The 55,105-nt window shown below is 71.6% G+C and carries 63 protein-coding genes and 4 tRNA genes (2 of these 67 cut by a window edge); 6 read left to right on the top strand and 61 right to left on the bottom strand.

The window, feature by feature from the left end; genetic code table 11:
* The 32 genes from rpsK to rpsL all read right to left on the bottom strand — a co-directional run.
* On the bottom strand, nt 1–148 hold the beginning of the coding sequence (rpsK, locus tag ACI8AX_RS05600; protein WP_014377968.1) for a 30S ribosomal protein S11. Its footprint begins 260 nt before the window's first position; only the first 148 of its 408 coding nucleotides appear in the window; it begins with the start codon at nt 146–148; the stop codon falls past the left edge of the window.
* Nucleotides 149–247: 99 nt separating this feature from the next.
* Nucleotides 248–628: a 30S ribosomal protein S13 gene (gene rpsM, locus ACI8AX_RS05595; RefSeq protein ID WP_456548794.1), complete on the bottom strand. Its 381-nt coding sequence runs from the start codon at nt 626–628 to the stop codon at nt 248–250.
* 15 nt (nt 629–643) lie between these two features.
* Nucleotides 644–757, bottom strand: a complete 114-nt coding sequence (rpmJ, locus tag ACI8AX_RS05590) for a 50S ribosomal protein L36 (RefSeq protein WP_012950458.1) — start codon at nt 755–757, stop codon at nt 644–646.
* Between the two features lie 74 nt (nt 758–831).
* Nucleotides 832–1,053 carry a translation initiation factor IF-1 gene (infA, locus tag ACI8AX_RS05585; protein WP_012950459.1) on the bottom strand — a complete coding sequence of 74 codons (222 nt, stop codon included), beginning with the start codon at nt 1,051–1,053 and terminating at the stop codon, nt 832–834.
* Between the two features lie 274 nt (nt 1,054–1,327).
* Complete coding sequence (gene map, locus ACI8AX_RS05580) at nt 1,328–2,185, bottom strand: type I methionyl aminopeptidase (RefSeq protein ID WP_456548793.1); 858 nt, start codon at nt 2,183–2,185, stop codon at nt 1,328–1,330.
* Between the two features lie 13 nt (nt 2,186–2,198).
* The gene (locus tag ACI8AX_RS05575) at nt 2,199–2,813 is read right to left on the bottom strand and encodes an adenylate kinase (protein WP_456548792.1); all 615 of its coding nucleotides are present in this window, start codon (nt 2,811–2,813) and stop codon (nt 2,199–2,201) included.
* Entirely contained in the window at nt 2,813–4,123 is a 1,311-nt protein-coding gene (gene secY, locus ACI8AX_RS05570) for a preprotein translocase subunit SecY (RefSeq protein WP_456548791.1), read from the bottom strand. Before secY ends, ACI8AX_RS05575 begins: the two co-directional genes overlap by 1 nt.
* A 173-nt stretch (nt 4,124–4,296) precedes the next feature.
* Entirely contained in the window at nt 4,297–4,740 is a 444-nt protein-coding gene (gene rplO / locus ACI8AX_RS05565) for a 50S ribosomal protein L15 (RefSeq protein WP_456548790.1), read from the bottom strand.
* A gap of 13 nt (nt 4,741–4,753) precedes the next feature.
* Entirely contained in the window at nt 4,754–4,933 is a 180-nt protein-coding gene (gene rpmD / locus ACI8AX_RS05560; RefSeq protein ID WP_456548789.1) for a 50S ribosomal protein L30, read from the bottom strand.
* A gap of 1 nt (nt 4,934) precedes the next feature.
* A complete protein-coding gene (gene rpsE, locus ACI8AX_RS05555) occupies nt 4,935–5,549 on the bottom strand; it encodes a 30S ribosomal protein S5 (protein ID WP_026857030.1) in 615 nt (204 codons plus the stop codon).
* A gap of 37 nt (nt 5,550–5,586) precedes the next feature.
* Nucleotides 5,587–5,955, bottom strand: a complete 369-nt coding sequence (gene rplR / locus ACI8AX_RS05550) for a 50S ribosomal protein L18 (protein WP_456548788.1) — start codon at nt 5,953–5,955, stop codon at nt 5,587–5,589.
* A gap of 38 nt (nt 5,956–5,993) precedes the next feature.
* Nucleotides 5,994–6,533 (bottom strand): 50S ribosomal protein L6, encoded by a 540-nt coding sequence (gene rplF / locus ACI8AX_RS05545; protein WP_456548787.1) that lies wholly within the window; start codon nt 6,531–6,533, stop codon nt 5,994–5,996.
* Nucleotides 6,534–6,548: 15 nt separating this feature from the next.
* A complete protein-coding gene (rpsH, locus tag ACI8AX_RS05540; protein ID WP_456548786.1) occupies nt 6,549–6,953 on the bottom strand; it encodes a 30S ribosomal protein S8 in 405 nt (134 codons plus the stop codon).
* Nucleotides 6,954–7,087: 134 nt separating this feature from the next.
* Complete coding sequence (locus ACI8AX_RS05535) at nt 7,088–7,273, bottom strand: type Z 30S ribosomal protein S14 (RefSeq protein WP_113838243.1); 186 nt, start codon at nt 7,271–7,273, stop codon at nt 7,088–7,090.
* 34 nt (nt 7,274–7,307) lie between these two features.
* Nucleotides 7,308–7,892, bottom strand: a complete 585-nt coding sequence (gene rplE, locus ACI8AX_RS05530; protein WP_456548785.1) for a 50S ribosomal protein L5 — start codon at nt 7,890–7,892, stop codon at nt 7,308–7,310.
* Between the two features lie 5 nt (nt 7,893–7,897).
* Nucleotides 7,898–8,257: a 50S ribosomal protein L24 gene (gene rplX, locus ACI8AX_RS05525; protein ID WP_456548784.1), complete on the bottom strand. Its 360-nt coding sequence runs from the start codon at nt 8,255–8,257 to the stop codon at nt 7,898–7,900.
* Between the two features lie 2 nt (nt 8,258–8,259).
* The gene (gene rplN / locus ACI8AX_RS05520) at nt 8,260–8,628 is read right to left on the bottom strand and encodes a 50S ribosomal protein L14 (RefSeq protein WP_029433456.1); all 369 of its coding nucleotides are present in this window, start codon (nt 8,626–8,628) and stop codon (nt 8,260–8,262) included.
* Between the two features lie 227 nt (nt 8,629–8,855).
* On the bottom strand, nt 8,856–9,167 hold the full coding sequence (gene rpsQ / locus ACI8AX_RS05515; RefSeq protein ID WP_456548783.1) for a 30S ribosomal protein S17: 312 nt from the start codon (nt 9,165–9,167) through the stop codon (nt 8,856–8,858).
* Entirely contained in the window at nt 9,164–9,397 is a 234-nt protein-coding gene (gene rpmC / locus ACI8AX_RS05510) for a 50S ribosomal protein L29 (RefSeq protein WP_097194642.1), read from the bottom strand. Before rpmC ends, rpsQ begins: the two co-directional genes overlap by 4 nt.
* Nucleotides 9,397–9,813: a 50S ribosomal protein L16 gene (gene rplP / locus ACI8AX_RS05505; protein ID WP_409328739.1), complete on the bottom strand. Its 417-nt coding sequence runs from the start codon at nt 9,811–9,813 to the stop codon at nt 9,397–9,399. Before rplP ends, rpmC begins: the two co-directional genes overlap by 1 nt.
* Before the next feature lie 3 nt (nt 9,814–9,816).
* Nucleotides 9,817–10,722: a 30S ribosomal protein S3 gene (gene rpsC / locus ACI8AX_RS05500; RefSeq protein WP_456548782.1), complete on the bottom strand. Its 906-nt coding sequence runs from the start codon at nt 10,720–10,722 to the stop codon at nt 9,817–9,819.
* A complete protein-coding gene (gene rplV / locus ACI8AX_RS05495; protein ID WP_456548781.1) occupies nt 10,722–11,186 on the bottom strand; it encodes a 50S ribosomal protein L22 in 465 nt (154 codons plus the stop codon). Before rplV ends, rpsC begins: the two co-directional genes overlap by 1 nt.
* Nucleotides 11,187–11,205: 19 nt before the next feature.
* Nucleotides 11,206–11,487 (bottom strand): 30S ribosomal protein S19, encoded by a 282-nt coding sequence (rpsS, locus tag ACI8AX_RS05490; RefSeq protein WP_026857017.1) that lies wholly within the window; start codon nt 11,485–11,487, stop codon nt 11,206–11,208.
* 23 nt (nt 11,488–11,510) lie between these two features.
* Nucleotides 11,511–12,344, bottom strand: a complete 834-nt coding sequence (rplB, locus tag ACI8AX_RS05485; RefSeq protein ID WP_456548780.1) for a 50S ribosomal protein L2 — start codon at nt 12,342–12,344, stop codon at nt 11,511–11,513.
* A gap of 47 nt (nt 12,345–12,391) precedes the next feature.
* A complete protein-coding gene (gene rplW / locus ACI8AX_RS05480; protein WP_456548779.1) occupies nt 12,392–12,694 on the bottom strand; it encodes a 50S ribosomal protein L23 in 303 nt (100 codons plus the stop codon).
* Nucleotides 12,691–13,626, bottom strand: a complete 936-nt coding sequence (gene rplD / locus ACI8AX_RS05475; RefSeq protein ID WP_456548778.1) for a 50S ribosomal protein L4 — start codon at nt 13,624–13,626, stop codon at nt 12,691–12,693. The genes rplW and rplD overlap by 4 nt, the downstream gene beginning before the upstream one ends.
* Entirely contained in the window at nt 13,623–14,288 is a 666-nt protein-coding gene (gene rplC / locus ACI8AX_RS05470) for a 50S ribosomal protein L3 (protein WP_456546218.1), read from the bottom strand. The genes rplD and rplC overlap by 4 nt, the downstream gene beginning before the upstream one ends.
* 9 nt (nt 14,289–14,297) lie before the next feature.
* The gene (rpsJ, locus tag ACI8AX_RS05465; RefSeq protein WP_014742859.1) at nt 14,298–14,603 is read right to left on the bottom strand and encodes a 30S ribosomal protein S10; all 306 of its coding nucleotides are present in this window, start codon (nt 14,601–14,603) and stop codon (nt 14,298–14,300) included.
* 126 nt (nt 14,604–14,729) lie between these two features.
* Entirely contained in the window at nt 14,730–15,923 is a 1,194-nt protein-coding gene (gene tuf / locus ACI8AX_RS05460; protein ID WP_456548777.1) for an elongation factor Tu, read from the bottom strand.
* 91 nt (nt 15,924–16,014) lie between these two features.
* A complete protein-coding gene (gene fusA, locus ACI8AX_RS05455) occupies nt 16,015–18,114 on the bottom strand; it encodes an elongation factor G (protein ID WP_456548776.1) in 2,100 nt (699 codons plus the stop codon).
* Nucleotides 18,115–18,209: 95 nt separating this feature from the next.
* Nucleotides 18,210–18,680 carry a 30S ribosomal protein S7 gene (gene rpsG / locus ACI8AX_RS05450; protein ID WP_091213426.1) on the bottom strand — a complete coding sequence of 157 codons (471 nt, stop codon included), beginning with the start codon at nt 18,678–18,680 and terminating at the stop codon, nt 18,210–18,212.
* A 1-nt stretch (nt 18,681) separates the two neighbouring features.
* On the bottom strand, nt 18,682–19,056 hold the full coding sequence (gene rpsL / locus ACI8AX_RS05445; protein WP_012950487.1) for a 30S ribosomal protein S12: 375 nt from the start codon (nt 19,054–19,056) through the stop codon (nt 18,682–18,684).
* Nucleotides 19,057–19,576: 520 nt separating this feature from the next.
* Here rpsL and ACI8AX_RS05440 point away from each other — a divergent pair.
* From ACI8AX_RS05440 to ACI8AX_RS05430, 3 genes are all read left to right on the top strand, one after another.
* Nucleotides 19,577–20,554 (top strand): hypothetical protein, encoded by a 978-nt coding sequence (locus ACI8AX_RS05440; RefSeq protein ID WP_456548775.1) that lies wholly within the window; start codon nt 19,577–19,579, stop codon nt 20,552–20,554.
* A gap of 70 nt (nt 20,555–20,624) precedes the next feature.
* A complete protein-coding gene (locus ACI8AX_RS05435) occupies nt 20,625–20,840 on the top strand; it encodes a hypothetical protein (RefSeq protein WP_456548774.1) in 216 nt (71 codons plus the stop codon).
* A 61-nt stretch (nt 20,841–20,901) separates the two neighbouring features.
* Nucleotides 20,902–21,945, top strand: coding sequence for an LLM class F420-dependent oxidoreductase (locus ACI8AX_RS05430; RefSeq protein WP_456548773.1), 1,044 nt, complete (start codon nt 20,902–20,904; stop codon nt 21,943–21,945).
* Between the two features lie 143 nt (nt 21,946–22,088).
* On the opposite strand, the gene ACI8AX_RS05425 is transcribed toward ACI8AX_RS05430, so the two are convergent.
* From ACI8AX_RS05425 to ACI8AX_RS05300, 26 genes are all read right to left on the bottom strand, one after another.
* Nucleotides 22,089–25,994 (bottom strand): DNA-directed RNA polymerase subunit beta', encoded by a 3,906-nt coding sequence (locus tag ACI8AX_RS05425; RefSeq protein WP_456548772.1) that lies wholly within the window; start codon nt 25,992–25,994, stop codon nt 22,089–22,091.
* A gap of 94 nt (nt 25,995–26,088) precedes the next feature.
* Nucleotides 26,089–29,592, bottom strand: coding sequence for a DNA-directed RNA polymerase subunit beta (rpoB, locus tag ACI8AX_RS05420; RefSeq protein ID WP_456548771.1), 3,504 nt, complete (start codon nt 29,590–29,592; stop codon nt 26,089–26,091).
* Between the two features lie 405 nt (nt 29,593–29,997).
* Nucleotides 29,998–30,522, bottom strand: a complete 525-nt coding sequence (locus ACI8AX_RS05415) for a hypothetical protein (RefSeq protein WP_456548770.1) — start codon at nt 30,520–30,522, stop codon at nt 29,998–30,000.
* Nucleotides 30,523–30,865: 343 nt separating this feature from the next.
* Nucleotides 30,866–31,699, bottom strand: a complete 834-nt coding sequence (locus ACI8AX_RS05410) for a hypothetical protein (protein WP_456548769.1) — start codon at nt 31,697–31,699, stop codon at nt 30,866–30,868.
* Nucleotides 31,700–31,754: 55 nt separating this feature from the next.
* Nucleotides 31,755–33,035: an MCE family protein gene (locus ACI8AX_RS05405; protein WP_456548768.1), complete on the bottom strand. Its 1,281-nt coding sequence runs from the start codon at nt 33,033–33,035 to the stop codon at nt 31,755–31,757.
* Entirely contained in the window at nt 33,032–34,312 is a 1,281-nt protein-coding gene (locus ACI8AX_RS05400; protein ID WP_456548767.1) for an MCE family protein, read from the bottom strand. The genes ACI8AX_RS05405 and ACI8AX_RS05400 overlap by 4 nt, the downstream gene beginning before the upstream one ends.
* Nucleotides 34,309–35,565 carry an MCE family protein gene (locus tag ACI8AX_RS05395; protein ID WP_456548766.1) on the bottom strand — a complete coding sequence of 419 codons (1,257 nt, stop codon included), beginning with the start codon at nt 35,563–35,565 and terminating at the stop codon, nt 34,309–34,311. The genes ACI8AX_RS05400 and ACI8AX_RS05395 overlap by 4 nt, the downstream gene beginning before the upstream one ends.
* Nucleotides 35,562–36,593 carry an MCE family protein gene (locus ACI8AX_RS05390; RefSeq protein WP_456548765.1) on the bottom strand — a complete coding sequence of 344 codons (1,032 nt, stop codon included), beginning with the start codon at nt 36,591–36,593 and terminating at the stop codon, nt 35,562–35,564. Before ACI8AX_RS05390 ends, ACI8AX_RS05395 begins: the two co-directional genes overlap by 4 nt.
* Nucleotides 36,593–37,630: an MCE family protein gene (locus ACI8AX_RS05385; RefSeq protein WP_456548764.1), complete on the bottom strand. Its 1,038-nt coding sequence runs from the start codon at nt 37,628–37,630 to the stop codon at nt 36,593–36,595. The genes ACI8AX_RS05390 and ACI8AX_RS05385 overlap by 1 nt, the downstream gene beginning before the upstream one ends.
* On the bottom strand, nt 37,627–39,015 hold the full coding sequence (locus tag ACI8AX_RS05380; protein ID WP_456548763.1) for an MCE family protein: 1,389 nt from the start codon (nt 39,013–39,015) through the stop codon (nt 37,627–37,629). Before ACI8AX_RS05380 ends, ACI8AX_RS05385 begins: the two co-directional genes overlap by 4 nt.
* 7 nt (nt 39,016–39,022) lie before the next feature.
* Nucleotides 39,023–39,892, bottom strand: coding sequence for an MlaE family ABC transporter permease (locus ACI8AX_RS05375; protein WP_456548762.1), 870 nt, complete (start codon nt 39,890–39,892; stop codon nt 39,023–39,025).
* Nucleotides 39,893–39,894: 2 nt separating this feature from the next.
* Nucleotides 39,895–40,710, bottom strand: coding sequence for an MlaE family ABC transporter permease (locus ACI8AX_RS05370; protein WP_456548761.1), 816 nt, complete (start codon nt 40,708–40,710; stop codon nt 39,895–39,897).
* Complete coding sequence (locus tag ACI8AX_RS05365; protein WP_456548760.1) at nt 40,707–41,867, bottom strand: ABC transporter ATP-binding protein; 1,161 nt, start codon at nt 41,865–41,867, stop codon at nt 40,707–40,709. Before ACI8AX_RS05365 ends, ACI8AX_RS05370 begins: the two co-directional genes overlap by 4 nt.
* Before the next feature lie 251 nt (nt 41,868–42,118).
* Nucleotides 42,119–42,514, bottom strand: coding sequence for a 50S ribosomal protein L7/L12 (gene rplL, locus ACI8AX_RS05360; RefSeq protein ID WP_456548759.1), 396 nt, complete (start codon nt 42,512–42,514; stop codon nt 42,119–42,121).
* A gap of 17 nt (nt 42,515–42,531) precedes the next feature.
* Nucleotides 42,532–43,137 (bottom strand): 50S ribosomal protein L10, encoded by a 606-nt coding sequence (gene rplJ / locus ACI8AX_RS05355; protein WP_456548758.1) that lies wholly within the window; start codon nt 43,135–43,137, stop codon nt 42,532–42,534.
* A 395-nt stretch (nt 43,138–43,532) separates the two neighbouring features.
* Nucleotides 43,533–44,252 (bottom strand): 50S ribosomal protein L1, encoded by a 720-nt coding sequence (gene rplA, locus ACI8AX_RS05350; protein WP_456548757.1) that lies wholly within the window; start codon nt 44,250–44,252, stop codon nt 43,533–43,535.
* A gap of 125 nt (nt 44,253–44,377) precedes the next feature.
* Nucleotides 44,378–44,809, bottom strand: a complete 432-nt coding sequence (gene rplK, locus ACI8AX_RS05345) for a 50S ribosomal protein L11 (protein ID WP_409328723.1) — start codon at nt 44,807–44,809, stop codon at nt 44,378–44,380.
* 42 nt (nt 44,810–44,851) lie between these two features.
* On the bottom strand, nt 44,852–45,733 hold the full coding sequence (nusG, locus tag ACI8AX_RS05340; RefSeq protein ID WP_456548756.1) for a transcription termination/antitermination protein NusG: 882 nt from the start codon (nt 45,731–45,733) through the stop codon (nt 44,852–44,854).
* 45 nt (nt 45,734–45,778) lie between these two features.
* Nucleotides 45,779–46,300: a preprotein translocase subunit SecE gene (secE, locus tag ACI8AX_RS05335; RefSeq protein WP_456548755.1), complete on the bottom strand. Its 522-nt coding sequence runs from the start codon at nt 46,298–46,300 to the stop codon at nt 45,779–45,781.
* 121 nt (nt 46,301–46,421) lie between these two features.
* Nucleotides 46,422–46,494, bottom strand: a tRNA-Trp gene (locus ACI8AX_RS05330).
* A 160-nt stretch (nt 46,495–46,654) separates the two neighbouring features.
* Entirely contained in the window at nt 46,655–47,083 is a 429-nt protein-coding gene (locus ACI8AX_RS05325) for a MaoC/PaaZ C-terminal domain-containing protein (RefSeq protein ID WP_456548754.1), read from the bottom strand.
* Nucleotides 47,080–47,526, bottom strand: a complete 447-nt coding sequence (locus ACI8AX_RS05320) for an FAS1-like dehydratase domain-containing protein (RefSeq protein WP_456548753.1) — start codon at nt 47,524–47,526, stop codon at nt 47,080–47,082. The genes ACI8AX_RS05325 and ACI8AX_RS05320 overlap by 4 nt, the downstream gene beginning before the upstream one ends.
* A gap of 39 nt (nt 47,527–47,565) precedes the next feature.
* Nucleotides 47,566–47,730 (bottom strand): 50S ribosomal protein L33, encoded by a 165-nt coding sequence (gene rpmG, locus ACI8AX_RS05315; RefSeq protein WP_456548752.1) that lies wholly within the window; start codon nt 47,728–47,730, stop codon nt 47,566–47,568.
* Between the two features lie 97 nt (nt 47,731–47,827).
* Nucleotides 47,828–47,901, bottom strand: a tRNA-Met gene (locus ACI8AX_RS05310).
* A gap of 31 nt (nt 47,902–47,932) precedes the next feature.
* Nucleotides 47,933–48,005, bottom strand: a tRNA-Thr gene (locus ACI8AX_RS05305).
* Between the two features lie 68 nt (nt 48,006–48,073).
* Complete coding sequence (locus tag ACI8AX_RS05300) at nt 48,074–50,575, bottom strand: EAL domain-containing protein (protein WP_456548751.1); 2,502 nt, start codon at nt 50,573–50,575, stop codon at nt 48,074–48,076.
* 615 nt (nt 50,576–51,190) lie between these two features.
* On the opposite strand from ACI8AX_RS05300, the gene ACI8AX_RS05295 reads away from it, so the two are divergent.
* Complete coding sequence (locus tag ACI8AX_RS05295; RefSeq protein ID WP_456548750.1) at nt 51,191–51,628, top strand: pilus assembly protein TadG-related protein; 438 nt, start codon at nt 51,191–51,193, stop codon at nt 51,626–51,628.
* A gap of 49 nt (nt 51,629–51,677) precedes the next feature.
* On the opposite strand, the gene ACI8AX_RS05290 is transcribed toward ACI8AX_RS05295, so the two are convergent.
* Nucleotides 51,678–51,759: transfer RNA gene (locus ACI8AX_RS05290), tRNA-Tyr, on the bottom strand.
* A 90-nt stretch (nt 51,760–51,849) separates the two neighbouring features.
* Here ACI8AX_RS05290 and ACI8AX_RS05285 point away from each other — a divergent pair.
* Nucleotides 51,850–52,341, top strand: a complete 492-nt coding sequence (locus ACI8AX_RS05285; RefSeq protein ID WP_456548749.1) for a YajQ family cyclic di-GMP-binding protein — start codon at nt 51,850–51,852, stop codon at nt 52,339–52,341.
* 51 nt (nt 52,342–52,392) lie between these two features.
* Here ACI8AX_RS05285 and ACI8AX_RS05280 read toward each other — a convergent pair whose 3' ends face one another.
* Together ACI8AX_RS05280 and htpX are read right to left on the bottom strand one after the other, a co-directional pair.
* Nucleotides 52,393–53,169, bottom strand: a complete 777-nt coding sequence (locus ACI8AX_RS05280; protein WP_456548748.1) for an SGNH/GDSL hydrolase family protein — start codon at nt 53,167–53,169, stop codon at nt 52,393–52,395.
* Nucleotides 53,170–53,231: 62 nt separating this feature from the next.
* Nucleotides 53,232–54,110: a zinc metalloprotease HtpX gene (gene htpX, locus ACI8AX_RS05275; RefSeq protein ID WP_456548747.1), complete on the bottom strand. Its 879-nt coding sequence runs from the start codon at nt 54,108–54,110 to the stop codon at nt 53,232–53,234.
* 245 nt (nt 54,111–54,355) lie between these two features.
* Between htpX and ACI8AX_RS05270 the strand changes: the two genes are divergently transcribed.
* On the top strand, nt 54,356–55,105 hold the 5' portion of the coding sequence (locus ACI8AX_RS05270) for a 2-oxoacid:acceptor oxidoreductase subunit alpha (protein WP_456548746.1). The gene runs 1,194 nt beyond the window's last position; only the first 750 of its 1,944 coding nucleotides appear in the window; its start codon is at nt 54,356–54,358; its stop codon lies beyond the right edge, outside the window.

The raw sequence follows: 55,105 nt of genomic DNA, 5'->3' as shown, positions 1-55,105 counted from the left end.
AGCTGATCACGTTCCCGTTGGGGTCGGTGATCGACACGATCGTGTTGTTGAAGGTGCTCTTGATGTGCGCGGCGCCGTGGGCGACGTTCTTCTTCTCCTTGCGGCGGACCTTCTTGGCACCAGCCGCGGCGCGAGCCCTGGGAGGCATGTCTCTCCGGTTTCCTTCTGCTGTTCAGTGGCCAGATGCAGCACGCTGCGCGCCGTCGCTCCCGCCCTCACGGGTCGCCGCGACGGCGCGCACAGCGGCTTACTTCTTGCCGGCCTTCTTCTTGCCGGCGATGGTCTTGCGCGGGCCCTTGCTCGAGCGCGCGTTGGTGCGGGTGCGCTGACCGTGGACGGGGAGCCCACGGCGGTGGCGCAGACCCTGGTAGCAGCCGATCTCCACCTTGCGGCGGATGTCGGCGGCCACCTCACGGCGCAGGTCACCCTCGACGCGGAAGTGCTCGTCGATGTAGTCGCGCAGCTTCAGCAGGTCCTCGTCGCTGAGGTCCTTGGCGCGCAGGTCCGGGCTGACGCCCGTCGCGGCCAGGGTCTCCTTGGCGTGGGTCTTGCCGATCCCGTAGATGTAGGTGAGCGCGATCTCCATCCGCTTCTCGCGGGGCAGGTCGACGCCGGCCAGTCGTGCCATGTCTCAGGTACTCCCTCAGCCCTGCCGCTGCTTGTGGCGGGCGTTGTCGCAGATGACCATGACCCGGCCGTGCCGGCGGATCACCTTGCACTTGTCGCAGATCTTCTTCACCGACGGCTGGACCTTCACCGGTGCCGCCCCTCATTCCTGTCGATCGTGAGCCGGCCGCGGTCCGCCCGGGATCGGGCGCCGCGACACGGCGGTTACTTGTACCGGTAGACGATGCGACCGCGGGTCAGGTCGTAGGGCGAGAGCTCCACGACCACTCGGTCCTCGGGCAGGATGCGGATGTAGTGCTGTCGCATCTTGCCGCTGATGTGGGCGAGCACCCGGTGCCCGTTCTGCAGCTCCACCCGGAACATCGCGTTGGGCAGCGGCTCGACGACGCGACCCTCGACCTCGATGGCCCCGTCCTTCTTCGCCATGCCCTACACGGCCTCCCTGACTCGGTCTCCGCCCACGCCGGGACCCGGCGAGACGGTGTGGTGGTTGCTGAACAGGTGGTGCACAGGCGTTCTCGCGAGGGCGCCCTGCGTCGTGCGGCCACAGCACGACGACAGGACGGCGCGAACGCCGTCGTTCACTGTACCCCGCCCCTGCGGGGCGCTCCAACCCGGCCTCCGTCACAACGGAACCCGGCCTCCCTGCAGGGGCCCGCCGCGAGCTCGCGAGCGGTGAGGGGGCACGGAGGTCCCCCGCCTACTGGCGCGGCGTGATCCCGAAGGGGGCCAGGCCGGCGAGGCCGCCGTCCTCCGCCGTCAGGACCCAGGGGCCCTCCGGGGTGACGGCGACGGTGTGCTCGAAGTGTGCGGCGCGCGACCCGTCCTTGGTGACCACGGTCCAGCCGTCCTCGAGCTCGACGGTGGCCGGGTCGCCCACGGTGACCATCGGCTCGATCGCCAGGGCCAGGCCCGGGACCAGCCGCGGACCGCGACCGGGCCGCCCGTAGTTGAGGACGTGCGGGTCCTGGTGCATCTCCGTGCCGATGCCGTGCCCGCCGTAGTGGTCGACGATCCCGTACGGGTGCGCCTCGGCGGTGATGACCTGCTCGACCGCGTGGCTGATGTCGGTCAGCCGGTTCCCGGCCACGGCCGCGGCCAGCCCGGCCCACATCGACCGCTCGGTCACGGCCATCAACGCCGCGTCCTCGGCGGAGGGCTCCCCCACCGTGACGGTGACGGCGGAGTCGCCGTGCCACCCGTCGAGGATCGCCCCGCAGTCGATGGAGATGTTGTCGCCCTCGGCCAGGGCCCGCGTCGGGTTCGGGATGCCGTGCACGATCTCGTCGTTGATCGACGCGCAGATGCTGCCGGTGAACCCGTGGTAGCCGAGGAACGAGGGGATGGCCCCCTTGCTGCGGATCGCGTCCTCGGCGATCGCGTCCAGCTCGCCGGTGGTGACGCCGGGGCGCACCGCGGCACGCACCGCCGCGATGGCCCCGGCCACCACGAGGCCGGCCGCCCGCATGAGCTCCAGCTCGTGCGGGGTCTTGATCTGGATCATCCGTCCACTCCACTTCGCCAGCAGGGGCAGGCGGGTGAGGATCCCGGCCGACATGCGCGTCGTGCGCCTACTCGGCGTCCTGCGCGGCGGTACCGCCGTCCGGCGTGCGTCCGAGCGCCGCCAGAGCCCGCGCCGTGACCTCCTCGACGCTCCCGATGGCGTCGATCCGGGCCAGCAGCCCCTCGCCCTCGTAGAACCCCGACAGCGGAGCGGTCTGTTCCCGGTACACCTGCAGCCGGTGCCGCACGGTCTCGGGCTTGTCGTCCTCGCGCTGCACCCACTCGCCGTCGACGAGCATGCGGCGCCCGGACAGCCGGCGGACCAGCTCGTCCTCGTCCACGACGAGCTCGAGGACGCAGTCGAGGCCGTGGCCGAGCTCGGCGAGGGACTCGCGGAGCTGCTCGGCCTGGGCGATGGTCCGCGGGAAGCCGTCGAGCAGGAACCCCGCCTTGGCGTCGGGCTCGGCCAGCCGGTCCTTGACCATGGCGACGGTGATCTCGTCGGGGACCAGGTCGCCGGCGTCCATGAACGTCTTCGCCTTCAGGCCGAGTTCGGTCCTGCCGCTGACGTTGGCCCGGAAGATGTCGCCGGTCGAGATCGCGGGCGCACCCAGCTGCCCCGCGATGATCTGCGCCTGGGTCCCCTTGCCCGCGCCCGGCGGCCCGAGCAGCACGACGCGCACTACTTCAGGAACCCTTCGTAGTTGCGCTGGTTGAGTTGCGTCTCGATCTGCTTCACCGTCTCCAACCCCACTCCGACCATGATGAGCACCGCGGTCCCGCCGAACGGGAAGTTCTGGTTCTGCCCCTCCTGGGTCACCGAGAGGAACAGGTTGGGCAACACTGCCACGACGCCCAGGTAGATCGACCCGGGGAGGGTGATCCGGGAGAGCACGTACTGCAGGTACTCGGCGGTCGGCCGCCCGGGACGGATGCCGGGGATGAAGCCGCCGTAGCGCTTCATGTCGTCGGCACGCTCCTCGGGGTTGAACGTGATCGACACGTAGAAGTACGTGAAGAACACGATCAGCCCGAAGTAGATCGCGATGTGCGACCAGCTGCTCTGGTCGATCACGTAGTCCTCGAAGAACCGACGGACCGTGCCCGTCTCGTCTCCCTGCAGCTGCGAGATGAGCTGCGGCAGGTACAGCAGCGACGACGCGAAGATGACCGGGATGACGCCGGCCTGGTTCACCTTGAGCGGCAGGTAGGTCGAGGTCCCGCCGTACATGCGGCGCCCGACCATGCGCTTGGCGTACTGCACCGGGATGCGCCGCTGCGCCTGTTCGACGTAGACCACCGACGCGATGATCACCAGGGCCAGCAGGCAGATGAGCGCGAAGACGACGCCGCCGCGGGTCTGCAGGATGGAGCCGCCCTCGGCGGGGATGCGCGCGGCGATCGAGGTGAAGATCAGCACGGACATGCCGTTGCCGATCCCCTTCTCGGTCAGCAGCTCGCCGAGCCACATGATCACGGCGGTGCCGGCGGTGAGCGCGACCACCAGGATGACCGTCGTCCAGATGGAGTCCGACGGGATGATGTCGCGGTTGCAGCCGGGGAACAGCTGGCCGCTGCGGGCCAGCGCGATGATGCCGGTGCTCTGCAGGACGGCGAGCGCGATCGTGAGGTAGCGGGTGTACTGGGTCAGCTTCTGCTGCCCCGCCTGCCCCTCCTTCTTGAGCTGCTCGAACCGCGGGATGACCACCACGAGCAGCTGCACGATGATGCTCGCCGTGATGTACGGCATGATGCCGAGCGCGAAGATCGACAGCCGGAGCAGTGCTCCGCCGGAGAACAGGTTGACCAGCGAGTAGACGTCCCGCTGGCTGGAGTTCTGCGCGGCGTCGAGACAGCTGTTGATCGCCTCGACGGAGACGCCGGGGCCGGGCACCGCCGCACCGAGGCGGTACACGGCGATGACGCCCAGGGAGAACAGCAGTTTGCGCCGGAGGTCTGGCGTCCGGAACGCCGCGGCGAACGCCTGCAGCACGTGCCCTCCCCGAGTCGGTCGTGTGAGGTTAGCAACGAGGGTGGTGGCGCCCGCCCACCCGCATCGGGATCGGCGGGGCGCCGGGTGTCCGTGCCCGGCAGTGGCCCGGCAGCAGACGACCCCCGGGGCGCACGTCTCCGGTCAGGAGACGCGCCCCGGGGGTCCTGGGCTGCTCAGAGGAGCGTGGTGCTGCCCCCGGCCGCGGCGATCTTCTCGGCGGCCGACGACGAGAACGCGTGGGCGGTCACGTCCACCGCGACGCCCCCGAGCTCACCGGTGCCGAGCACCTTGACCAGCTGGCCGCGACGCACGGCGCCGGCCTGGACCAGCGCGTCGACGTCGACGGTGCCGCCCTGCGGGAACAGCGCCGCGATCCGGTCGAGGTTGACGACCTGGAACACGACCTTGTTCGGGTTCTTGAAGCCCGAGAGCTTGGGCAGACGCATGTGCAGCGGCGTCTGACCGCCCTCGAACCGCGCGGAGGTGTTGCCCCGCGCGCCGGTGCCCTTGGTACCGCGGCCGGCCGTCTTGCCCTTGGAGCCCTCACCACGACCCACGCGGGTCTTCTTGGTGTGGGCGCCCTCGGCCGGGCGCAGGTGGTGGACCTTGAGAGTCATGGAGTGTCCCTGCTCAGATCTCTTCGACGGTGACCAGGTGCGGCACCGTGGCGACCATCCCGCGGATCTCGGGACGGTCCTCCTGCACGACCGAGTCGTTGATCCGCTTGAGGCCCAGGGAGCGCAGCGTCTGGCGCTGGTTGGGCTTCGTGCCGATCGCGGACTTGATCTGGGTGACCTTCAGCTGAGGCATGTCAGACCCCCTGGCCCGCACGCGCCCGCAGCATGGCGGCCGGAGCGACGTCCTCGAGGGGCAGACCGCGGCGGGCCGCGATCTCCTCGGGGCGCACGAGGTCCTTCAGCGCCTGCATGGTCGCGTGCACGATGTTGATCGGGTTCGACGAGCCGAGGCTCTTCGACAGCACGTCGTGGATGCCGGCGCACTCCAGGACGGCGCGCACCGGGCCACCGGCGATGACACCGGTACCGGGGCTGGCCGGCTTGAGCAGCACGACGCCGGCGGCCGCCTCACCCTGCACCGGGTGCGGGATGGTGCTGGCGATGCGCGGCACCTTGTAGAAGTGCTTCTTGGCCTCCTCGACACCCTTGGCGATCGCCGCGGGCACCTCCTTGGCCTTGCCGTAGCCGACGCCCACGGTGCCGTCGCCGTCGCCCACGATCACCAGAGCGGTGAAGCTGAAGCGCCGACCACCCTTGACGACCTTGGACACGCGGTTGATGGCCACCACGCGCTCGATGTAGTTGCTCTTCTCGGCAGGAGCGCCGCCCGGCCCCCGGCCGCCGTCACGACGGTCGCGGCGGTCGTTACCGCCGCCGGCGCCGCCGCCGCGTCGCTGTGGTCCTGGCATCAGACGTCCCTCTCGATCTCGGTGTGCGTGCTCGTCATCAGAAGTCCAGACCGCCCTCGCGCGCGCCGTCGGCGAGCGCGGCGATCCGCCCCTGGTAGCGGTTGCCGCCGCGGTCGAACACGACCGCGGTGATCCCGGCGGCCTTGGCGCGCTCGGCCACCAGGGCGCCCACCTGGCGGGCCAGGGCGGACTTGTCGCCCTCGGCGCCGCGCAGGCTGGCGTCCAGCGTGGACGCGCTGACCAGCGTGTGGCCCGCAGTGTCGTCGACGACCTGGGCGTGGATGTGGCGCGAGCTGCGCTTGACCACCAGGCGCGGACGCTCCGGTGTGCCGGAGACCCGCTTGCGCAGCCGGTTGTGCCGGCGCAGCCGGGAGACCCGGCGCGCGGTGCTGACATCGGTGCCCACGGGGGTGTGGACCCGAGCACTCTTCTCGGTCTGTGCCATCACTTACCCGTCTTCCCGACCTTGCGCTTGACGACCTCACCCTGGTAGCGGACGCCCTTGCCCTTGTACGGGTCGGGGCGACGCAGCTTGCGGATGTTGGCCGCGACCTGGCCCACCTGCTGCTTGTCGATGCCGGCGACGCGGATGCGCGTCGGCGACTCGACCGTGAACGTGATGCCCTCCGGCGCCTTGACCGGCACCGGGTGGCTGAAGCCCAGGGCGAACTCGAGGTCCGACCCCCGGGCCTGGACGCGGTAACCGACACCGACGATCTCGAGGGTCTTGCTGTACCCCTCGGTGACGCCGGTGATCATGTTGGCGATCAGGGTGCGCGACAGCCCGTGCAGGGCCCGGCTCTCCCGCTCGTCGTCCGGCCGGGCCACCTGCAGCGTGCCGTCCTCACCGCGGGCCACCGTGATCGGCGCCGCGACGGTGTGGGACAGGGAGCCCTTGGGGCCCTTCACGCTGACGGTCTGGCCCTCGATGGCGATGTCCACGCCACCGGGCACCGGAATCGGGAGTCGTCCGATCCGTGACATCTCTGCTCGCTCCTCTTACCAGACGTAGGCGAGGACTTCCCCACCCACGCCCTTCTTGTTCGCCTGGCGGTCGGTCAGCAGGCCGGTCGAGGTGGAGATGATCGCCACCCCGAGGCCGCCGAGCACCTTGGGCAGCGCGGTCGACTTGGCGTAGACCCGCAGGCCCGGCTTCGACACCCGCCGGACACCGGCGATGCTGCGCTCACGGTTGGGGCCGTACTTGAGGTCGATCACCAGCTCCTTGCGGGTGGTGCCGTCCTTCTCGACCTCGTTGACCTGCCAGCCGGCGATGTACCCCTCCTGCTGGAGGATCTCGGCGATGTGCGTCTTCAGCTTGGAGGACGGCATCGTCGTCGAGTCGTGGTACGCCTGGTTGGCGTTGCGGATGCGCGTGAGCATGTCCGCGATCGGGTCGGTCATCGTCATGGGTGTCGTGCCTCTCTCGCCGCGGTTCCGCACGCGGACCTCGCGTGGGCCTCTCGGCGATCAGTTACGGATGGAACGGCCCCGGTGCCGGGACCCGCGGCGCGTGTCGCGGGCGGCACCGGGGTCCTTCACCAGGAGCTCTTGCTGACGCCGGGCAGCTCGCCGGCGTGGGCCATCTCCCGCAGGCAGATCCGGCAGAGGCCGAACTTGCGGAACACCGCGTGCGGGCGACCGCAGCGCTGGCAGCGGGTGTAGCCGCGGACCGCGAACTTGGGCTTGCGGGCCGCCTTGTTGATCAGGGCCTTCTTGGCCATGTCGTCTCCTCTAGCTCTCTCGTCCGGCCCGGGCTCAGCGGGTCGTCGCGACGACGGGCTGGCCGGCGAAGGGGAAGCCGAGGAGCCGGAGCAGCTCGCGTCCCTCGTCGTCGTTGGTCGCGGTCGTGACCAGGGTGATGTCCATGCCGCGCGGCCGGTCGATCTTGTCGACGTCGATCTCGCGGAACATCGACTGCTCGGTCAGACCGAACGTGTAGTTGCCGTGGCCGTCGAACTGCTTGGCGTTCAGGCCGCGGAAGTCACGGATGCGGGGCAGGGCCAGCGACAGCAGCCGGTCCAGGAACTCCCACATGCGGTCCCCGCGGAGGGTCACCTTGGCGCCGATCGGCATGCCCTCGCGCAGCTTGAACTGCGCGATGGACTTGCGGGCGCGGACGACGGCCGGCTTCTGGCCGGTGATGGCGGTGAGGTCGCGGACCGCGCCGTCCATCAGCTTCGCGTCGCGGGTCGCCTCGCCGACGCCCATGTTCACGACGATCTTCGTCAGCCGCGGGATCTGCATGACGTTCTCGTAGCCGAACTCCGACTGCAGCGCCGGCACGATCTCCTCGCGGTACCGGGCCAGCATGCGGGGCAGCTCACGGGTGGGTGCGCTCATGTCGCTCAGAGGTCCTTACCGGTGCGCCGCGAGACCCGGATGCTGCGGCCTTCCTCGTCCTTGCGGTAGCCGACCCGGGTCGGCTTGTCCTCGGAGTCGATCACCATCACGTTGCTCACGTGGATGGGAGCCTCCTGCGTGACGATCCCGCCCTGCTGGGCGCCGCGCTGGTTGGAGCTGATCCGGGTGTGCTTCTTGACCCGGCCGACGCCCTCGACGAGGACCTTCTGCGTCTGCGGGTAGGCGGCGATGACCCGGCCCTTCGCGCCCTTGTCCTTGCCGGACAGCACGACGACGGTGTCGCCCTTCTTGACCTTCATCGACGGCGCCTTCTTGGTGCCGGGGTCGTTCTTGTGGGCAGCCATGCTCACAGCACCTCCGGAGCGAGCGAGATGATCCGCATGAAGCGCTTGTCGCGGAGCTCACGGCCGACGGGGCCGAAGATGCGCGTACCGCGCGGGTCGCCGCTGTCGCGGATGATGACGGCGGCGTTCTCGTCGAAGCGGATGTAGGAGCCGTCAGGACGACGACGCTCCTTCACGGTGCGGACGACGACGGCCTTGACGACGTCGCCCTTCTTGACACCGGCACCCGGCAGCGCGTCCTTCACGGTGGCGACGATGACGTCACCGATTCCCGCGTAGCGTCGCCCGGACCCGCCGAGGACACGGATGCAGAGGATCTCCTTGGCACCCGTGTTGTCGGCGACCCGCAGTCGCGACTCCTGCTGGATCACGTCCTACTCCCAATTCTCAGTGGTGACAGCCGGGCCGGAACGGTGAACCGGCTGTCCGGTACCCACGTGCGGACGCACCGGCGGCTGGGCCGCCGGTGCGTCCGAGGCACGGGTACCGGGATGCGGCGCGCTCCCGGAGGGGCGCCAGTCGTCCAGAGTACCTGCTCCGGACACGGCCCCGGAGGGCCGGTCGGCGGGACCCCGCTCACGCGGGGACCCGCCAGGGGTCACTTGGCCTTCTCGAGGACCTCGACCAGCCGCCACCGCTTGGTGGCCGACGTCGGCCGGGTCTCCATGATCTGCACGCGGTCGCCGATGCCGGCGATCCCCTGCTCGTCGTGGGCCTTCAGCTTGCTCGTCCGGCGGATGACCTTGCCGTAGAGGCCGTGCTTCACGCGGTCCTCGACCTCGACGACGATGGTCTTCTCCATCTTGTCGCTGACCACGAGGCCCTCACGGACCTTGCGGTAGCCACGGCCGGCCAGACCGGGGCCGGTCGCCGTCGCGTCGTTGGCGGTCGCCGACTGGGACTCGCTCATGCCACACCCTCGTTCGGGGCGACCGACAGGCCCAGCTCGCGCTCACGCATGATCGTGTAGATCCGCGCGATGTCGCGGCGGACGGTCTGCAGCCGCCGGTTGTTGTCCAGCTGGCCGGTGGCCACCTGGAACCGCAGGTTGAACAGTTCTTCCTTGGACTCGCGCAGCCGCGAGGCGAGCTCGTCGGCAGAGAGCTCGCGCAGCTCCGGAGCGGTCAGACCGGCGGCCATCACACCTCTCCTTCACGCGTGATGAAGCGGCACTTCATGGGCAGCTTGTGGATCGCGCGGCGCATGGCCTCGCGGGCGACCGGCTCGGCCACACCGGAGAGCTCGAAGAGCACCCGGCCCGGCTTCACGTTGGCCACCCACCACTCCGGCGAGCCCTTGCCCGAACCCATGCGGGTCTCGGCCGGCTTCTTGGTCAGCGGGCGGTCCGGGTAGATGGAGATCCACACCTTGCCGCCACGGCGGATGTGCCGCGTCATGGCGATACGGGCGGACTCGATCTGCCGGTTGGTCACGTAGGCCGGCTCCAGGGCCTGGATGGCGTAGTCGCCGAAGTTGATGGCGGTGCCGCCCTTGGCCCGGCCGGAGCGGCTCGGGTGGTGCTGCTTGCGGTGCTTGACGCGCCGTGGGATGAGCATCGCTCAGCTCTCCGTGTTCTCGGTGGCGGTCGTCTCGGCGGCGCTGGTGGCCTCCGGACCGGCCAGCTCGGCGACCGTCGTCTCCGGGGCCTCGCCCGACGTCTGCGCGACGACGGCCTCGGTGGTGTCCGCCGGGCCGGTGGACTCGGCCGCGGCGCGGCCGGCCTCGGTCCCGCCGGCGGTGGTGCCGCTGGAGCCCGAGCGGCGCTGCGGGCGCTGTGCGCGCTCACGACGCTGCTGGCGGGCGGCCAGGGCCTCGAGGGCCTCGCGCTCGGCGCGGGAGCCGCTCACGTCACCCTTGTAGATCCACACCTTGACGCCGATGCGGCCGAAGGTGGTGCGGGCCTCGTAGATGCCGTAGTCGATGTTCGCGCGCAGCGTGTGCAGCGGCACGCGACCCTCGCGGTAGAACTCCGACCGGCTCATCTCGGTGCCGCCCAGGCGACCCGAGCACTGCACCCGGATGCCCTTGACCTGCGGGCTGCGCTGGGCCGACTGCATGGCCTTGCGCATGGCGCGGCGGAAGCTGACGCGGCTGGACAGCTGCTCGGCCACACCCTGGGCGACGAGCTGAGCGTCGGCCTCGGGGTTCTTCACCTCGAGGATGTTCAGCTGCACCTGCTTGCCGGTGAGCTTCTCCAGCTCGCCGCGGATGCGGTCGGCCTCGGCGCCGCGGCGGCCGATGACGATGCCCGGACGCGCGGTGTGGATGTCGACGCGGACCCGGTCACGGGTGCGCTCGATCTCGACCTTGGAGATGCCGGCCCGCTCCATGCCCTTGGACATGAGCTTGCGGATGGCGACGTCTTCCTTGACGTAGTCCTTGTAGAGCTTGTCGGCGTACCACCGGGACTTGTAGTCGGTGGTGATGCCGAGCCGGAACCCGTGCGGGTTGACCTTCTGACCCACTAGCGGGTCCCTCCCCTCGTGTTGCTCTTCTGCTGGGTCGCGGGGCCGGACTGGCCGGTGTCCCGGCGCGCCTTGCGCGACTTCTGCGCGAGCTCGGCGCTGCTGGCGACCTCGCTCACCTCGACGGTGATGTGGCTGGTCCGCTTGTTGATGCGGAACGCCCGGCCCTGCGCGCGCGGACGGATCCGCTTGAGCGTCGGGCCCTCGTCGACGAACGCGGCGCTGACGACCAGCGCGTTGCGGTCGAGCTGCAGGTTGTGCTCGGCGTTGGCGACGGCGCTGGCCACCACCTTGGCGACCGGCTCGCTGGCGGCCTGCGGCGCGAAGCGCAGCAGGGCCAGGGCCTCGTCGGTGGGCAGGTAGCGGATGAGGTCCACCACCCGGCGTGCCTTCATGGGGGTGACGCGGACGAACCGGGCGGTGGCCCGGGCGACCGGCGTCTCCTGCCCCAACTGGGAAGTCATCTCTGAGATCTCCTCGCCGTCAGCCGCGCCGCGACCGGCGGTCGTCCTTGACGTGCCCACGGAAGGTGCGCGTGGGCGCGAACTCGCCGAGCTTGTGCCCGACCATCGCCTCGGTCACGAAGACCGGGACGTGCTTGCGGCCGTCGTGCACGGCGATCGTGTGCCCGAGCATGTCGGGGATGATCGTCGAGCGCCGCGACCAGGTGCGGATGACGTTCTTGGTGCCCTTCTCGTTCTGGGCGTCCACCTTGGCGAGCAGGTGGTCGTCGACGAACGGGCCCTTCTTCAGGCTGCGTGGCATGTCTGTCGAGCTCCTCTACCCGCTCAGCGCTTCTTGTTGGTACGCCGGCGGCGCACGATCATGGAGTCCGAGGCCTTGCGCTTGCGCGTACGGCCCTCGGGCTTGCCCTTCGGGTTCACCGGGTGGCGACCACCGGAGGTCTTGCCCTCACCACCACCGTGCGGGTGGTCGACCGGGTTCATGGCGACACCGCGGACGGTCGGGCGCTTGCCCTTCCACCGCATGCGGCCGGCCTTGCCCCAGTTGATGTTCGACTGCTCGGCGTTGCCCACCTCGCCGACGGTCGCGCGGCAGCGCACGTCGACGTTGCGGATCTCGCCCGACGGCATGCGCAGCTGGGCGAACCGGCCCTCACGGGCGACCAGCTGGACGCTGGTCCCCGCCGACCGGGCGATCTTCGCGCCGCCACCGGGACGGAGCTCGATGGCGTGAACGACGGTGCCGACCGGGATGTTCCGCAGCGGCAGGTTGTTGCCCGGCTTGATGTCGGCGGCGGGGCCGCACTCCACCGTGTCGCCCTGCTTGAGGCGGGCCGGCGCGATGATGTAGCGCTTCTCGCCGTCGGCGAAGTGCAGCAGGGCGATGCGCGACGTCCGGTTGGGGTCGTACTCGATGTGCGCGACCTTGGCCGGCACGCCGTCCTTGTCGGCCCGGCGGAAGTCGATCACCCGGTAGGCGCGCTTGTGGCCGCCGCCCTGGTGTCGAGCGGTGACCTTCCCGTGCACGTTGCGCCCGCCGCGGCCGTGCAGCGGCCGGACCAGCGACTTCTCGGGATGGTCGCGGGTGACCTCGGCGAAGTCGGCGACGCTGGAGCCGCGGCGGCCCGGCGTCGTCGGCTTGTACTTGCGGATAGCCATTGCTGACTCAGTCCTCTATATCTCTGGTCCGAAACGGTCACGGCGCCTCAGGCGCCGGGACCACCGAAGATCTCGATGCGGTCGCCGGGGGCGAGCGAGACGATGGCGCGCTTGGTGTCGGGGCGCTTGCCCGTCCGGTTGCCCCGGCTGCGCTTCTTCTTGCCCTGACGGTTGATCGTGTTGACGTCGAGGACCTTCACGTTGAAGACCTGCGCCACGGCGATCTTGATCTGCGTCTTGTTGGCGTCCGGGTGGACCAGGAACGTGTACTGGTTCTCGTCCAGGAGCCCGTAGCTCTTCTCCGAGATGACCGGCGCGAGCAGGACGTCCCGGGGGTCGCGGAAGGTCACGCCTTCTCCTCCTCGGCAGTGTCGGTGGTGCCGTCCTCGCTGGGCGCGGTGGCGTCCGGACCGGCGTTGGCGGCGGCGGCCTGCTCGGCCGGGGCCGAGGCGGCCTCGGCCGGGGTGGCCGGGGCGGGGTCGCCGGCGTCCACGGCCCGCTTCGGGGCGGCGACCGACGCGGTGCCGGCCGAGCCGGACACCTCGACGGTGCCCTCGCCCTGCGCCGGGGCGATGGACGGGACGCCACCGGGCGTCTCGTGCGTCGACAGGTCGGGCTTGACCGAGCCGCGCGCGGGGCCGGCGACGAACTCGGCGAGCGCGGCCTCGGTGAAGACCACCTCGTCGGCGAGCAGGACGTCGTAGGTGTTCAGCTGACCGGCCTCGAGCAGGTGCACCCGGGGCTCGTTGCGCAGGCTGATCCAGTTGAGGACGTCGTCGCGGTCGAGGACCACGAGCACGCGCTTGGCCTGGGTCACGGCGTCGAGCGCCTTGAGCGCCTCCTTCGTCTTCGGGGCGTCGCCCTCGACGAAGGTGGTGATCACGTGGACGCGGTCCTCGCGGGCCCGGTCGGACAGGGCACCGCGCAGGGCGGCGGCCTTCATCTTCTTGGGGGTCCGCTGGGTGTAGTCGCGCGGCTGCGGGCCGTGGACCGTGCCACCGCCGGTGAACTGCGGCGCGCGGATCGAGCCCTGCCGGGCGCGGCCGGTGCCCTTCTGGCGGTAGGGCTTGACGCCACCACCGCTGACCTTGCCGCGGGTCTTCGTCGCGTGCGTGCCCTGGCGCGCGGCGGCCAGCTGGGCCACCACGACCTGGTGCATGAGCGAGACGTTGGCGTCGGTGTCGAAGAGCTCACCGGGCAGCGTCACGCTGCCGGAGGTCTCGCCCGCCGGCGTGCGGACGTCGACCTGGCGGTCGGTCCGTGCCTGGGTCGACTGGGTCACTTGGTGTCACTCCCCACGGGACCGCCCTTGACGGCCGAGCGGACGAGCACGAGGCCGCCCTTCGGGCCGGGGATGGCGCCCTTGATCAGCAGCAGCCCGCGCTCGGTGTCCACCTTGTGGACCGCCAGCGAGAGCGTCGTCGTCTTGACCGCACCCATGCGGCCGGCCATGCGCAGGCCCTTGAACACCCGGCCGGGGGTCGAGGCCCCACCGATCGAGCCGGGCGAGCGGTGCTTGCGCTGGGTGCCGTGCGCGGCGCCGAGGCCCTTGAACCCGTGCCGCTTCATGACACCCGCGGTGCCCTTGCCCTTGCTGGTGCCGATGACGTCGACCTTGGCGACGCCGTCGAACACCTCGGCCGTCAGCTCCTGGCCGACGGTGTAGGTGGAGGCGTCGTTGGTACGCAGCTCCACCACGTGGCGGCGCGGCGTCACGCCGGCCTTGGCGAAGTGGCCGCCCTCGGGCTTGTTCACCTTGCGGGGGTCGATCTCCCCGAACCCGAGCTGGACGGCGGAGTAGCCGTCGACCTCGGGGGTGCGCACCTGGGTGACCACGCACGGCCCCGCCTTGACGACGGTCACCGGCACGATGCGGTTGTTCTCGTCGAAGACCTGGGTCATGCCCAGCTTCTCGCCGAGGAGTCCGCGGAAGTTGCTCGCCATGACTCCCCCTTACTGGATGTTGACGTCGACCGAGGCCGGGAGGTCGATGCGCATGAGCGCGTCGACCGTCTTCGGCGTCGGGTCGAGGATGTCGATGAGGCGCTTGTGCGTGCGCATCTCGAAGTGCTCCCGCGAGTCCTTGTACTTGTGCGGGGACCGGATGACGCAGTACACGTTCTTCTCCGTCGGCAGCGGCACCGGGCCGACGACGCGCGCACCGGTCTTCGTCACCGTGTCCACGATGCGCCGCGCCGAGGCGTCGATGGCCTCGTGGTCGTAGGCCTTCAGCCGGATGCGGATCTTCTGTCCCGCCATCGCCTTGTCTCGCTCCTGCCGATCGTGAATGTCTGTGGTGGGCCCTCGGGGCCCCTGGGTCCGGATCCGAGCCCGGACCCGGGAGACGGGCGGCGGCCGATCCGGCCGCCGCCCGTCCGCGGGGTGTTACTTGATGATCTTCGTGACGCGACCGGCGCCCACGGTCCGGCCACCCTCGCGGATGGCGAACTTGAGCCCCTCCTCCATGGCGATCGGCTGGATCAGCTCGACCGTCATCTCGGTGTTGTCGCCGGGCATGACCATCTCGGTGCCGGCGGGCAGCGTCACGACGCCCGTCACGTCCGTCGTCCGGAAGTAGAACTGCGGACGGTAGTTGTTGAAGAACGGCGTGTGCCGGCCACCCTCGTCCTTGGAGAGGATGAAGACCGAGGCCTCGAAGTTCGTGTGCGGGGTGATGGAACCCGGCTTCACGACGACCTGGCCGCGCTCGACGTCCTCGCGCTTGATGCCGCGCAGGAGCAGACCGACGTTGTCGCCGGCCTGGCCCTGGTCGAGCAGCTTGCGGAACATCTCGACGCCGGTGACGGTGGTCTTGGTCGACGACGGACGGATGCCGACGATCTCGACCTCCTCCGACACCTTGACGATGCCGCGCTCCACACGACCGGTCACGACGGTGCCGCGGCCGGTGATGGTGAAGACGTCCTCGACGGGCATGAGGAACGGCTTGTCGATGTCGCGCTCCGGCTCCGGGATCGCGGTGTCGACGGCGTTCATCAGCTCCATGAGGCGGTCGCCCCACTCGGCGTCGCCCTCGAGGGCCTTCAGCGCCGAGACGCGGACCACGGGGACGTCGTCGCCCGGGAACTCGTACTCGGACAGCAGCTCACGGACCTCCAGCTCGACGAGCTCGAGGATCTCCTCGTCGTCGACCATGTCGGCCTTGTTGAGCGCCACGACGATGTAGGGGACGCCGACCTGGCGGGCCAGGAGCACGTGCTCCTTGGTCTGCGGCATCGGGCCGTCGGTGGCGGCGACCACGAGGATGGCGCCGTCCATCTGCGCCGCACCCGTGATCATGTTCTTGATGTAGTCGGCGTGCCCGGGGCAGTCGACGTGCGCGTAGTGACGGTTCTCCGTCTGGTACTCGACGTGGGCGATCGAGATCGTGATGCCGCGGGCCTTCTCCTCGGGCGCCTTGTCGATCTGGTCGAAGGCCGACGCCTCGTTGAGGTCCGGGTACTTGTCGTGCAGGACCTTGGTGATCGCCGCGGTCAGCGTCGTCTTGCCGTGGTCGATGTGCCCGATGGTGCCGATGTTGACGTGCGGCTTGGTCCGCTCGAACTTGGCCTTGGCCACTGGGTTCCTCTCCTCGTGGTGTCGCAGTCGTGCGCGAACTCTGGGGTGGGGTTGCTGGGGGGTGCCGGGCGGATGGGCTCCGCCCGGCGGGTCACTCGCCGGTCGCCTTGGCGATGATCTCCTTGGCGACGTTCTGCGGGACCTCGGCGTACGAGTCGAACACCATGGTGTAGCTCGCCCGCCCCTGGGTGCGGCTGCGCAGGTCGCCCACGTAGCCGAACATCTCCGAGAGCGGGACCAGGGCCCGGACGACGCGGGCGCCGGAGCGCTCCTCCATCGCCTGGATCGTCCCGCGCCGGGAGTTCAGGTCGCCGATGACGTCACCCATGTAGTCCTCGGGGGTGACGACCTCGACGGCCATCATCGGCTCGAGCAGGGCCGGGCTGGCCTTGCGGGCGGCCTCCTTGAAGACCATCGAGCCGGCGATCTTGAAGGCCATCTCCGAGGAGTCGACCTCGTGGTACTGGCCGTCGATGAGGGTCGCCTTGACGCCCACCATCGGGTAGCCGGCGAGGATGCCGTACTGCATGGCGTCCTGGATGCCCTGGTCGACCGAGGGGATGTACTCCTTCGGGATGCGACCACCGGTGACGGCGTTCTCGAACTCGTAGGTGGCCGAGTCGCCGCTGATCTCCAGCGGGGCCAGGGTCACCTGCACCTTGGCGAACTGGCCCGACCCACCCGTCTGCTTCTTGTGGGTGTAGTCGACCTTCTCGACGGTCTTGCGGATCGTCTCGCGGTAGGCCACCTGCGGCTTGCCGACGTTGGCCTCGACCTTGAACTCGCGCCGCATGCGGTCGACGAGGATCTCCAGGTGGAGCTCGCCCATGCCGGAGATGACGGTCTGGCCGGTCTCCTCGTCGAGGCGGACCTGGAAGGTCGGGTCCTCCTCGGCGAGCTTCTGGATGGCCGTGCCGAGCTTCTCCTGGTCGCCCTTGGTCTTCGGCTCGATGGCGACCGAGATGACCGGCGCCGGGAAGGTCATCGACTCCAGGATCACGGGGTTCTGCGGGTCGCAGAGCGTGTCACCGGTGGTGGTCTGCTTCAGGCCGACGACGGCGACGATCTGGCCGGCGCCCACGCCCTCGCGCTCCTCGCGCTTGTTGGCGTGCATCTGGTAGATCTTGCCGATCCGCTCCTTGCGGTCCTTGGTGCTGTTGAGCACCGGCGAACCGGAGGAGAGCTTCCCGGAGTACACGCGGACGTAGGTCAGCTTGCCCAGGTGCTGGTCGGTCTGGATCTTGAAGGCCAGCGCCGAGAACGGCTCGTCCTCGTCGGCGTGCCGCAGGACCTCGGTCTCGCCGTCGAGGGCGGTGCCCACGATGGCCTCGATGTCCAGCGGGCTGGGCAGGTAGTCGACGACCGCGTCGAGCAGCGGCTGCACGCCCTTGTTCTTGAAGGCCGTGCCGGTCAGGACCGGGTTCACCTGGGCGTTGATCGTCGCCTTGCGGATGGCGGCCTTGAGGCGCTCGACGGTGATCTCCTCGCCGCCGAGGTAGGCCTCCATGAGGTCGTCGTCGGTCTCGGCGATCGTCTCGAGCAGCTTCTCGCGGTACTCCTCGGCCTGCTCGGCGAGCTCGGCGGGGATCTCCTCGACGGCGTAGTCCTCGCCCATCTTGGTCTCACCGCGCCAGGTGAGCGCGCGCATCTGCACCAGGTCGACGACGCCGATGAAGTCGGCCTCGGCGCCGATCGGCAGCTGCAGCACGGCCGGGTTGGCACCCAGCCGCTCGACCATCATGTCCACGCAGCGGAAGAAGTCGGCACCGGTGCGGTCGAGCTTGTTGACGAAGCACATGCGCGGGACGCCGTACTTCTCCGCCTGCCGCCACACCTGCTCGGTCTGCGGCTCCACGCCGGCCACACCGTCGTAGACGGCGACCGCACCGTCGAGCACCCGCAGCGACCGCTCCACCTCGACGGTGAAGTCGACGTGCCCGGGGGTGTCGATGATGTTGATGTCGTGGTCGTTCCAGGTGCACTTCGTCGCGGCCGACGTGATGGTGATGCCGCGCTCCTGCTCCTGCTCCATCCAGTCCATCGTGGCCGCGCCGTCGTGGACCTCACCGATCTTGTAGTTGATACCGGTGTAGAAGAGGATGCGCTCGGTCGTCGTGGTCTTGCCGGCGTCGATGTGCGCCATGATCCCGATGTTGCGGGTCTTGGCGAGCTGGGCCTCGTTGCTGGCCATCTCTGTCTCCTCTTTGGTTCGGTCCGCGCGGGTGTCCGGGGGTGGCCCGGACTGCCCGCCGGCCGCGGGTGCCGGCAGGACCGGCGGGGGTGCGACTACCAGCGGTAGTGCGCGAAGGCCTTGTTCGACTCGGCCATCTTGTGGGTGTCCTCGCGGCGCTTGACCGCGGCTCCCAGACCGTTGCTCGCGTCGAGCAGCTCGTTCATGAGGCGCTCGGTCATCGTCTTCTCCCGGCGGGCGCGGCTGTACTGGATCAGCCAGCGCAGGCCCAGGGTGGTGCTGCGGGAGGCGCGGACCTCGACCGGGACCTGGTAGGTCGCACCACCGACGCGGCGGCTGCGGACCTCGAGGGCCGGCTTGACGTTGTCCAGCGCCCGCTTGAGCGTGACGACCGGGTCGGTGTCGGTCTTGGCGCGGCAGCCCTCGAGGGCGCCGTAGACGATCGCCTCGGCGACGGAGCGCTTGCCGTCGACCAGGACCTTGTTCACCAGCTGGGTGACCAGCGGCGACTGGTACACCGGGTCGGCGACGAGCGGACGGCGGGGAGCGGGACCCTTGCGGGGCATGTCAGCTCTTCTCCTTCTTCGCGCCGTACCGGCTGCGAGCCTGCTTGCGGTTGCGGACACCCTGGGTGTCCAGCGAGCCGCGGATGATCTTGTAACGCACACCCGGGAGGTCCTTCACACGACCACCGCGCACGAGCACCATCGAGTGCTCCTGCAGGTTGTGGCCGACACCGGGGATGTAGGCGGTGACCTCGATGCCACTGGTGAGGCGGACGCGGGCGACCTTGCGCAGCGCCGAGTTCGGCTTCTTCGGCGTCGTCGTGTACACGCGGGTGCACACGCCACGGCGCTGAGGGGAACCCTTCAGCGCCGGGGTCTTGGTCTTCTCGACCTTGTCCTCGCGGCCCTTGCGGACCAGCTGGTTGATCGTGGGCATGGGGGGCCTGGATCTCCTACCTGCGCTGGGTCGTGCTGTCGGTCGGTGCTCTGTCGTGCCGGGTGCCGGTCCTGCCGGGGCCGTACCCGTTCCGGGCCGCGTGCCACCACCGGTCCCCGCGGTCGGGCGTGTCGCCCTTCCCGGGACCGGTCGGCGCTGCCAACCGGATCGGTCGCCCCCCGCGACTCGGCGCCACCAACCTGCCGGCGAGCGCACCGCGAACGGGAGCAGGCCCAGGGCACCCTGGGCACGGCTGACCACGATACCCGCGCCGCGGAGGCCGGTGCAAACCGGGTCCCCATGTCGACGGGGCGTCACCGCTCACAGCGGTGATGTCGGGTGCAACGCCTCCCGCTCGGGTTCATTCCCCGGCGCGGGACGGCGGCCGGCGTCGGGAGGTGGCGCGGACTCTATACGGCTCCGGACGGCCGCCGCGAGGGTCCGATGTGTCGTACCCCCGCCCTACGGTGGGTGCCAGCGAGAACACCCTGGGCGACGAGCCGGGGAGCGAGGGGGATCGGTGCACGTCGACTCGGCACGGGAGCTCAAGGCCCACCTGACGGCCCGGCTGGCGGGGTGGGAGCGGCCGCGGGCCAGCGCGAGCGGCCTCGGCCCCGGGCGGGTGTGGTTCCCCCCGGCCCTGGGTCTGGCGCTGGTCGGCCCGGGCCGGGCCCACCTCGCCATCCGCGTGGCGCTGGAGGACGACGCCGCGGTGCTGCTCGCGGGCGTGGGCGAGGCGGTGCTCGCGGAGGTCGACGTCCGGGTCATCGGGCCGGTCCGCGCCCTCTCCTCCCCCGCGCTGTCGTCCCCGGCCGACCTGCAGCGGCGCGTGCGACCGCTGCGCCCGGGGCTGTCCGTGGCGCACCCGTCGGTGACGGCGGGGACGCTCGGGGGCTTCGTCCTCGCCGGTGGGCGGCCCGCGGTGCTGTCCAACAACCACGTCCTGGCGGCCGGCGACGCGGCGGTCGAGGGCGACGCCGTGCTCCAGCCCGGCCCGGCCGACGGCGGCGCGCCCGGCGACCGGGTGGCCACGCTCGCGGCGTTCGCCCGCTTCGGCGGCGGGCCGAACCTGGTCGACGCGGCGGTGGCGGTCCTGGACGACGGCGTCGAGGTCGACACCGCCGGCCGGCCGGGCGGTCCGCTCGGCGCCGAGGTGGCCGGCGCCGACGACGTCGACCCGGACGAGGTCGTGGAGAAGGTCGGCCGCACGACCGGGCACACCCGGGGCCGGGTCACCGCGGTCGAGGTCGACGGCGTGGCCGTGCAGTACGACGACGCCGTCCACACCTTCGACGGGCAGGTGGAGATCGAGGGCCTGCACGGCGCGTTCAGCGCCGGCGGCGACAGCGGGTTGGTGATCTGGCGCAGCAGCGACCGGGCACCGCTGGCACTGCTCTTCGCCGGCAGCGAGGTGGGCGGCGCCCAGGGTGGCGGCGTGACCTACGCCAGCCCCCTGGCCACGGTCCTCGACGTCCTCGGGGTCACCTGGCTGGGCTGACGACGCCGTTCCCGCGGATCTCCCCCTCCGGGGCCTGTCCCGGAGGCCCGGAGTGGCGCACCATGGAGGGGTGACCGACCGAGCCTCCGCCCGCGCCGCCAAGAGCGCCCTGAGCGCGCAGCTCGCCGAGGTGCCCGAGGTCGTCGGCATCGGCCTCGCCCGCCGCGGCGCCGGGTACGTCGTGAAGGTCGACCTGGCCGACCCGGTGGCCGCCGGCCTCGTGCCCACCGACGTCGACGGGGTCCGCGTCGTCACGCAGGTCGTCGGGGTGGTCCGCCCGCTCTGAGTGCCCGCCGATACGGTCGTGCCCGGCGCCGACGAGGGCGCCGACGACCCCGGGAGGGCACGTGCGCATCGGCATCCAGGCCAGCTACAGCGGGGGCTTCCGCGAGACCGCGGACGAGATCCGCGACCTCGAGGCCGCCGGGCTCGACGTCGCGACCATCGCGGAGGTCTACACCTTCGACTCCGTGAGCCAGCTGGGCTACCTCGCCGCGGTGACCGAGCGGGTGGAGCTGCTGAGCGCGATCTTCCCGATCTACAGCCGCACCCCGGCGCTGATCGCGATGACCGCGGCCGGCCTGGACTACGTCTCCGACGGGCGGTTCACGCTGGGCCTGGGCGCCTCGGGGCCGCAGGTGATCGAGGGGTGGCACGGCGTCCCCTACGACGCCCCGCTGCAGCGCACCCGCGAGATCGTCGAGATCTGCCGGACCGTGTGGCGGCGGGAGCGACTGGAGCACGCCGGGTCGAAGTACACGATCCCGCTGCCGCCCGAGCAGGGCACCGGGCTGGGCAAGCCGCTCAAGCTGATCAACACGCCGGTTCGTCAGCGGGTACCGATCATGCTGGCCGCTCTCGGGCCGAAGAACGTGGAGCTCGCGGCCGAGATCGCCGAGGCGTGGGAGCCCATCTGGTTCATGCCCGAGCGGGCCGCCGACGTCTGGGGCGAGTCCCTGGCCGCCGGCAAGGCCAAGCGGGATCCCTCTCTGGGCGAGCTGCAGGTGGTCGTCGGCGTCCCGGTCGCGATCGGCGAGGACGTCGACGCGATGCACGACCTCGTGCGCCCGCACCTGGCGCTCTACGTCGGCGGCATGGGCGCGCGGGGCAAGAACTTCTACAACGACCTCGCCGTGCGCTACGGGTTCGCCGACGCCGCGGCGACCGTGCAGGACCTCTACCTGTCGGGGAGGAAGGACGAGGCCGCGGCCGCGCTGCCCGAGGAGCTGGTGCGCGCGGTCTCGCTCATCGGCCCCGAGGGCCACGTGGCCGAGCGCATCGCGGCCTTCCGCGAGGCCGGCGTCACCACCCTCGCCCTCCAGCCGCTCGACGACAGCCGGGAGAACCGGCTGGCGACGGTGGCGAAGATGCGGGAGCTGTGCGACCGCTGACCCACCGCGGTTTGCGTCACGTGACGCGAGAGGGCCCCGCAGATCGGATGACCTGCGGGGCCCTCTGCGCTTCGTGCTGGGGGCGCTAGCCCGGCCCCGTCCTCCTCACCCCGAGCGTGCGAGGGGTGAGGAGGACGGGGTCGTCACCCCCGCCAGTCGTACTCCTCCAGGCGCACGGCCTCGCCGGAGCCCGAGCCGAAGACGTCGGGGCTGTAGTACTGCCCGTCGTCGTACCCGGCCATCGTGTAGACGGCGGCGCGGGCCTCCTCGGTCGGCTCGACCGTGATGTTCCGGTAGCGGCTGATGCCGGTGCCGGCCGGGATCAGCTTCCCGATGATCACGTTCTCCTTGAGGCCGAGCAGGCTGTCGCTCTTGCCCTGGATCGCGGCGTCGGTGAGCACCTTGGTCGTCTCCTGGAAGGAGGCGGCCGACAGCCACGACTCGGTCGCGAGCGAGGCCTTGGTGATGCCCATCAGGACCGGACGGGCCGAGGCCGGCTCGCCGCCCTCGGCGACGACGCGACGGTTCTCGGTCTCGAACAGCGTCCGCTCGACCAGCGCACCGGGCAGGAACTCCGTGGCGCCCGAGTCGATGATGGTCACCCGCTTCAGCATCTGGCGGATGATCACCTCGATGTGCTTGTCGTGGATCGACACGCCCTGGCTGCGGTACACCTCCTGGACCTCGCGGACCAGGTGCAGCTGCACCTCGCGCGGACCCATGATCCGCAGCACCTCGTGCGGGTCCACCGCACCCTCGGTGAGCTGCTCGCCCACCTCGACGTGCGCGCCGTCCTCGACCCGCAGCCGCGACCGGCGCGACAGCTTGTCGTAGACGACCTCGTCGGAGCCGTCGTCCGGCGTGATCGTGAGCTTGCGGAACTGCTCGCCGTCCTCGATGCGGACGGTGCCGGCCAGCTCGGCGATCGGCGCCTTGCCCTTGGGGACGCGGGCCTCGAAGAGCTCCACCACACGCGGCAGACCGTGGGTGATGTCCTCACCCGCGACACCACCGGTGTGGAAGGTGCGCATCGTCAGCTGGGTGCCGGGCTCGCCGATCGACTGGGCGGCGATGATGCCGACCGCCTCGCCGACGTCCACGAGCTTGCCGGTCGCGAGCGACCGGCCGTAGCAGGTGGCGCATGTGCCGAGCAGCGACTCGCAGGTCAGGACGCAGCGGACCTTGACCTCGGCCACACCGGCGTCGATCAGCGCCGCGATGAGCACGTCACCGAGGTCCTGACCGGCCTGCGCGACGAGCGTGCCGTCCTCGGCGGTCACGTCGGCGGCCAGGGCACGGGCGTACACGCTGGTCTCGACGTGCGCGTCCCGGGTGACCTTGCCGTCGACGACGGTGCCGATCGGCATGATCACGCCGCGGTCGGTGCCGCAGTCCTCCTCGCGGATGATGACGTCCTGCGAGACGTCGACCAGCCGGCGGGTGAGGTACCCGGAGTCTGCGGTCCGCAGCGCGGTGTCGGCCAGACCCTTGCGGGCACCGTGCGTGGAGATGAAGTACTCCAGCACGGACAGACCCTCCCGGAAGTTGGCCTTGATCGGCCGCGGGATGATCTCGCCCTTCGGGTTGGCCACCAGGCCGCGCATGCCGGCGATCTGGCTGATCTGCATCATGTTGCCTCGGGCGCCCGAGTTGACCATGACCCAGACCGGGTTGGTGGTCGGGAAGTTGTCGACCATCGCCTGGCTGACCTCGGCCCGCGCGCGGGTCCAGATCTCGATCAGCTCGGCACGACGCTCGGCGTCGGTGATGACGCCGCGCTCGTACTGCTTCTCGATCTGGCGCGCCTCGGCCTCGTGCCGGTCGAGGATCTCCTGCTTCACCGGCGGGGTGACGACGTCGTCGATGGCGATCGTCACGCCCGAGCGGGTGGCCCAGCGGAAGCCGGCCGCCTTGAGGGCGTCGAGCGTCGCCGCGACCTGCACCTTGGGGTAGCGCTCGGCGAGGTCGTTGACGATCGCGCCGAGCTCCTTCTTCGGCACCTGGTAGTTGACGAAGCGGTAGTCCTCGGGCAGGGCCTCGTTGAACAGCACCCGGCCCAGGCTGGTCTCGACCAGCGCCGGCGCACCCGGGGTCCAGTCCTCCGGCTGCTCCCACGCGGGGTTGACCTTGCCGTTGTCGACGCCGAAGACCTCGTCGAGACGGATCAGCGCCCGCTCCTGCAGGCCCAGCGCGCCCTTGTCGAAGGCCATGACGGCCTCCGACGCGGAGGCGAACGCCGCGGGCCGGCCACCGTCGGCCTCGTGCCGGCTCGGCACCAGGGTCGTCAGGTGGTACAGGCCGAGCACCATGTCCTGGGTCGGCGCGGTGATCGGGCGACCGTCGGCCGGGCTCAGGATGTTGTTGCTCGACAGCATCAGGATCCGGGCCTCGGCCTGCGCCTCGGCCGACAGCGGCAGGTGCACCGCCATCTGGTCACCGTCGAAGTCCGCGTTGAACGCGGTGCAGACGAGCGGGTGGATCTGGATGGCCTTGCCCTCGACCAGCTGCGGCTCGAAGGCCTGGATGCCCAGGCGGTGCAGGGTCGGCGCGCGGTTCAGCAGCACCGGGTGCTCGGTGATGACCTCCTCGAGCACGTCCCACACGACCGGCCGCGCGCGCTCCACCATCCGCTTGGCGGACTTGATGTTCTGCGCGTGGTTGAGGTCCACGAGCCGCTTCATCACGAAGGGCTTGAACAGCTCCAGCGCCATCTGCTTGGGCAGACCGCACTGGTGCAGCTTCAGCTGCGGGCCGACGACGATGACCGAACGGCCCGAGTAGTCGACGCGCTTGCCGAGCAGGTTCTGCCGGAACCGGCCCTGCTTGCCCTTGAGCAGGTCGGACAGCGACTTCAGCGGGCGGTTGCCCGGGCCGGTGACCGGCCGGCCGCGGCGGCCGTTGTCGAACAGCGCGTCCACGGACTCCTGCAGCATCCGCTTCTCGTTGTTCACGATGATCTCGGGGGCACCGAGGTCGAGCAGGCGCTTGAGCCGGTTGTTCCGGTTGATGACCCGGCGGTACAGGTCGTTCATGTCGCTGGTGGCGAAGCGGCCACCGTCGAGCTGCACCATGGGGCGCAGGTCCGGCGGGATGACCGGCACGCAGTCCAGCACCATGCCCATGGGCGAGTTGCGGGTCTGCTGGAACGCCGCGACGACCTTGAGCCGCTTGAGGGCCCGCAGCTTGCGCTGGCCCTTGCCGTTGCGGATGGTGTCGCGCAGCGAGGCAGCCTCGGCGTCGAGGTCGAAGTCGGCGAGCAGCTTCTGCAGCGCCGCGGCGCCCATGCCGCCCTCGAAGTACTCACCGAAGCGGTCGCGCAGCTCGCGGTAGAGGCCCTCGTCGGCGATGAGCTGCTTCACCTCGAGCTTGCGGAAGGTGTCGAGCACCTCCTCGAGGCGGTCGATCTCCCGCTGCGCGCGGTCGCGGATCTGGCGCATCTCGCGCTCGCCGCCCTCGCGCACCTTGCGGCGGACGTCGGACTTGGCGCCCTCGGCCTCGAGCTCGGCGAGGTCGGCCTCCAGCTTCTGCTGGCGGGCCTCCACGTCGGCGTCGCGGCGGTTCTCCAGGTTCGACTTCTCGGCGCTGATCTCCGCCTCGATGGTCGGCAGGTCCCGGTGGCGGGACTCGTCGTCGACCGAGGTGATCAGGTAGGCCGCGAAGTAGATGATCTTCTCGAGGTCCTTGGGGGCCAGGTCGAGCAGGTAGCCCAGCCGGGACGGGACGCCCTTGAAGAACCAGATGTGGGTGACCGGCGCGGCCAGCTCGATGTGGCCCATCCGCTCACGACGGACCTTGGCCCGGGTCACCTCGACGCCGCAGCGCTCGCAGATGATGCCCTTGAACCGGACCCGCTTGTACTTGCCGCAGTAGCACTCCCAGTCCCGGGTGGGACCGAAGATCTTCTCGCAGAAGAGACCGTCCTTCTCCGGACGCAGCGTCCGGTAGTTGATGGTCTCGGGCTTCTTCACCTCACCGTGCGACCACTGGCGGATGTCGTCGCCGCTGGCCAGGCCGATGCGGAGCTCGTCGAAGAAGTTGACGTCGAGCACTGAGTGGACCCCTTTCCCGGGGCTAGTTCTCGTCTATGTCGAAGAGTGGTGGCCGGCCGGCCCCGCGTGCTGGGGGCCGGCCGGCGGGGACGGCTTAGACGTCCTCGACGCTGGAGGGCTCGCGGCGGGACAGGTCGATGCCCAGCTCCTCCGCGGCCCGGAACACCTCGTCGTCGGTGTCGCGCAGCTCGATCGCCTGCCCGTCACCGGACAGCACCTCGACGTTGAGGCACAGCGACTGGAGCTCCTTGAGCAACACCTTGAACGACTCGGGGATGCCCGGCTCGGGGATGTTCTCGCCCTTGACGATCGCCTCGTAGACCTTGACCCGGCCGAGGATGTCGTCGGACTTGATGGTCAGCAGCTCCTGCAGCGCGTAGGCCGCGCCGTAGGCCTGCATCGCCCAGCACTCCATCTCACCGAAGCGCTGGCCGCCGAACTGCGCCTTACCACCCAGCGGCTGCTGCGTGATCATCGAGTACGGGCCGGTCGACCGGGCGTGGATCTTGTCGTCGACCAGGTGCAGCAGCTTCAGGATGTAGACGTAGCCCACCGAGATCGGCTCGGGGAAGGGCTCCCCGGACCGGCCGTCGAACAGCCGCGCCTTGCCGGTCGGGGCGACCATGCGGTTGCCGTCCCGGTTCGGGATCGTCGAGTCCAGGAGGCCGACGATCTCGTCCTCCTTGGCGCCGTCGAACACCGGCGTCGCGGTCCGGGTGCCGGGGGCCGCGGCGCGCGCGGCCTCGGGCAGCTTGGCCGCCCACTCAGGCGTGCCCTCGACCTGCCAGCCCTGCTTGGCGACCCACCCGAGGTGGGTCTCCAGGACCTGGCCGACGTTCATCCGGCCGGGGACACCGAGCGGGTTGAGCACGATGTCGACCGGGGTGCCGTCCTCGAGGAAGGGCATGTCCTCCTGCGGCAGGATCTTCGCGATGACGCCCTTGTTGCCGTGGCGGCCGGCGAGCTTGTCGCCGTCGGAGATCTTGCGCATCTGGGCGACGTAGACCCGGATCAGCTCGTTGACGCCCGCGGGCAGCTCGTCGCCGTCCTCGCGCGAGAACACGCGGACGCCGATCACCTTGCCGGACTCGCCGTGCTTGACCTTGAGCGACGTGTCGCGGACCTCGCGGGCCTTCTCGCCGAAGATCGCGCGCAGCAGCCGCTCCTCGGGGGTCAGCTCGGTCTCGCCCTTGGGCGTGACCTTGCCGACGAGGATGTCGCCGGGGACGACCTCGGCACCGATGCGGATGATGCCGCGCTCGTCGAGGTCGGCGAGGACCTCCTCGGAGACGTTCGGGATGTCCCGGGTGATCTCCTCGGCGCCGAGCTTGGTGTCGCGGGCGTCGACCTCGAACTCCTCGATGTGGATCGAGGACAGGACGTCGTCCTGCACGAGGCGCTGCGACAGGATGATCGCGTCCTCGTAGTTGTGGCCCTCCCACGGCATGAAGGCGACGAGCAGGTTCTTGCCCAGCGCCATCTCGCCCTGGTCGGTGCACGGCCCGTCGGCGATGACCTGGCCGACCTCGACCCGCTGGCCCTCGTCCACGACGGGGGTCTGGTTGATCGAGGTGCCCTGGTTCGAGCGGCGGAACTTCAGCAGCCGGTAGGTCTGCCGGGTGCCGTCGTCGGCCATGACGGTCACGTAGTCGGCGGTCGAGTCCTCGACCACGCCGGCCTTCTCGGCCACGACCACGTCACCGGCGTCGACGGCGGCACGCAGCTCCATGCCGGTGCCGACCAGCGGGGCCTCGCTGCGCAGCAGCGGGACGGCCTGGCGCTGCATGTTGGCGCCCATGAGCGCGCGGTTGGCGTCGTCGTGCTCGAGGAACGGGATCATCGCCGTCGCGACCGAGGTCATCTGCCGCGGCGAGACGTCCATGTAGTCGACGTTCTCCGGGGAGAGGTAGTCGACCTCACCGCCCTTGGTGCGGACCAGGACGCGGTCCTCGGCGAACCGGCCCTGGGCGTCCAGCGGCGAGTTGGCTTGGGCGACGACGAAGCGGTCCTCCTCGTCGGCGGTCAGGTAGTCGATCTGGTCGGTGACCACACCGTTGTCGACGCGGCGGTACGGCGTCTCGATGAAGCCGAAGGCGTTGACCCGGCCGAACGACGACAGCGAGCCGATCAGGCCGATGTTCGGACCCTCGGGGGTCTCGATCGGGCACATCCGGCCGTAGTGGCTCGGGTGCACGTCGCGGACCTCCATGCCGGCCCGCTCACGGGACAGACCGCCGGGGCCCAGCGCCGACAGGCGGCGCTTGTGGGTCAGGCCCGCGAGGGGGTTGGTCTGGTCCATGAACTGGGACAGCTGGCTGGTGCCGAAGAACTCCTTGATGGAGGCGACGACCGGCCGGATGTTGATCAGCGTCTGCGGCGTGATCGCCTCGACGTCCTGGGTCGTCATCCGCTCGCGGACGACGCGCTCCATGCGGGAGAGGCCGACCCGGATCTGGTTCTGGATCAGCTCGCCCACGGTGCGCAGCCGGCGGTTGCCGAAGTGGTCGATGTCGTCGACGCCGTGGTCGGGCTCGCCGGCGTGCAGCCGCACGACGTACTCGATGGTGGCGACGATGTCGTCCTCGGTCAGCGTCAGGGTCGCCTGCGGGACCTCGACGCCGAGCTTCTTGTTCACCTTGTAGCGGCCGACCTTGGCCAGGTCGTAGCGCTTCGGGTTGAAGAAGAGGTTCTCCAGCAGCGCCTGCGCCGACTCACGCGTCGGCGGCTCGCCCGGCCGCAGCTTGCGGTAGATGTCGAGCAGCGCCTCGTCCTGGCCGGCGATGTGGTCCTTCTCCAGGGTGGCCAGCACCGTGGGCGACCACTGGAAGTGCTCGCGGATGCGGTCCTCGGTCCAGCCGAGGGCCTTGAGCAGGACGGTGACCGGCTGGCGGCGCTTGCGGTCGATGCGGACGCCGACGGTGTCGCGCTTGTCGACGTCGAACTCCAGCCACGCACCACGGCTGGGGATGACCTTCGCGCTGAAGACGTCCTTGTCCGACGTCTTGTCCAGGGTCTTGTCGAAGTAGACGCCCGGGCTGCGGACGAGCTGCGAGACGACGACGCGCTCGGTCCCGTTGATGACGAACGTGCCCTTGTTCGTCATGATCGGGAAGTCGCCCATGAACACCGTCTGGCTCTTGATCTCGCCGGTGGTGTTGTTCATGAACTCGGCGGTGACGAACAGCGGCGCCGCGTAGGTCATGTCCTTGTCCTTGCACTCCTCGAGGGACGCCTTGACGTCCTCGAAGCGCGGGTTGGAGAAGGACAGCGACATCGAGCCGCTGAAGTCCTCGATCGGCGAGATCTCCTCGAGGATCTCGGCCAGGCCGCCGACGGCCGTGGACTGCTCCTCGGGGGAGAGCGTGGCCCGCCACTCGGGGCTGCCGATGAGCCAGTCGAACGAGGCGGTCTGCAGGGCCAGCAGATCCGGCACCTCGAGGGGCTCGTTGATCTTGGCGAAGGAGACGCGGAGCGGCGCGCCCGGGATCTTCTGCTGGTCGGCCTCGCCGGTGCGGGGGCCGGACTGCGGGGTGGTGCTCTGCGGGGTGGGTGACTCGGTGGTGCCTGCGGAGATGCTGGTGGGGCGGGAGCCTGCCAAGATGCGTCCTTCCAAGGACCTCACGACGTGCGGGCGGTCGGTGCTGGTTCGTCCTGGGTCGTCGTCGGTTTCGGCGGGGCTGCCACCGGTCTGCGACGAGGCCCGCTCGGTCGGTCGCAGGGAGCTCGGGAGGGTTCCCCCGGGCACCCCAGGTGACCCGTCTCGGCGGGCAAGCAGTCAGGGGGCAGCGCAACAGGGAACCCTACCCCTGCTGCAGCGCACTGTCCACGTCAGGGGTGGTGATCACCGACACCACGCCCGGAAGGACCAGCGCCTCGCCAGCAGCGGCGGGACTGCCGCGGCCATGATGCCAGCCCGTGCCCGTCCGGTCACCCGCCACGCCGGTGGAAGGACCCCGTCCCCCTCACGCCTCGCGAGCTCGGCGCGAGCCTCTGGACGGGGCCGTCAGCCGGTGGTGAGCACCGTCAGGTCGTCGATCCTCCAGGTGTCGTCGCCGTCCCGGACCATCCGGATCTGCACCGTGCGCACGCAGGACTGCGCGCCCTCGGGGGTGACCTCGCACTCGCTGCCCTCGGGAGCGGGCTGGGTGCCGGTGTTCACCGACTCGGCCACCAGCCGGCCGAAGACGACGAGCGTGGCCTCCTCCTGGTCCTCGTCCACCTGCTGCACCGCGACGTCGCGGACGTCGTAGCGGATCGTGGCCGACACCTGCTCGTAGGTGTCGATCAGCGCGCCCTCGGCCTCGGCCTCGTACTGGCTGCGCAGGTCGCCGGTGAGGACGGCGAGCTGGCCGGCCACGCTGCCCTCGGAGTCGCGGTAGTCGTAGCGGTAGACGGCCTCGATGTTGTCCTTGGCGGCGGTGAAGACGTCGGGGTCGACGTGCGTGCGCCCGGGCGGCCGGAACCACAGCAGCGCCGCGACGGCGGCGGTGACCAGGCACAGCGCGGCCAGGACGGCGGCGAGGGGCACGCGGCGCCGCGACCGGGCGGACCGGCCCGCCGGCACCCGCGCCGGCCGGGCGCCCCGTCGGCGGGCGGACGCCGCGGCGCGCTCCTCCCCTCCGGCCCGTGCGCCGGCCGCGAGCGTCTCCGAGCGCGGGCGAGCAGCGTCCGGCGGGCGCTCCGCGTCGGCCGCGGGACGGCCGGGGCGGGGGTCCGGAGCGGGGCGCGGCCGGGGACCGGGACGGGCGAGCGCGGCCGCCTCGCCGGCAGGGGTCTCGTCGCGCTCCCGGCGGCTGCCCGCGACCCGCGGACGGGGGCTGGGGCGCGGCGACGGCGTCGGCCGCGGGCGCGGCGTGGGGCGCGGGCGGTCGTCACTCATCGGGGGTCCCCCGGATCGCCGAGAGCAGCCAGCGGTCGCCCACCTTCTCCAGGTCCACCTCGATGCGGTCGCGGCGCACCTCGGCGGGCACGCCGGCGGCCTGCCGGGTGGTCGCGATGACCATGACAACGGTCCCCTCGTCGTCGGTCGCCCGCGTCACGCCGGCGCCGACCACCTCGGTGCTGGTGACGGCCTGCCCGTCGACCAGCTGCTGGCGCACCCGCTCGAGGCCGGCGACGGACTCCTCGGTGAGCTCCCCGGTGGTCACCCGGCGGGCCTGCTCGATGTCGTCGTCGATCGTGAGGTGGTCGAAGGAGGTCAGGTCGACCACGTTCGCGCGGGCGGCCTGCAGGACCTCGACGTAGGTGTCGGTGCGCACCGAGGACTCCTCGGCGAACAGCCGCGGCGCGGCCAGGTAGGAGACGAGCCCGAGCAGCAGGACCAGCAGCAGCCCCAGCGCGGGAACCACCGGCACGGTGACCCGTCGGCCGCGGCGGGCCGGCTCGGCGTCGGAGTCGGCGTCGGTGTCGGTGTCGGTGTCGGTGTCGGTGTCGTCGTCGGCGTCGGAGTCGGAGTTGGCGCCGGCGGCGTCCGCGGCCCGGGCGCGGCGGTGCCGGGACCGGCGGCCCGGGCGGGCGGCCGGGGCGTCGTCGTCGGCGGCGTGCGCGGGGACGGCGGCCCCGCTCGCGGTCTCCTCGGCCGTCGTCGGCTCCGCCAGGGGCTCGGCGACGGCGGTGGTCCGCGCACCGGTGGGCTCGGCCTCGTCGCGGGCCGGCGCCGGCGCACGCCGGCGCGCGCTGGGGCGCGGCCGGTCGGTGTCGCTCACGGGGAGGTCCTCTCGGTGGGGCGGGCGGGTCCGGGACGACGGGGGTGCGCCGCCGTCACTCGACGACCCCCAGGAGGGTGTCGGCGAAGGGCACCGAGCCCAGCAGTCCGGTCAGCACGTCGTCGATCGTGGACAGCACCGGCGGCAGCGAGCCGAACTGGCCCTGCGGGCCCGGCGAGCCGACCCCGCCGGAGCGGCCGATGTTCTGCTCGCCGCGCAGGTTCGACCCGGACTCGTCCACGCCGTCCCCGCCGTCCGGGTCGACCCCGTCGACCACGTCGCAGCGCACGCCCTCGGTGTCGACCCGCAGGATGTCGTCGGGGCTGTCGTTGGCGCCGGTGGGCACGTAGCCGCTGGTGCAGGCGCGGGGGTCGTCGGTGTTGAGCACCAGGCCGAAGTGCGCGCGCATGACCCCGCCGTCGTTGCGGACGACGGTGAAGCCGCCGGAGACGACGTCGGGATAGGTCACCAGCAGCTGCTCCACGGCCCCCAGCCGCGGGATGTACACCCCGTTGAGGACGTCGAGGTGGCTGACCAGCGAGCCCAGCCCGGGACCGGCGCGGTCGACCAGCTGCTGCAGCGCGGCGCCGGCGTCGGGGGCGGTGACCAGCAGCCCGCGCAGGTCCGGGTCGATGTCGACGAGGGTGTCGCTGACCGCCCGCAGGTCGTCGGCCCACTGCTCGATGGCCGAGCGGCTGGCCACCTGGGTGTCCAGCACGGTCTGGCCGTCGGTGATGAGTGCCAGCGTCTGCGGCAGGGACTCCTCGGCCCGGGCCAGCAGCAGGTCGCCGTTGTCGATCAGCCGGGCGAGGTCGTCGCCGGCCCCCTCGAACGCGTCGCCCAGCTCCTGCACGACGACCCGCAGGTCCTCGGGGTCCAGGGAGGTGACCAGCTCGTCGACGTTGAGCAGCAGCTGCTCGACGGGGATCGGGATCGCGGTGCGCTCGACCGGGATGACGGCGCCGTCCTCCAGGTACGGCCCGTCGTCGTCGGCCGGGCGCAGGTCGACGTACTGCTCCCCCACCGCGCTGCGGGTGGCGACGACGGCCTCGGTGTCGGCCGGGATGCGCTCGGCGTCGGGGTCGATCGTGAGCGTCACCCGCACGCCGTCGTCGGTCAGCTGCATGTCGCTGACCCGGCCGACCGCGACGCCCCGGTAGGTGACCTCGGCGTTGACGAAGATGCCGCCGGAGTCGACGAAGTCCGCGTCCACGTCGTAGCCGGTGCCGAGCAGCAGCCGGTCCAGCCCGACGTAGTTGAACCCGACGTAGGAGATGCCCAGCAGGGCGACGGCGGTGAAGGCGAGCAGCTGGAGCTTCACCTTGCGCGTGATCACGGCGTGCCTCCCACGATGCCCGGGAGGTCGCCGGCGACCGACGACCCGCCGTCGGTGCCCTGCCCGGGCGCGGGCCGGCCGGCGCCCGTCCCGGTGGGCGTCCCCGTCTGCGTCCCCGTGGACGCCGCCCCGGCCCCGTTGCCCGGTGGCGTCCCGGGCACGCCGCAGCTGGCGCCCGCCAGGGCCTGCGGGTCGAGGACCTCCAGCCCGCCGGTCACCGGGTCGACCACGTACCGGCAGAGCAGCTCGCGCAGGTCCAGCGCCAGGGTCGCCGTCATGTTGGTGTAGAGGCCGTAGCCGCCGGTACGGGCGTCGTAGCGCGAGTTGAGCGGGCAGGGGTCGCCGGTCAGGCAGCCCTCGACCGAGCTGGCCGGGAAGGGGTAGGTCAGCAGCAGGTCCAGGGAGTTGGCCAGGTCCGGGCCGGCCGCGGCCAGCTGGCTGAGGACCGGCTGCAGGAGCCGGAGGTCCTCGACGGTGTTCTGGCCGGCCTGGTTGATGACCCGCGTGCCCACCTCGCCCAGCCGGGCGAGGCTGTCGAGCATCGACACGAGCAGACCGCGCTGCTCGTTCACGATGTCCAGGCCCGGGCCGATGCTGTCCAGCGCCGTCTCGATCGTGCCGGTGCGCGCGGCCAGGGTCTCGGCCAGCGCGTTGACGCTGTCCAGGGCGCGGCTGATCTCCTCGCGCTGCTGGTCGAGCCCGCCGATGAGCACGTCGAGGGAGTCGAGGGTGTCGCGGATGGCCTCCTCGCGGCCCTCGAGCGCGACCCCCAGCTCCCGGCTGATGGTCTGCAGCTGCGCGAGGCCGCCGCCGTTGAGCACCAGCGACAGGGCGCCGAGCAGCTCCTCGACCTCGACGTTGCGGTTGGTGCGGTCCAGCTCGATCAGCGCGCCGTCCGCCAGCTGCCCCTGCGGCTCCTCGTTGCCCGGCGCCGCCAGCTCCACGTACTTCTCGCCGAGCAGCGAGGACTGCTGGATCATCGCGACCGCGTTGGCCGGCAGCTCGACGTCGCCGTTGACCTCGACCGTGACCAGCGCCGTCCAGTCGTCGGACAGCTCGATGTCCTCCACCCGGCCCACGGCCACGTCGGCCACCCGGACCCCCGCCTGCGGGACGAGGTCCAGCACGTCGAGGAACTGGATCTGCACCGTGTACGGGTCGTCGCCGAGGTCGGCCCCGCCCGGGAGGGACAGCGAGTAGGCGCCGCGGAAGCCGCAGCCCGACAGCAGCAGCACGCCGGCCGCCAGCGCCGCCGCCCGGCGCACCCCGGCCCTCACTGCTCGCTCCCGCCGAGGACGGGCAGCCCGAGGACGCCGCCACCGACCGGGGCCGGCGCGCCGGTGCCGCCGCCCGCGCCGCCGCCGAAGAGCACGCCGAGCAGCTCCTCGAGGTCGGGGACGCCGTTGCCGTTGAGGTCGTCGAGCGTGCCGTCGTTGCCCGGGTCGCCGGACAGCAGCCGCAGGCAGATCTGGTCGGTCGGCGGCAGGCTGAGGAAGTCGGTGAGGGTGTTCAGCGAGATGCCCGCGACGTTGAGCCGGCCCGCCGTCCCGAGCAGCTGGCACACGACGACCTCCGGGCTGGTGGAGCCCAGCGAGTTGTCCCGGGTGTCGAGCGTCCCGTAGTCGGGGTTGTAGGCGTGCGCGACGTTGCCCAGCGCCGCCGGGGCGACGTCGAGGATCTCCGCCAGCGCCTGCCGCTGCTGCACCAGCGTGAGCGTGACGTCGGCCAGCCGGTCGACGTTGGTCGTCAGCAGGTCGGTGTTGGTCTGCACGAAGGTCGCGATCTCCCCGAGGGCCGCCGAGAGGAGCTGCACGGCCGCGGCCAGGTCGGCCCGCTCCCCCTCCAGCTGGTCGGCGACGGCCGCCATGTTGTCGTTGAACTGCGCCACCTGGGCGTCGATCGTGGCCAGCGCCGTGGTGAAGGTCTGCAGCGAGTCGATGGAACCGAACAGGTCGTCCCGGTTCTCGGCGAGCGTCTCCACCGCCTGGGAGAAGCCGGTCAGCGTGCGGTTGAGCGCCTCGCCGTTCCCGTCGAGGTTGGCCGCGCCCACCTCGAGCAGGTCGTCCAGCGCCCCGTTGGCGTTGGCCCCGGTCGGCCCGAGCGCGGCGGACAGCTCGTCGAGCGCGCCGTAGACAGCGTCCAGCTCGACCGGGGTCGCGGTGCGGTCGAGCCCGAGCTCCGCGCCGTCGGCCATGGTCGCCCCGCCGCTGTAGACGGGGGCGAACTGCACGTAGCGGTCCGACACCAGCGACGGCGCGAGGATCACGGCGTCGGCGTCGGCCGGGATGTCGTACTGCTCGTCGACGAGCATCTCGACCCGCACGCGGTCGCCCATCGGGGTGACGCCGGTGATCTCGCCGACGTCGATGCCGAGGATGCGGACGTCGCCGCCCTCGTAGATGCCGACGGTCTGGGTGAAGTAGGCGGTGACCCGGTACTGGTCGGCCGGCCGGAGCACCGTCCAGCCGATGGCGCCGACCAGGACGAGCGCCGCGGCCAGCGCCACGCCCCGCTGCAGGGAGCCGCTCATGCGCCACCGTCGCAGGTGACCAGGCCGCCGGGGACCTGCGTGGTGGCGCCGCAGACCACGGAGGCGACGGCGCCGGGCAGCAGGTTGTCGACGAAGCTGTCGAACCAGCGACCGTTGCCGAGGGTGTTGGTGAACACCCGGACGAAGGGGGCGAAGTTCTCCACGGTCTCCCCGAGCGCGTCCCGGTTGCGGGACAGGATGTCGGTCACCGTCGCCAGCTGCTGGAGGGCCGGGGTCAGCGCCTCCCGGTTGTCGGCCACGAGGCCGGTGAGCTGGTCGGCGAGCAGCTGGGTGTTGGTGAGGATCGCGTCGATCAGCTGACGGCGCTCCTGCACCTCCTGCAGCAGGGTGTTGGAGTCGACGATCAGCCGCGTGAACTCGCCGTTGCGGTCGGCGAGGACGTCGGCTACGTCCCGGGTGGCCGACAGCAGCTGCTCGAGCTCGGCGTCGCGCGAGGCGATGGTGTCCGACAGCCGCGCCAGGCCCTGCAGCGAGGCCTGCACCTCCTCGGGCGTCTCGGCGAACGTGTCGGCGAGCACCTCGAACGACGAGGCCAGCTGGCCGGTGTCGATCTGCTCGACGGTCGTCGACAGGTCGGCGAAGGCCTCGACCACGTCGTAGGGCGAGGCGGTGCGCTCCAGCGGGATCCGGTCGTCGGGGTCGAGCTCCTCGCTGCCGCGCGGCACCAGCGCGAGGTACTTGGCCCCGAGCACCGTCTCGATCCGGATCGCGGCCTGGGAGCGGTCGCCGACGAAGGCGTCCTCGACGCGGAACTCGACGGTCACCGCGCCGTCCTCCAGGCGGAGCTCCTCGACCTGGCCGACCTTGACCCCGGCGACGCGGACCGGGTCGTCGGGCTTGAGCCCGGCGGCCTCGGAGAACTGCGCGGAGTAGACGGTGCCGCCGCCGATGAGCGGCAGGGACTGCGCGTTGAACGCGAGCAGCACGAGCAGCACGATCACGCTGAGGCTGACCGCCCCGATGGTGACCGGGTTGCGGTCGCGGAAGGGCTTCGGGTGGCGGGCCATCAGCAGCCCGCCGATCCGCTGGAGAACCCGCCGGCCGGGAGCTCGGTGCCCTCGGTCTCCCCGGGCAGGACGACGTAGCCCGACGCCCCGCACAGGTAGAAGTTGAACCAGCTGCCGTTGACCGCGGTCCGCGTGATCAGGTCGATCTTCGTCGGCGCGAGCTGCAGGAAGTCCTCCACGATGTCCCCGGTGTCGGCCAGGTTGCCGGCCAGGTCCCCGAGCGCCTGGACGTCGGCGGCCAGCGGCGGGCGGGCCTGCTCGAGCAGGCCGGTCGTCGCCACGGCCAGCGTGTCGATCGTCTGCAGCGAGTCGAAGATCGCGTCCCGGTCCTGGGCCAGCCCGGTCACGAACTGCTGGAGGCTGACCACCAGCGACGAGAGCTGCTCGTCGCGGGCGGCCACGGTCCCCATGACGGTCGTCAGGTTGTCGATCAGGCTGCCGATCACCGCGTCGCGGTCGGCCAGCGAGCTCGACAGCGAGGCGACGTGCCCGAGCAGGCTCTCCACCGTCCCGGCCTCGCCCTGGAACACCTGGATGATCTCGTAGGACAGCCGGTTCACGTCCGACGGCGACAGCGCCTGGAACAGCGGCTGGAAGCCGCCGAACAGCGTGGTCAGGTCCAGCGCCGGCTTCGTCTGCGCCAGCGGGATGGTGTCGCCCTCCTCCAGCCGGCGCCCGGCCGAGCCCTCCCCCTCGGTGAGGGAGATGTAGCGCTGCCCGACGAGGTTTCGGTACCGGATGGTGGCCTCGACGCCGGCGGGCAGCGGGATGTCGGCGTCGACCTGCAGCTCCACCTCCGCGACCGGGGTCTCCCGGCCCTCGGCCAGCCCGATGCCGGTGACCTGCCCGACGCGCACGCCGGCGATGCGGACCTCGTCGCCCTCGACGAGCCCGGCGACGTCGGTGAACTGCGCCTTGTAGGACAGCTGCTCGCCGTACCCGGCGTTGGTGATCGTGGCGATGAGGACGTAGCTGGCCAGGATGGTGACCAGCGCGAAGACGGCCAGCTTCGTCAGCGGCCCGGCGAGGCTCTTCACGGGACCAGCACCTGCGCCCCCCGGAGGACCGGCGCCAGGGCCGAGGCGGCCAGGTCGGTGACGTCGTCGGGGTCGGTGGCGGTCTGGTAGCCGAGCAGGCTGCGCACGAAGTCCAGCTCCGCGGTGGACCCGGCCAGCCGGTCGGGCAGCGAGTCCCCCGCCGACCCGCCGGGGTTGGGGTCGCCGGCGCCGTCGGGGACGTCGTCGGGCCCGCGGCCGCCCAGGCACACCGGGTTCCCGCTGACCGGGTTGTCGACCGAGTCCACGCCGTCCTCCGGCGGTGTCGGGCAGTAGTACTCGCCCCGCTCGGCGGCGGCGATGATCCCGTCGATGTCGTCCAGGCCCTGGCAGTCGGGCCCCGAGCGATCGAGGTAGGCGGGCTGGTCGCCGGGCTGGTAGGGGTTGCGCGGCGGCAGCGTCACCACGATGTTCAGGTTCAGCGAGGGGTCGCCGTCCCCGCCGAACGCCTCGGTGATCATCGGGTTGAACCGCGCCAGGCCGTTGAGCAGGCACGGGTAGACCGGCGAGTACTCCGCGAGCAGGCCGAGCACCGGCCGCGAGGTCGCCGCCAGCGAGATGAGGTCGGGCTCGTTGCGCTCGAGGAACTCCGCCGCCGTGGTCGAGGAGTCGTCGACGACGGTGAAGGTCCGGCGCAGCTGCTCCTCCTGGTCCACCAGGGTGTCGGCGGTGACGGAGATGTTGTCGAGCACGGCCAGGAGGTCGTCGGCGGCGGACTGGTAGGTGTCGGCGAAGTCGGCCAGCCCGGAGATGTCGGCCTGGAGCTCCGGCAGCACCGTGTTGATCTCCGTCACGTACTCGCCGACGTCCACGAGGTTCTGACCGAGGGACTCGCCGCGTCCGCGCAGCGCGTCGGCCACCGCGGCGAGGGTGTAGCTGAGGTCCTGCGGCTCCACGGCCTGCAGCAGCGGCAGCAGGTCGTCGATCACCCGCTGCAGCTCGATGGCGTTCTCGGTGCGGTCCTGGCCGATGACGTCGCCGTCGGCCAGCCGCTCGGCCGAGGGCTGCTCGGGCAGCACGAGGGAGACGTAGCGCTCCCCGAACAGCGTCTTGGGCAGCAGCCGGGCCGTGACGTCGGCCGGGATCTGCTCGAGGTACTGCGGCCGGATGGCCAGCTCGATGGTCGCGCCGTCCGCGCTGGCCGACACCTCGCGCACCTCGCCGACGATCATGCCGCGGACCTTGACGTCGGAGGCCTCCTGCAGCTGGTTGCCGGCGGTGTCGGTCTCCAGCGTCACGCGGGCGACGTCGACGAACGCCTTGTTGTAGAGCGCGACCGTGAGCCCCAGCAGCAGCGCCAGGACCACCAGGAAGGCCAGCCCCTGCAGGCGCCGGCGGACCACCGCTCCTCGTGCCGTGCCGCTCATCGGCCGCTCACCCCGCGATCCGGACGGTCGTCGTCGAGCCCCAGATGGCCAGGGACAGGAACAGGTCGATGACCATCACGGCCACGATGGAGAAGCGGACGGCGCGGCCCACGGCGAGGCCGACCCCGGCGGGACCGCCGGCGGCGCGGTAGCCGTAGTAGCAGTGGCTGAGGATGATCACGACGGCGAAGACGAGCACCTTGACGAACGACCAGAGCACGTCCTGCGGTGGCAGGAACAGGTTGAAGTAGTGGTCGTAGGTGCCCGCCGACTGCGCGTAGGCCTGGGTGGTGATGGTCCGCGTGGCGAAGTAGCTGCTGAGCAGGCCGATCACGTACAGCGGGATGACGGCGACGAAGCCGGCGACGATGCGGGTGGTCACCAGGAACGGCAGCGACGGCACGCCCATGACCTCGAGCGCGTCGATCTCCTCGTTGATCCGCATCGCGCCGATCTGGGCGGTGAAGCCGCAGCCGACCGTGGCCGACAGGGCCAACCCGGCGACCAGCGGCGCGATCTCGCGGGTGTTGAAGTAGGCAGAGAGGAAGCCGGTGAACGCCGAGGTGCCCAGCTGGTCGAGCGCGGCGTAGCCCTGCAGGCCCACCTCGGTGCCGGTGAAGAAGGACAGGAACGCGATGACGCCGACCGTGCCGCCGATGACGGCGAGCGCGCCGGTCCCGAAGGTCACCTCGGCGAGCAGCCGGGCGACCTCCTTCTTGTAGCGGCGCAGCGTGCGCGGCGTCCACGCGAGCGCCCGGCCGTAGAAGCCGAGCTGGTCACCGAGGTCGTCCAGGGTGTCCATCGGCCGCTTGTAGACGGTGCGCACCGCCTTGCGCACACCGACGCGGATCCGGTCGACGGGGTTCAGCAAGGCCATCGTCACTGCCCCTTCGGCGGGACGAGCTGGAAGTACACGGCCGTCATCACGAAGTTGACCGCGAACAGCAGCAGGAACGTGATGACCACCGACTGGTTCACCGCGTCACCGACGCCCTTGGGTCCGCCGCCGGCTCTGAGCCCCTTGTAGGAGGCGACGATGCCGGCGATCATCCCGAAGACCAGGGCCTTGATCTCGCCGGACCAGAAGTCCTCCACCTGGGCCAGTGCGCCGAACGAGGCCAGGTAGGCGCCCGGCGTCCCGCCCTGCAGGACGACGTTGAAGAAGTAGCCGCCGGCCACGCCGACGACGCTGACCAGTCCGTTGAGCAGGGTCGCGACCAGCATCGCGGCGAGCACGCGCGGGACGACGAGGCGCTGGATCGGGCTGATGCCCAGCACCTCCATGGCGTCGATCTCGTCGCGGATCTTGCGGGCGCCGAGGTCGGCGCAGATGGCCGAGCCACCGGCGCCGGCGATGAGCAGCGCCGTCACGATCGGGCTGGCCTCGCGGAGGACGGCGAGCACCGACGCCGACCCGGTGAACGACTGGGCCCCCAGCTGGCGGGTCAGCGACCCGAGCTGCAGGGCGATGACCGCGCCGAAGGGGATGGCGACGAGCGCCGTCGGCAGGATCGTGACGCTGGCGACGAACCAGGTCTGCTGCACGAACTCGCGGAACTGGAAGGGCCGCTTGGGCAGCGCCCGGGCGACGTCGAGCGCGAAGGCGAACAGGTTGCCGCTGGCTCGCAGCGGCCGCAGCGGGGACAGCTTGCCGTCGAGGATCCCCGGCGCCTTCGGCCTGTCGGTGGCCGTCACGAGCGACCCCGTGGACCGGGCAGCACCGCGGCGTGCGCCCCGCCCGGAGCGGTCTGCGGCTCCCACGCCCGCCCGTCGGCCCCGGCCGTGGGCGCGAAGACCCCGGCGTCGGCCTGCGCCAGCAGGTCCTCGGGCAGCGAGGCGCGGATGGCCTCGGCGGTGGCCGGGTCGAACTCGTGCAGCATCCGCGCGACGCGCTCCTGCCGCCGCCGCTGCGCCTTGCGCTCGGGCAGCCCCGGGGAGGGGTCCAGCTGCGGCGGGACGGCGTCCCCGCCGGTGGCGCCCTTGGGGCCGACGCCGTTGTGCTGGTCGCCGCCCCGGGCCTCGAGCGCCGCCATCTCGGCCTCGACCTGGGCGACGTCCTTCTCCTCGCTCATGCCGATCGGGCCCTCGCGCCGGCCGTTGAGGAACTGGCGGACGACCGGCTCCTGGCTGGTGAGCAGCTGCTCGCGCGGGCCGAACATCGCCAGGTGCCGGCGGAACAGCAGGCCGAGGTTGTCCGGCACCGTGCGGGCGGTGCCGATGTCGTGCGTGACGATGAGGAAGGTGGCGTCGATCTGGGCGTTCAGGTCGACGATCAGCTGGTTGAGGTAGGCGACGCGGACCGGGTCCAGCCCGGAGTCCGGCTCGTCGAACAGGATGATCTCGGGGTCGAGCACCAGCGCCCGGGCGAGACCGGCGCGCTTGCGCATGCCGCCGGAGATCTCCCCCGGCAGCTTCCCCTCGGCGCCCTGCAGGCCGACCATGTCCATCTTCTCGCGGACGATGCGCCGGATGTCGCCCTCGCTCTTCTTCGTGTGCTCGCGCAGCGGGAAGGCGATGTTGTCGAACAGGTTCATCGAGCCGAACAGCGCGCCGTCCTGGAACAGGACGCCGAAGAGCTTCCGGACCTCGTAGAGCCGGTGCTCGCTCGTGCGGACGATGTCGGTGTCCTTGATGAAGATCGACCCGCGCTCGGGCTTGAGCAGGCCGACCAGCGACTTGAGGAAGACGGACTTGCCGGTGCCGGACGGGCCGAGCAGGACGGAGATCTCACCGGGCGGCAGCGTGAGCGTGACGTCGCTCCAGATGTTCTGGCTGCCGAAGGACTTCGTGAGCCCCTCGACCCGGACCTCGACGCCCACGTCGACCTCCTCCTCCAGCTCCGTTGCCGGCACCCGCTCGAGATCACCGGGCTCCGGGATTCTGGGGCCTGGGGTGACGCTGCGCACGTCAGACGCCCAGTTCCCGGACCTACCAGCGAGTAACGAGCGGCCGGACGGGAGGTTACGTGGCTCACGCGAGGTGCGTGACACGGGTCTCGGCGGTTCACCCGGACGCGCAGAGGCCGCCCTCCCCTCGGGGGGAGGACGGCCTCTGCGGTGGTGCGGGTGGTGCTACCCGGCGACGAGCCGCCGCCGGAGAGGGGTCACTTGACGGTGACGGTGGCGCCGGCGCCCTCGAGGGCGGCCTTGGCCTTCTCGGCGGCGTCCTTGGCGACCTTCTCCAGGACCGGCTTCGGCGCGCCGTCGACCAGGTCCTTGGCCTCCTTGAGGCCGAGCGAGGTCAGGCCGCGCACCTCCTTGATGACCTGGATCTTCTTGTCGCCGGCGCTCTCGAGGATGACGTCGAACTCGTCCTGCTCCTCGGCGGCGGGGGCGCCACCGTCGCCGGCACCACCGGCGGCCGGGGCGGCCGCGACGGCGACCGGAGCAGCGGCGGTGACCTCGAAGGTCTCCTCGAACTGCTTCACGAAGTCGGACAGCTCGAGCAGCGTCATCTCCTTGAACGCGTCGAGCAGCTCCGCGGTGGACAGCTTGGCCATGATCTCTCCTTCTGGGGTCAGTCGGTGCTGGCCGCGGCGTCCGCGGTCTCAGCGTTGTCGGTGGTGGTGTCTGCAGCAGCGGTGTCGGCGGCCGCGGAGTCGGCGCCCTCGGCGGGCTTCTTCTCCTGCAGCGCCGCGGCCAGGCGGGCGACCTGCGACAGCGGGGCCTGGAACAGGCCGGCGGCCTTGCTCAGGTTGCCCTTCATCGCGCCGGCCAGCTTGGCCAGGAGCACCTCGCGGGGCTCGACGTCGGCCAGGGCGGTGACCTCGGCGGGCGTGACCGTGCGGCCCTCGACCACGCCGCCCTTGACCACGAGCAGCGGGTTGGCGCGCGCGAAGTCACGGATGGCCTTGGCGGCCTCGACGACGTCGCCCTCGATGAAGGCGATGGCGGTCGGGCCGTTCAGCAGCGGACCGAGGTCGGTGTGCCCGACCGAGTCCGCCGCCCGCTTCGTCAGGGTGTTCTTGACGACGGCGTAGCTGCTGCCCGCACCGAGGGAACGGCGCAGCTGGGTCAGCTGCGCCACGGTCAGCCCGCGGTACTCGGTGAGCACGGCCGCGCTGGACTTCTGGAACCGCTCGGTGATCTCGTCGATCACCGCGGCCTTGGCCTGCGTGGGCATGGGCCTCCTCTCGTCTGACGGGCGACCACCGACCGGAGCACGACCTCGGACGATCGGGGCCCGGAGACGAGGAACGCCCCGGCGCAGGCGCACGGGGCGAGGGCAGGCGCGCAGCGGCGCCCGCGATCGGACCGTCCTCCTGCGCGGGCCGCCCGGGGATCCGGGACCTTCGATCGCACGCGGACGTGCGACGACCAGCGGTCGTGGGGGGAACGTCGACAAGCGTACACGCGTTCAGCGCCGTCCCCGCCGCACCCCCTGCGTCGACGGGAGATGCACGGTCGCCGCGATCGGGCGCTGGTGCCGACGGGTGAGAGCTCGTCGCGAGGACCGGGGCCGGACGCGCGGAGGCCCCGCAGCGCGGTGCGCTGCGGGGCCTCCGGGGAGCTGCTCGCTCAGGCGGTGGGCTCGTCCACCGTGAGGTTGCGGGTGCGGTTCGGGTCGACCGGGATGCCGGGGCCCATGGTGGTCGAGATGGTGACCTTCTTCAGGTACCGGCCCTTGGCGGCGGCCGGCTTGGCGCGCAGCACCTCGTCGAGGGCGGCCGCGTAGTTCTCGACCAGCTTGGCCTCGTCGAACGAGGTCTTGCCGATCACCAGGTGCAGGTTGGCCTGCTTGTCGACGCGGAAGTTGATCTTCCCGCCCTTGATGTCGTTGACGGCCTTGGCCACGTCGGTGGTCACCGTGCCGGTCTTCGGGTTCGGCATCAGGCCGCGGGGGCCGAGGATGCGGGCGATCCGGCCGACCTTGGCCATCTGGTCGGGGGTGGCGATCGCCGCGTCGAAGTCCAGGAAGCCGCCCTGGATGCGCTCGATCAGGTCGTCCGAGCCGACGACGTCGGCGCCGGCGCCCTCGGCCTCGGCGGCGCGGTCACCGGTCGCGAAGACGATGACGCGGGCGGTCTTGCCGGTGCCGTGGGGCAGGTTGACCGTGCCGCGGACCATCTGGTCGGCCTTGCGCGGGTCGACGCCCAGGCGCATGGCCACCTCGACGGTGGCGTCGTAGCTGGTCGGCGACGTCTCCTTCGCCAGACCTGCCGCCTGCAGCGGGCTGTACAGGCTCTCGCGGTCGACCTTCGCCGCTGCCTCGCGGTACTTCTTGCCGTGCTTGGCCATGGTGTGTCCTCTCCCCGCGCCGTCGGGCGCGGGTGTCCGTGTGGTGTGCGGGCCTGGCCGGCCCTCCCACAGCTGCTGCCCGGACCCGTGCGGGTCCGGGGTCGTCCGGGGGCTCCCGAGAGGGGTCAGCCCTGGACGGTGATGCCCATCGACCGGGCGGTGCCGGCGATGATCTTCTCGGCCTCGTCGAGGGAGTTGGCGTTGAGGTCGGCCATCTTGGTCTGCGCGATCTCGCGGACCTGGTCGCGGGTGACGGTGGCGACCTTGGTCTTGTGCGGCTCGCCCGACCCCTTCTCGACACCGGCCGCCTTGAGCAGCATGCGCGCCGCCGGCGGGGTCTTGGTGACGAAGGTGAACGAGCGGTCCTCGAACACCGAGATCTCGACGGGGATCACGTTGCCGCGCTGCGACTCCGTGGCGGCGTTGTACGCCTTGCAGAACTCCATGATGTTGACGCCGTGCTGGCCGAGCGCCGGACCCACGGGCGGCGCGGGGGTCGCCGCACCGGCGTTGATCTGGAGCTTGATGACCGCGGTCAACCGCTTCCGGGGAGGCATGGCTTCCTTCTTCTCTGGTGTGTCAGGTACCGGGGACCCGGGTCAGATCTTGCTGACCTGGGTGAACGACAGCTCGACGGGCGTCTCGCGCCCGAAGATCGAGACCAGCACCTGGAGCTTCTGCTGCTCGGCGTTGATCTCGTTGATGGTGGCCGGGAGGGTCGCGAACGGCCCGTCCATGACGGTCACCGACTCGCCGACCTCGAAGTCGACGACGGTGGCCGGCGCGGCGGCGGCGGCCGTCCCGCCGGTCACGCCCGGCTCGGCCACCTTGGCCGCGGCCGGCGCCGCCGGCGGGGCCAGCAGGGTGACGACCTCGTCGATCGACAGCGGCGAGGGGCGGGAGGTGGCGCCGACGAAGCCGGTGACGCCGGGGGTGTTGCGGACCGCGCCCCAGGACTCGTCGTTGAGGTCCATGCGGACCAGCAGGTAGCCGGGCAGCTTCTTCCGGTTGACCTGGGTGCGCTTGCCGTTCTTGATCTCGGTGACCTCCTCGGTGGGCACCTCGATCTGGAAGATGTAGTCCTCCATGTCCAGCGACTGGATGCGCGACTCGAGGTTGGTCTTCACCTTGTTCTCGTAGCCGGCGTAGGAGTGGATGACGTACCAGTCGCCGAACTGGCTCTTCAGCCGGTTGCGCAGGGCCTCGACCGGGTCGGCGTCCTCCTCGGGGACCTCGGCGGCCGGGACGGCCAGCGGGTCGGAGGCGAGGGTGTCGGGGTCGCCGCTCTCGACGTCGGGCACCTCGTCGGCGACCTCGGTGGCGGTGTCCTGGTCGACGGTGTCGACGCTGCCCTCGGCCGCGCCCGTCTCGCCGGCGCCGGTCTCGAGGTCGACGCTGCCGAACTCGTCGGCGCGGGCGTCGTCGAGGTCGATGGACGGGACGGCGCTGTCGGTCTCGAAGGGCTCGCGGGGCTCGGTCACGGGGGTTGCTTCCTTTGCGTCGTCGTGTGCGGGTGGCGCCGGTGGTCAGCCGAAGACGGCGAGCACGCCCTGCGCGAAGAGGAGGTCCAGGCCGGCCACCAGCGCGACCATGAAGGACACGAAGACGATGACGACGGTCGTGTAGGTGATCAGCTCACGGCGGCCCGGCCAGATGACCTTGCGGAGCTCGGCGACGACCTCCCGGAGGAAGCGGCGCAGGCTGCGGCGCTGCCGGGCCTCCTGCCCGCGGGCGCGACCGGCGGCCGCCCGCCCGGCCGGCCGGGTCGTGGCCCGCTCGCGCGCCGGACGGGGGGTGCGCCGGGCCACCGGCTCGTCGTCGTCCTCGTCCTCGTCGTCGGAGGCGGCGGTGATCCGGCCGCCCCGCCGGCGCGCGGAGCGCGGGACGACCTTGTCCTCCTCGGACTCGGCCTCCTCGGCGACCGCGTCCTCGGCGGCCTCCAGCTCGGCGGCGTCCTCGACCCCGGGGGCCTCGCGGTCCAGCTGCTCGTCGGTCGCGTCGGAGACGGAGCGGGAGTCGTCCTCGCGTCCGCGCTTCTCGTCGCTCACTGCGCCTCGCTGCCCTGGTGGTCGGAGCCCGGACCGCGGGACCGCGGCCGGTGTCGTGCGGTGGTGCTGGTCGTGCGTGCTGGTCGTGCGTGCTGATCGCCGGCGAGGCCGGCGGCACGGGCAGGGGTGACAGGACTTGAACCTGCAGCCTGCGGTTTTGGAGACCGCTGCTCTGCCAATTGAGCTACACCCCTAGTGCCCGGGACGGCTGCCCTGAGCTGGGCCCGGGGGGCGCCTCGCCTCGTGCGGGCACCGAGTCCCCGAGGGGATCCGGGGCACGCCGGTGGCGGGGTCGAACACCCCAGGACCTCGAGTGTACGGGACCGGGCGGACGCCGGGCGAACACCCCGGGGTTCAGGCGAGGCGGACGACGGCCCGGGCCAGCGAGAGGACCTTCTCCCCGCCGCTGGTGACCGTGAGGTCGACCCGCACCCGCCCCTCCTCCAGGACGGCGGCGACGCGACCGCGGACGGTGACCTCCGCGCCGGTGTCGTCGTCCGGCACGACCACCGGGCGGCCGAAGCGCACCTGGTACTCGACCAGGGCGCCCGCGTCGCCGGCCCAGTCGGTGACCGCGCGGCCGGCCAGGCCCATCGTCAGCATCCCGTGGGCGATCACCCCGGGCAGGCCGACGGCCGTGGCCACCCGGTCGCTCCAGTGGATCGGGTTGAGGTCACCGGAGGCGCCGGCGTAGCGGACCAGGTCCGCGCGCGTCACCGGGTACACCCGCTCGGGGAGCTCGGTGCCGACGGCGACGTCCGCGGCCCGCACCCGCGCGCTCACGCCGTCCCCCGCGCGACGAGCATCGAGGTGGCCGAGCAGACCGGCTCGCCGTCCTCGGTGGTGACGTCGACCCGCGTGGTCAGCAGGTCGTTGCCCGCCACGCTGCGCACCGCCTCGATGGTGGGGACGGCGACCAGGCGGTCCCCCGCCCGGATCGGACGGTGGTGGACGAAGCGCTGCTCGCCGTGCACCACGCGGCTGTAGTCGAGGGCGACGTCGGGGTCCTCGACGACGACGCCGGCCGCCGACAGCGTCAGCGCGATCGCGAACGTCGGCGGGGCGATCACGTCGGGGTGGCCGGCCGCCCGGGCGGCGTCGACGTCGGTGTGCACCGGGTCGGTGGAGCCCAGCGCGGCCGCGAACTCGGCGATCTTGACCCGGCCGACCTCGTAGACGGCGGAGGGCGGGTAGCTGCGCCCGACCAGTCCTGCGTCCAGCGCCATGCTCCCCGCCCTCTCCCGGCGATCCCCGCGGCTACCGCGTCAGCGGGTCTCGCGGTGGATCGTGTGCTTGCGGTCGTGCGGGCAGTACTTCTTCAGCTCGAGCCGGTCGGGGTCGTTGCGCCGGTTCTTGCGGGTGATGTAGTTCCGGTTCTTGCACTCCTGGCAGGCCAGGGTGATCTTCGGACGGACGTCGGTGGCTGCCATGGGTGCGCTCCCAGCCTTGTCGGGCGGGCCCTCGGGACCCGGGTGCGGGCGGGGGTGCCCACACGACGACGGACCCCGGGAGGGGGTCCGTCAGGAGTAGCGGTGACCGGACTTGAACCGGTGACACAGCGATTATGAGCCGCTTGCTCTACCAGGCTGAGCTACACCGCCGGGAGGACCGTGCGGTCCTGATCGTGCTACGAGCCCCTTTACGGAATCGAACCGTAGACCTTCTCCTTACCATGGAGACGCTCTGCCGACTGAGCTAAAGGGGCGGTGGCCGGAGCCGTCGAGAACTGTACCCGACGCCGGCGGGCCGCCGTCGGCGGGGGGCCGGGGCGTGTCAGGCGCGGACGAACAGCCGCCGGTGCGTCGCCCCCGGGGCCGCCGAGCGGACGCCGGCGCGGGCCAGCAGCCAGCTCTCCAGCCGGTCGTCGGGCAGCGGCCGGCTGACGAGGAACCCCTGGAGCTTGTCGCAGCCCATGTCGGCCAGCGTGTTGCGGGTCAACTCGTCCTCCACGCCCTCGGCGACGACCCGCAGCCCGAGGTTGTGCGCCAGCTCGATGATGGAGCGGGCGATGAACGACTCCCCCTGGCTGGTCGACATGCTGAGCACGAACGACTTGTCGATCTTGACCTCGTCGATCGGCAGCTGCCGCAGCTGGGACAGCGACGAGTAGCCGGTGCCGAAGTCGTCCATCGACAGCCGCAGGCCCAGCGCGTGCAGGTCGGCCAGGACGGTGCTGCTGCGCACCGAGTCGTCGACCACGCTGCCCTCGGTCAGCTCCAGGGTCAGCAGCTCCCCCGGCACGCCGTGCCGGCGCAGCGCGCGGGCGACCCGCTCGACCAGGTCCGGCTCGGTCAGGCAGCGGGCGGAGAGGTTCACCGCGACCGACAGCGCGATGTCCTGGTCGAGCCACCGCCGGCAGCGGGCCAGCGCGAGGTCGAGCACGTGGTCGGTCAGCGGGCCGATCCGGCCGATCTGCTCGGCCAGGTGGATGAACTCGTCGGGGGCGACGGCGCCGTAGCGCGGGTGGGCCCACCGCACCAGCGTCTCCACGGACACGATGTCGGAGGTGCGGGCGTCGATGATGGGCTGGAAGACGACGCTGATCTGTCCCTCGGCCATCGCCTGCTCGAGCTCGGTGCCCAGCTGCAGGCGGCGCAGGCTCTGCTGGTCGAGCACCGGGTGGTAGCTGGCGACGCCCTTGCCCGGGGCGCCGGCCAGCAGCGCGACGTCGGCCCGCTGCATGAGCGTCCCCGAGTCGGTGCCGTGCACGGGCGCCGCGGCGACGCCGATGGTGAGCGTGACCTCGAGGTCGAGCCCGGCGACCCGGGCGCGGGTCGAGGTCGCCTCGCGCAGCCGGCGCGCGGCCCGCTCGGTGGCGGCCAGCGAGAGGCCCGGCAGCAGGACGGCGAACTGGTCCCCCTCCATGCGCGCGAGCACCGCCTGCGGCGGTGCGTGCTCGCGCAGCAGCCCCGCCGTCACCAGCAGCAGCTCGTCGCTGGCCGCGTGGCCCAGCGTGTCGACGATCTCGGTGTGGTTGTCCAGCGAGGCCAGGATCAGCCCGGCCCGGGTGGACACCGGGTCCCCGGCGAGCAGCTCGTCGATCTCGGCCACCAGCCGCTGGCGGTTGGGCAGCCCGGTCAGCCGGTCGTGGTCGGCGTCGTAGCGGATCTGGGTCAGCAGCTGCTGCTGCCGGATGGCCGCGTTGACGTGCGTGAGCATCGAGTCCAGGGCGGCCCGCTCGTCGTCGGCGAAGCTCACCAGGTCGCTGCGGCGGTCGCACACCTCCAGGTAGCCCGGCTCGCCCGCGGCGGTGGCGACAGGGGCGCCCAGCACCTCGCGGGCACCGCGGCGGGCGAGGGCGGCCAGCTCGGCGTCGTCGGCCCGGGCGGCGGCGAGCAGGACCGGCCCCGAGGAGCCGGGGGCCACGGCGCGCCGGCGGACCAGGTCCTCCGGGTCGCCCGGGCCGTCGTACCAGCCCACCCCGTCCTCGGCGTCCACCACGAGCCGCGGCTCCTGGTCGAGGTACGGCGGCAGCCACAGCGCCACCCGCTCGGCGTTCAGCAGCTCGCGTACCGCGGCCACCATCTCACGGGTGCCCTCGTCGTCGGGGCTGAGCCCCTCCACGCGCCGGGCGAAGTCGTAGACCTGCTCGACGCTGCGCCGCTCGCGGCTCACCGCGGCGAAGCGGCGCACCAGCAGGACGACGGCGACCGCGATCGGCAGCATCAGGACCGCGGCCCAGGCGGTCAGCGGGACGAGCAGCATCGCGACGACGGCGACGGAGACGGCGAACGGGCCGACCAACACCATCGGCAGGAGGTTCTCCTGCCAGAACGGCCAGCCTGGGCGCCCGCCGCTGAGCCGGATGGCGGCGGCGACCATCGCGCCGGCGACGACGTCGGCGACCAGCACGGCGACGATCAGCGAGATCCACGCCGCGGGTGCGGTCAGCGCGGCGGAGGGCAGCAGCGCCAGGAGCGCCACGGCGGCGGCGGACTCCACGACGGCGATGGCCAGGTTGTAGGCGGCCTTCGCCGGCGCGTAGGGCCGCAGGAGGTAGGCGATGCCCAGCGCGAGGACGCGGGCGACGGCGACCCACGTGCCGCCGAGCTCGACGAGCGCCACGGCCAGGCCCAGTTCGCTGACCGACCAGCGCACGGTGTGCCGGCGGAAGTCGATGCGGAGCTGGATGACCTCCGCGATGACCAGCGCGACCGTCACCACCAGGAACGGCACCAGCGAGAAGGTCGCGGGCACGTGCGGGAACACCAGGAGGGCGACCACGGCGGCGACGAGGCCGCCGAGCAGGGCGATCGCGGCCGGTGGGAGTGGCACCCCGAGGCGCGCCCGCACTTCCTCGGGAGTAGTCACCGGCACCTGACTCGTGAGGAGGGACGAAGCGCGCCGACGCTAACAGCGCCGGCGGACCATCCGGTACGTCATACACCCCGGAAGGGGTGGTCGGCACGGCCGCCGGCCACCACCCTCCCGGATCCCCCTCGAGGAGTCGGCCGGCTCAGCGTCCCCAGGTGAAGCCGCGACCCCAGGTGAACCCACGACCCCAGGTGAACCCACGACCGGTACGGACTGCGCGCTGCGTGTTCATGACGCCTCCTCAGGCATGAAGAACTGCTCTCTTCGATGCGGGCTGGCACCCGGGGCGCGGGGACAGAGCGTCAGTCGGTGTACGGACCGCACCCGGGACATTGCTTCCCGTCACTCGTCCGGGGCAAGCACCGACAATCACGACAGCGTGACGGGCCGTTATGTCGTCACGGTGTGTCACGCGACTTCCTGGATCCGTCACCCATTCGTGTGACGAACGGGGTCCTTGGGATCTGGTGCTCCGTCCACAGGAGCCTCCGCGGGCTGCCGGGTGCGCCGGCCCGCCGTCCACATCCGTCCCCAGTGGGATCCACAGGACGTGGACGGCGACCTACGCTCCCCGCCGTGCAGGAGACTGGTGGGTCGGCGTCCGAACGCGGGTCGTCCCTGCCGCTCGTGCTGGTCTGCTGGCTGGTGGCCGCCCTCATGGCACTGGGCGCGGTGGCCGCCTCGGACGCCTTCCTCGAGCAGCAGTCCGTGCAGTCCGTCTGCGACGCCGCGGCGCTGGCCGCGGCCAACCGGGCCGACGAGGCGGCCGTCTACGCGACCGGTGTCGAGGGCGGCACGCTGCCGCTCACGCGGGCGGGGGCGCAGGCCGCCGTGGCCGACTCCCTGGCCGCCGGTGGGGAGACGCTGGACTCCTGGTCGGCGGAGACCGACGGCGTGGAGGTCACGGTGCGCTGCACCCGGCACGTCGAGATCGCCTTCGGCTGGCTGTTCCTCGGCGGTCGGCCGCTGGAGCGCACCGCCGTCGCCGCCGCCCGGGCCCCGACCGTCCCCTGAGACGCCGAACGGCCCCCGGCCGGAGGGCCGGGGGCCGTTCTCGTACCTGTGGCGGGTGAAGGATTCGAACCTTCGTAGGCTAAGCCGACGGATTTACAGTCCGCTCCCATTGGCCACTCGGGCAACCCGCCGTGGTGGTACGGGAAGAGGGTACAAGACGGGCCGGGCCCGTCCGCCGGGTCCTCCCGGCGGGCCGCCGGCCACTGGAGGGAGGAGGGGACGTGGCCGACTCGTCCTTCGACGTCGTCAGCAAGGTCGACCGCCAGGAGGTCGACAACGCGCTCAACCAGGCGGGCAAGGAGCTGTCCCAGCGGTTCGACTTCCGGGGCACCAACGCCTCCATCGCGTGGGCCGGCGAGGAGGGGGTCACCCTCACCGCCGACACCGAGGAGCGGGTGAGCGCCGCTCTGGAGGTGTTCAAGGAGAAGCTGATCAAGCGGAACATCTCGCTGAAGTCGCTCGACGCCGGTGAGCCGCAGTCCTCCGGCAAGCAGTACAAGATCTCCGCCCGCATCAAGCAGGGGATCGAGTCCGACGTCGCCAAGAAGATCGCCAAGCTGATCCGGGACGAGGGCCCCAAGGGCGTCCAGGCGCAGATCCAGGGCGACCAGCTGCGGGTCAGCGGCAAGAAGCGCGACGACCTCCAGGCGGTCCAGCAGCTGCTGCGCGGCGCCGACCTCGACGTCGCCCTGCAGTTCGACAACTACCGCTGAGCGACCGGGCGCCCCCGCGCCCCTGCTCCGGCAGGCGTGCGGGGCCGCCGCTCAGGACAGCGGCGCGGCGTCGGCCGGCACCGGCGTGACCGCCACCCAGTCCAGGTGCTTGCCGGTGCGCAGGTCGCCCGAGGACCGGCCGCGCAGGTGCCGGCCGACCCACGGGAGCACGTGCTCCCGGTAGTAGCGGGCCTCGGCCAGCGCCCGGCGCGGCGCCTCGGGCGCGGGGTCCACCGCGGATGCGGCGACGTCGTGGCCGAGCGCCGCCAGCACCAGCGAGGCGACCCGCCGGTGTCCGGCCGGCCCGAGGTGCAGCCGGTCGGCCGACCAGTAGACGCCGCGGTGGAGCTCGGTGTCGGCGAACGCGTCCACGAAGGTCACCCCGTGCCGCGCCGCCAGCTCCGCGAGCCCGCCGGTCAGCTGCGCCGCCCGGCGGCGCACCGTCCGCCCGAGGGGCAGCCGGTCGGAGGGGTCGGCGCCGCTGACCAGCACCAGCCGCACCCCCGCCTCGAGGACCCGGCGGATCGCCTGCTCGGTGAGGGCGAGCAGCCGCGCCGGGTCGACACCGGGCCGCATGACGTCGTTGCCGCCGCCGTTGAACGTCAGCAGCGTGGGCGGCGGGTCCAGGGCGAGCGCCGCGGGGACCTGCTCGGTCACGATCGGCTCCAGCAGCCGACCGCGGACGGCGAGGTTGGCGTAGTCGACGGCCTCCCCGGTCGCGGCCGCCAGCCCGCCGGCGACGAGGTCGGCCCACCCCCGGACGGCGCCGTCGGCCAGCTCGTCGCCGACCCCCTCGGTGAAGCTGTCCCCGACCGCCACGAACCGCACTGCGCCCTCCCGTCGTCCGGCCCCGGAGCGTAGGCCGCCCCGGGAGCAGGAGGGGCCGACGGCTAGAGCTGGCCCCGCTCCCGGGCCATCTCCTCGAGCCGCGCGATCCGCTGGGCCATCGGCGGGTGGGTCGAGAACATCGAGGCCAGTCCCTGGCCGCGGAACGGGTTGGCGATCATCAGGTGGCTCTGGGTGACCAGCCGGTCGTCCTGCGGCAGCGGACGGGCGCCGGCGCCGCGCTCGATCTTGCGGAGGGCGGAGGCCAGCGCCAGCGGGTCCTGCGACAGGTCCGCGCCGGTGGCGTCGGCCTGGTACTCCCGGCTGCGGCTGACGGCCATCTGCACCAGCCCGGCCGCGACGGGACCGAGGAAGACCAGCAGCAGGGCGCCGAGGGCGTTGCCGCCGCCTCGGTCGTCGTCGGCCCGGCCGCCGAACAGCGAGGCGAACATCGCCATGTGGGCCAGGTAGGTGATCACCGTCGCCATGGCCCCGGCCACCGAGCTGATGAGGATGTCGCGGTTGTAGACGTGCGACAGCTCGTGGGCGAGGACGCCGCGCAGCTCGCGGCGGTCGAGGAGCTCGAGGATGCCCTGGGTGCAGCAGACCGCGGCGTTGCGCGGGTTGCGGCCGGTCGCGAAGGCGTTCGGCTGGTCGGTCGGGCTGACGTACAGGCGCGGCACGGGCTGGCGGGCCTCGGTGGCCAGGTCGCGCACGATGGCGTAGAGCTGCGGCGCCTGCGTCTCCGTCACCGGGAACGCCCGCATCGCGCGCAGCGCCAGCTTGTCCGAGTTGAAGTACGCGAAGCCGTTGACGCCGAGCGCGACCACCAGGGCGATCGCCAGGCCGCCCCGGCCGCCGACGACCGCGCCCGCGGTGAGGATGAGCCCGCCCATGAGGCCCAGCAGCAGGGCCGTCTTCAGGGCGTTGTTCCAGCGGCGCACGTCCCGGTCAACGCCGGCCCGGGGAGCGCCGTTCCCCAGGGGCGGACGGGTGCGTACCGATCCGGCAGTGCGACGGAACCCTGTCCCCCGAGGATATCTGCGCATAGAATGGGGGCAGGGCTCCCGTTGTCTCGTTTCACGTGACAGGATCTCGCCATGCGTGATGACGCTCGGGCAGAGTGTGCGATTCCACACTCCTCTCTCTTCACGCACACGTAACCTCGCCCGGTGGAGGTAGACCACTCATGACTGCAACCGACCCGGCTGTCACTGCGGGCAGCTCCGCCCCCGGCGGCCTCGTGAAGAGCGTCGTCGAACTCGACCGCGTGGTGATCCGGCTCGCCGGGGACTCCGGCGACGGCATGCAGCTGACCGGCAACCGCTTCACCAGCGAGACCGCGTCCTTCGGCAACGACCTGTCGACGCTGCCCAACTTCCCCGCCGAGATCCGGGCGCCCACGGGGACCCTGCCGGGTGTCAGCTCCTTCCAGCTGCACTTCGCCGACCACGACATCATGACGCCGGGCGACGCCCCCGACGTCCTCGTGGCGATGAACCCGGCGGCGCTGAAGGCCAACCTGGCCGACCTGCCCGGCGGCGGGCTGCTGATCCTCGACTCCGACGAGTTCACGCCGCGCAACCTCGCGAAGGTCGGCTACGCGACGAACCCGATCGAGGACGGCTCGCTCGAGGGCTGGCAGACCGTCAGCGTCCCGCTGACGTCCATGACGCTCGACGCGCTCGCCGACTCCGGCCTGGGCAAGAAGGAGGCCGAGCGGAGCAAGAACATGTTCACCCTCGGCCTGCTGTCGTGGATGTACCACCGGCCCACCGAGGGCACGATCAAGTTCCTCGAGCGTCAGTTCCGCCGGAAGCCCGAGATCGCCGCGGCCAACATCGCCGCCTTCCGCGCCGGCTACAACTACGGCGAGACCACCGAGGCGTTCGCGGTCTCCTACGAGATCAAGCCCGCCCCGATGGCTCCGGGCAAGTAC

The sequence above is a fragment of the Blastococcus sp. SYSU D00813 genome, assembly GCF_054050735.1.
The sequence above is the reverse complement of the archived record's forward strand: the minus strand, read 5'-3'. Positions and strand labels throughout refer to the sequence as shown.

Bases quoted from the DNA above. Each gene is read 5' to 3' on its own strand.
- rpsM (WP_456548794.1), bottom strand. From the start codon at position 628: ATGGCACGACTGGCCGGCGTCGACCTGCCCCGCGAGAAGCGGATGGAG.
- infA (WP_012950459.1), bottom strand. From the start codon at position 1,053: ATGGCGAAGAAGGACGGGGCCATCGAGGTCGAGGGTCGCGTCGTCGAG.
- map (WP_456548793.1), bottom strand. From the start codon at position 2,185: ATGTCGGCCGGGATCCTCACCCGCCTGCCCCTGCTGGCGAAGTGGAGT.
- rplO (WP_456548790.1), bottom strand. From the start codon at position 4,740: ATGACTCTCAAGGTCCACCACCTGCGCCCGGCCGAGGGCGCCCACACC.
- rpmD (WP_456548789.1), bottom strand. From the start codon at position 4,933: ATGCCTCAGCTGAAGGTCACCCAGATCAAGTCCGCGATCGGCACGAAG.
- rpsE (WP_026857030.1), bottom strand. From the start codon at position 5,549: ATGCCAGGACCACAGCGACGCGGCGGCGGCGCCGGCGGCGGTAACGAC.
- rplF (WP_456548787.1), bottom strand. From the start codon at position 6,533: ATGTCACGGATCGGACGACTCCCGATTCCGGTGCCCGGTGGCGTGGAC.
- rpsH (WP_456548786.1), bottom strand. From the start codon at position 6,953: ATGACCGACCCGATCGCGGACATGCTCACGCGCATCCGCAACGCCAAC.
- ACI8AX_RS05535 (WP_113838243.1), bottom strand. From the start codon at position 7,273: ATGGCCAAGAAGGCCCTGATCAACAAGGCGGCCCGCAAGCCCAAGTTC.
- rplE (WP_456548785.1), bottom strand. From the start codon at position 7,892: ATGAGCGCACCCACCCGTGAGCTGCCCCGCATGCTGGCCCGGTACCGC.
- rplX (WP_456548784.1), bottom strand. From the start codon at position 8,257: ATGGCTGCCCACAAGAACGACCCCGGCACCAAGAAGGCGCCGTCGATG.
- rpsQ (WP_456548783.1), bottom strand. From the start codon at position 9,167: ATGAGCGAGTCCCAGTCGGCGACCGCCAACGACGCGACGGCGACCGGC.
- rpmC (WP_097194642.1), bottom strand. From the start codon at position 9,397: ATGGCCGCCGGTCTGACCGCTCCGGAGCTGCGCGAGCTCTCTGCCGAC.
- rplP (WP_409328739.1), bottom strand. From the start codon at position 9,813: ATGCTCATCCCACGGCGCGTCAAGCACCGCAAGCAGCACCACCCGAGC.
- rplV (WP_456548781.1), bottom strand. From the start codon at position 11,186: ATGACTTCCCAGTTGGGGCAGGAGACGCCGGTCGCCCGGGCCACCGCC.
- rpsS (WP_026857017.1), bottom strand. From the start codon at position 11,487: ATGCCACGCAGCCTGAAGAAGGGCCCGTTCGTCGACGACCACCTGCTC.
- rplB (WP_456548780.1), bottom strand. From the start codon at position 12,344: ATGGCTATCCGCAAGTACAAGCCGACGACGCCGGGCCGCCGCGGCTCC.
- rplC (WP_456546218.1), bottom strand. From the start codon at position 14,288: ATGGCGAGCAACTTCCGCGGACTCCTCGGCGAGAAGCTGGGCATGACC.
- rpsJ (WP_014742859.1), bottom strand. From the start codon at position 14,603: ATGGCGGGACAGAAGATCCGCATCCGGCTGAAGGCCTACGACCACGAG.
- fusA (WP_456548776.1), bottom strand. From the start codon at position 18,114: ATGGCCAGCAACGAGGCCCAGCTCGCCAAGACCCGCAACATCGGGATC.
- rpsG (WP_091213426.1), bottom strand. From the start codon at position 18,680: ATGCCCCGCAAGGGTCCCGCTCCCCGCCGTCCGCTCGTCGCCGACCCG.
- rpsL (WP_012950487.1), bottom strand. From the start codon at position 19,056: ATGCCCACGATCAACCAGCTGGTCCGCAAGGGCCGCGAGGACAAGGTC.
- ACI8AX_RS05395 (WP_456548766.1), bottom strand. From the start codon at position 35,565: ATGAGCGGCTCCCTGCAGCGGGGCGTGGCGCTGGCCGCGGCGCTCGTC.
- ACI8AX_RS05390 (WP_456548765.1), bottom strand. From the start codon at position 36,593: ATGGCCCGCCACCCGAAGCCCTTCCGCGACCGCAACCCGGTCACCATC.
- ACI8AX_RS05380 (WP_456548763.1), bottom strand. From the start codon at position 39,015: ATGAGCGGCACGGCACGAGGAGCGGTGGTCCGCCGGCGCCTGCAGGGG.
- ACI8AX_RS05375 (WP_456548762.1), bottom strand. From the start codon at position 39,892: ATGGCCTTGCTGAACCCCGTCGACCGGATCCGCGTCGGTGTGCGCAAG.
- rplL (WP_456548759.1), bottom strand. From the start codon at position 42,514: ATGGCCAAGCTGTCCACCGCGGAGCTGCTCGACGCGTTCAAGGAGATG.
- rplJ (WP_456548758.1), bottom strand. From the start codon at position 43,137: ATGCCCACGCAGGCCAAGGCCGCGGTGATCGACGAGATCACCGAGCGG.
- rplA (WP_456548757.1), bottom strand. From the start codon at position 44,252: ATGGCCAAGCACGGCAAGAAGTACCGCGAGGCAGCGGCGAAGGTCGAC.
- rplK (WP_409328723.1), bottom strand. From the start codon at position 44,809: ATGCCTCCCCGGAAGCGGTTGACCGCGGTCATCAAGCTCCAGATCAAC.
- ACI8AX_RS05320 (WP_456548753.1), bottom strand. From the start codon at position 47,526: ATGGCGCTGGACGCAGGACTGGTCGGGCGCAGCTACCCGCCCTCCGCC.
- rpmG (WP_456548752.1), bottom strand. From the start codon at position 47,730: ATGGCAGCCACCGACGTCCGTCCGAAGATCACCCTGGCCTGCCAGGAG.